Origin of the sequence: Streptomyces sp. AA4, from assembly GCF_000158875.1 — a bacterium.
Taxonomy (GTDB): domain Bacteria; phylum Actinomycetota; class Actinomycetes; order Mycobacteriales; family Pseudonocardiaceae; genus Amycolatopsis.
This window is the reverse complement of record NZ_GG657746.1, coordinates 3,757,479-3,814,162: the sequence shown is the minus strand read 5'-3', so window position 1 is coordinate 3,814,162 and position 56,684 is coordinate 3,757,479. Positions and strand designations below refer to the sequence as shown.

At 70.4% G+C, this 56,684-nt stretch carries 51 protein-coding genes, 1 tRNA gene and 1 pseudogene (2 of these 53 cut by a window edge); 32 read left to right on the top strand and 21 right to left on the bottom strand.

The genetic code is table 11. The annotated features are described in order from the left end of the window. The 4 genes in view from SSMG_RS17550 to SSMG_RS17535 are tightly spaced (each overlapping or abutting the next) and all read left to right on the top strand, a layout consistent with a single transcriptional unit that may run on beyond the window. A protein-coding gene (locus SSMG_RS17550; protein ID WP_009078017.1) for a glycosyltransferase family 4 protein crosses the window boundary here: on the top strand, nucleotides 1-741 show its 3' portion. 396 nt of this gene lie to the left of the window's left edge; 741 of the gene's 1,137 nt are visible here — the last part of the coding sequence; its start codon lies beyond the left edge, outside the window; the stop codon is at nucleotides 739-741. Then, nucleotides 738-2,072 carry an oligosaccharide flippase family protein gene (locus SSMG_RS17545; RefSeq protein ID WP_009078015.1) on the top strand — a complete coding sequence of 445 codons (1,335 nt, stop codon included), beginning with the start codon at nucleotides 738-740 and terminating at the stop codon, nucleotides 2,070-2,072. Before SSMG_RS17550 ends, SSMG_RS17545 begins: the two co-directional genes overlap by 4 nt. Beyond that, on the top strand, nucleotides 2,017-3,192 hold the full coding sequence (locus tag SSMG_RS42480; RefSeq protein ID WP_009078013.1) for a glycosyltransferase family 4 protein: 1,176 nt from the start codon (nucleotides 2,017-2,019) through the stop codon (nucleotides 3,190-3,192). The genes SSMG_RS17545 and SSMG_RS42480 overlap by 56 nt, the downstream gene beginning before the upstream one ends. Next, on the top strand, nucleotides 3,189-4,442 hold the full coding sequence (locus SSMG_RS17535; protein ID WP_009078012.1) for a polysaccharide pyruvyl transferase family protein: 1,254 nt from the start codon (nucleotides 3,189-3,191) through the stop codon (nucleotides 4,440-4,442). The genes SSMG_RS42480 and SSMG_RS17535 overlap by 4 nt, the downstream gene beginning before the upstream one ends. Nucleotides 4,443-4,449: 7 nt before the next feature. On the opposite strand, the gene SSMG_RS45415 is transcribed toward SSMG_RS17535, so the two are convergent. Next, nucleotides 4,450-4,590 (bottom strand): hypothetical protein, encoded by a 141-nt coding sequence (locus tag SSMG_RS45415; RefSeq protein ID WP_158688046.1) that lies wholly within the window; start codon nucleotides 4,588-4,590, stop codon nucleotides 4,450-4,452. An 84-nt stretch (nucleotides 4,591-4,674) separates the two neighbouring features. On the opposite strand from SSMG_RS45415, the gene SSMG_RS17530 reads away from it, so the two are divergent. The 3 genes from SSMG_RS17530 to SSMG_RS17520 all read left to right on the top strand — a co-directional run bounded on the left by SSMG_RS17530 (nucleotide 4,675) and on the right by SSMG_RS17520 (nucleotide 7,657). After that, nucleotides 4,675-5,808: a glycosyltransferase family 4 protein gene (locus tag SSMG_RS17530; RefSeq protein WP_037714016.1), complete on the top strand. Its 1,134-nt coding sequence runs from the start codon at nucleotides 4,675-4,677 to the stop codon at nucleotides 5,806-5,808. A gap of 213 nt (nucleotides 5,809-6,021) precedes the next feature. Next, nucleotides 6,022-6,906 (top strand): signal peptidase I, encoded by an 885-nt coding sequence (lepB, locus tag SSMG_RS17525; RefSeq protein ID WP_009078010.1) that lies wholly within the window; start codon nucleotides 6,022-6,024, stop codon nucleotides 6,904-6,906. A 259-nt stretch (nucleotides 6,907-7,165) separates the two neighbouring features. After that, the gene (locus tag SSMG_RS17520) at nucleotides 7,166-7,657 is read left to right on the top strand and encodes a hypothetical protein (RefSeq protein ID WP_009078009.1); all 492 of its coding nucleotides are present in this window, start codon (nucleotides 7,166-7,168) and stop codon (nucleotides 7,655-7,657) included. A gap of 34 nt (nucleotides 7,658-7,691) precedes the next feature. On the opposite strand, the gene SSMG_RS17515 is transcribed toward SSMG_RS17520, so the two are convergent. Then, a complete protein-coding gene (locus SSMG_RS17515) occupies nucleotides 7,692-8,321 on the bottom strand; it encodes a DsbA family oxidoreductase (protein ID WP_009078007.1) in 630 nt (209 codons plus the stop codon). A gap of 23 nt (nucleotides 8,322-8,344) precedes the next feature. Then, nucleotides 8,345-9,202, bottom strand: coding sequence for a DMT family transporter (locus SSMG_RS17510; protein WP_234392838.1), 858 nt, complete (start codon nucleotides 9,200-9,202; stop codon nucleotides 8,345-8,347). An 83-nt stretch (nucleotides 9,203-9,285) separates the two neighbouring features. On the opposite strand from SSMG_RS17510, the gene SSMG_RS17505 reads away from it, so the two are divergent. Next, nucleotides 9,286-10,173 carry a LysR family transcriptional regulator gene (locus tag SSMG_RS17505; RefSeq protein WP_009078003.1) on the top strand — a complete coding sequence of 296 codons (888 nt, stop codon included), beginning with the start codon at nucleotides 9,286-9,288 and terminating at the stop codon, nucleotides 10,171-10,173. A gap of 38 nt (nucleotides 10,174-10,211) precedes the next feature. After that, nucleotides 10,212-10,712, top strand: coding sequence for a peptide-methionine (S)-S-oxide reductase MsrA (msrA, locus tag SSMG_RS17500; protein WP_009078001.1), 501 nt, complete (start codon nucleotides 10,212-10,214; stop codon nucleotides 10,710-10,712). Nucleotides 10,713-10,716: 4 nt separating this feature from the next. On the opposite strand, the gene SSMG_RS17495 is transcribed toward msrA, so the two are convergent. Beyond that, complete coding sequence (locus tag SSMG_RS17495) at nucleotides 10,717-11,883, bottom strand: MFS transporter (RefSeq protein ID WP_199785922.1); 1,167 nt, start codon at nucleotides 11,881-11,883, stop codon at nucleotides 10,717-10,719. A 312-nt stretch (nucleotides 11,884-12,195) separates the two neighbouring features. On the opposite strand from SSMG_RS17495, the gene SSMG_RS17490 reads away from it, so the two are divergent. The 4 genes from SSMG_RS17490 to SSMG_RS17475 are packed head-to-tail and all read left to right on the top strand — an operon-like array spanning nucleotide 12,196 to nucleotide 17,199. Beyond that, nucleotides 12,196-13,839, top strand: coding sequence for an ABC transporter substrate-binding protein (locus SSMG_RS17490; RefSeq protein ID WP_100266819.1), 1,644 nt, complete (start codon nucleotides 12,196-12,198; stop codon nucleotides 13,837-13,839). Continuing rightward, nucleotides 13,836-14,795: an ABC transporter permease gene (locus SSMG_RS17485; RefSeq protein WP_009077995.1), complete on the top strand. Its 960-nt coding sequence runs from the start codon at nucleotides 13,836-13,838 to the stop codon at nucleotides 14,793-14,795. The genes SSMG_RS17490 and SSMG_RS17485 overlap by 4 nt, the downstream gene beginning before the upstream one ends. Further along, entirely contained in the window at nucleotides 14,788-15,612 is an 825-nt protein-coding gene (locus tag SSMG_RS17480; RefSeq protein WP_009077993.1) for an ABC transporter permease, read from the top strand. Before SSMG_RS17485 ends, SSMG_RS17480 begins: the two co-directional genes overlap by 8 nt. Before the next feature lie 3 nt (nucleotides 15,613-15,615). Then, nucleotides 15,616-17,199: an ABC transporter ATP-binding protein gene (locus tag SSMG_RS17475; RefSeq protein ID WP_009077991.1), complete on the top strand. Its 1,584-nt coding sequence runs from the start codon at nucleotides 15,616-15,618 to the stop codon at nucleotides 17,197-17,199. A gap of 2 nt (nucleotides 17,200-17,201) precedes the next feature. Here the strand turns inward: SSMG_RS17475 and SSMG_RS17470 are convergent, their stop codons facing one another. Then, nucleotides 17,202-18,173 carry a zinc-binding dehydrogenase gene (locus SSMG_RS17470; RefSeq protein WP_009077989.1) on the bottom strand — a complete coding sequence of 324 codons (972 nt, stop codon included), beginning with the start codon at nucleotides 18,171-18,173 and terminating at the stop codon, nucleotides 17,202-17,204. A 101-nt stretch (nucleotides 18,174-18,274) separates the two neighbouring features. On the opposite strand from SSMG_RS17470, the gene SSMG_RS17465 reads away from it, so the two are divergent. Then, the gene (locus SSMG_RS17465) at nucleotides 18,275-19,297 is read left to right on the top strand and encodes an LLM class flavin-dependent oxidoreductase (RefSeq protein WP_009077987.1); all 1,023 of its coding nucleotides are present in this window, start codon (nucleotides 18,275-18,277) and stop codon (nucleotides 19,295-19,297) included. Between the two features lie 909 nt (nucleotides 19,298-20,206). On the opposite strand, the gene SSMG_RS17455 is transcribed toward SSMG_RS17465, so the two are convergent. Next, entirely contained in the window at nucleotides 20,207-21,055 is an 849-nt protein-coding gene (locus SSMG_RS17455) for an aminoglycoside phosphotransferase family protein (protein ID WP_100266818.1), read from the bottom strand. Nucleotides 21,056-21,206: 151 nt separating this feature from the next. Between SSMG_RS17455 and SSMG_RS17450 the strand changes: the two genes are divergently transcribed. Then, a complete protein-coding gene (locus tag SSMG_RS17450) occupies nucleotides 21,207-22,322 on the top strand; it encodes an LLM class flavin-dependent oxidoreductase (RefSeq protein WP_009077980.1) in 1,116 nt (371 codons plus the stop codon). Nucleotides 22,323-22,332: 10 nt separating this feature from the next. After that, the gene (locus SSMG_RS17445; RefSeq protein WP_037714012.1) at nucleotides 22,333-23,661 is read left to right on the top strand and encodes an NtaA/DmoA family FMN-dependent monooxygenase; all 1,329 of its coding nucleotides are present in this window, start codon (nucleotides 22,333-22,335) and stop codon (nucleotides 23,659-23,661) included. Here SSMG_RS17445 and SSMG_RS17440 read toward each other — a convergent pair. The 5 genes and pseudogenes from SSMG_RS17440 to SSMG_RS17420 all read right to left on the bottom strand — a co-directional run bounded on the left by SSMG_RS17440 (nucleotide 23,658) and on the right by SSMG_RS17420 (nucleotide 27,773). Then, complete coding sequence (locus SSMG_RS17440; RefSeq protein WP_286157051.1) at nucleotides 23,658-24,569, bottom strand: amidohydrolase family protein; 912 nt, start codon at nucleotides 24,567-24,569, stop codon at nucleotides 23,658-23,660. The genes SSMG_RS17445 and SSMG_RS17440 overlap by 4 nt on opposite strands. A gap of 65 nt (nucleotides 24,570-24,634) precedes the next feature. Further along, a complete protein-coding gene (locus SSMG_RS17435; RefSeq protein WP_037714010.1) occupies nucleotides 24,635-25,159 on the bottom strand; it encodes a 3-hydroxyanthranilate 3,4-dioxygenase in 525 nt (174 codons plus the stop codon). Beyond that, nucleotides 25,156-25,582, bottom strand: a pseudogene (locus tag SSMG_RS17430) (RidA family protein). Before SSMG_RS17430 ends, SSMG_RS17435 begins: the two are co-directional and overlap by 4 nt. 2 nt (nucleotides 25,583-25,584) lie before the next feature. Continuing rightward, nucleotides 25,585-26,319, bottom strand: a complete 735-nt coding sequence (locus SSMG_RS17425) for a 2-keto-4-pentenoate hydratase (RefSeq protein WP_050788211.1) — start codon at nucleotides 26,317-26,319, stop codon at nucleotides 25,585-25,587. After that, nucleotides 26,316-27,773: a 2-hydroxymuconic semialdehyde dehydrogenase gene (locus SSMG_RS17420; RefSeq protein ID WP_009077971.1), complete on the bottom strand. Its 1,458-nt coding sequence runs from the start codon at nucleotides 27,771-27,773 to the stop codon at nucleotides 26,316-26,318. The genes SSMG_RS17425 and SSMG_RS17420 overlap by 4 nt, the downstream gene beginning before the upstream one ends. Before the next feature lie 155 nt (nucleotides 27,774-27,928). Between SSMG_RS17420 and SSMG_RS17415 the strand changes: the two genes are divergently transcribed. The 3 genes from SSMG_RS17415 (at nucleotide 27,929) to SSMG_RS17405 (ending at nucleotide 30,439) form a co-directional block, all read left to right on the top strand. Then, complete coding sequence (locus tag SSMG_RS17415; RefSeq protein ID WP_037714009.1) at nucleotides 27,929-28,765, top strand: alpha/beta hydrolase; 837 nt, start codon at nucleotides 27,929-27,931, stop codon at nucleotides 28,763-28,765. A 35-nt stretch (nucleotides 28,766-28,800) separates the two neighbouring features. Continuing rightward, nucleotides 28,801-29,727, top strand: a complete 927-nt coding sequence (locus SSMG_RS17410; protein ID WP_037714007.1) for a LysR substrate-binding domain-containing protein — start codon at nucleotides 28,801-28,803, stop codon at nucleotides 29,725-29,727. A gap of 73 nt (nucleotides 29,728-29,800) precedes the next feature. Beyond that, on the top strand, nucleotides 29,801-30,439 hold the full coding sequence (locus SSMG_RS17405) for a cysteine hydrolase family protein (protein ID WP_009077965.1): 639 nt from the start codon (nucleotides 29,801-29,803) through the stop codon (nucleotides 30,437-30,439). A gap of 19 nt (nucleotides 30,440-30,458) precedes the next feature. Here the strand turns inward: SSMG_RS17405 and SSMG_RS17400 are convergent, their stop codons facing one another. Continuing rightward, entirely contained in the window at nucleotides 30,459-31,637 is a 1,179-nt protein-coding gene (locus SSMG_RS17400; RefSeq protein WP_009077963.1) for an FAD-dependent monooxygenase, read from the bottom strand. A gap of 74 nt (nucleotides 31,638-31,711) precedes the next feature. On the opposite strand from SSMG_RS17400, the gene SSMG_RS17395 reads away from it, so the two are divergent. Continuing rightward, a complete protein-coding gene (locus SSMG_RS17395; protein WP_037714000.1) occupies nucleotides 31,712-32,275 on the top strand; it encodes a TetR/AcrR family transcriptional regulator in 564 nt (187 codons plus the stop codon). Between the two features lie 14 nt (nucleotides 32,276-32,289). Here the strand turns inward: SSMG_RS17395 and SSMG_RS17390 are convergent, their stop codons facing one another. Next, nucleotides 32,290-32,967: a phosphonatase-like hydrolase gene (locus SSMG_RS17390; RefSeq protein ID WP_009077960.1), complete on the bottom strand. Its 678-nt coding sequence runs from the start codon at nucleotides 32,965-32,967 to the stop codon at nucleotides 32,290-32,292. Beyond that, nucleotides 32,964-33,953: a phosphotransacetylase gene (locus SSMG_RS17385; RefSeq protein ID WP_009077958.1), complete on the bottom strand. Its 990-nt coding sequence runs from the start codon at nucleotides 33,951-33,953 to the stop codon at nucleotides 32,964-32,966. Before SSMG_RS17385 ends, SSMG_RS17390 begins: the two co-directional genes overlap by 4 nt. 204 nt (nucleotides 33,954-34,157) lie before the next feature. On the opposite strand from SSMG_RS17385, the gene ald reads away from it, so the two are divergent. The 5 genes from ald to SSMG_RS17360 all read left to right on the top strand — a co-directional run bounded on the left by ald (nucleotide 34,158) and on the right by SSMG_RS17360 (nucleotide 40,280). After that, nucleotides 34,158-35,273, top strand: a complete 1,116-nt coding sequence (ald, locus tag SSMG_RS17380; protein ID WP_009077956.1) for an alanine dehydrogenase — start codon at nucleotides 34,158-34,160, stop codon at nucleotides 35,271-35,273. Nucleotides 35,274-35,366: 93 nt separating this feature from the next. Continuing rightward, nucleotides 35,367-36,830, top strand: coding sequence for a PLP-dependent aminotransferase family protein (locus SSMG_RS17375; RefSeq protein ID WP_009077954.1), 1,464 nt, complete (start codon nucleotides 35,367-35,369; stop codon nucleotides 36,828-36,830). Nucleotides 36,831-36,937: 107 nt separating this feature from the next. Continuing rightward, the gene (locus tag SSMG_RS17370; RefSeq protein WP_009077953.1) at nucleotides 36,938-38,602 is read left to right on the top strand and encodes an amidohydrolase; all 1,665 of its coding nucleotides are present in this window, start codon (nucleotides 36,938-36,940) and stop codon (nucleotides 38,600-38,602) included. Further along, the gene (locus tag SSMG_RS17365; protein ID WP_037713996.1) at nucleotides 38,599-38,847 is read left to right on the top strand and encodes a DUF3311 domain-containing protein; all 249 of its coding nucleotides are present in this window, start codon (nucleotides 38,599-38,601) and stop codon (nucleotides 38,845-38,847) included. The genes SSMG_RS17370 and SSMG_RS17365 overlap by 4 nt, the downstream gene beginning before the upstream one ends. Further along, the gene (locus SSMG_RS17360) at nucleotides 38,841-40,280 is read left to right on the top strand and encodes a sodium:solute symporter (RefSeq protein WP_037713994.1); all 1,440 of its coding nucleotides are present in this window, start codon (nucleotides 38,841-38,843) and stop codon (nucleotides 40,278-40,280) included. Before SSMG_RS17365 ends, SSMG_RS17360 begins: the two co-directional genes overlap by 7 nt. Here SSMG_RS17360 and SSMG_RS17355 read toward each other — a convergent pair. Genes SSMG_RS17355 through SSMG_RS17345 form a run of 3 tightly spaced genes read right to left on the bottom strand, consistent with a single transcriptional unit; the run spans nucleotide 40,277 to nucleotide 43,765 of the window. Further along, the gene (locus tag SSMG_RS17355) at nucleotides 40,277-41,956 is read right to left on the bottom strand and encodes a cobalt chelatase (RefSeq protein WP_037713993.1); all 1,680 of its coding nucleotides are present in this window, start codon (nucleotides 41,954-41,956) and stop codon (nucleotides 40,277-40,279) included. The two genes, SSMG_RS17360 and SSMG_RS17355, sit on opposite strands and share 4 nt — an antisense overlap. Further along, the gene (locus SSMG_RS17350; protein ID WP_009077948.1) at nucleotides 41,953-42,906 is read right to left on the bottom strand and encodes an AAA family ATPase; all 954 of its coding nucleotides are present in this window, start codon (nucleotides 42,904-42,906) and stop codon (nucleotides 41,953-41,955) included. The genes SSMG_RS17355 and SSMG_RS17350 overlap by 4 nt, the downstream gene beginning before the upstream one ends. Nucleotides 42,907-42,919: 13 nt before the next feature. Beyond that, the gene (locus tag SSMG_RS17345; protein ID WP_009077946.1) at nucleotides 42,920-43,765 is read right to left on the bottom strand and encodes an IclR family transcriptional regulator; all 846 of its coding nucleotides are present in this window, start codon (nucleotides 43,763-43,765) and stop codon (nucleotides 42,920-42,922) included. A gap of 144 nt (nucleotides 43,766-43,909) precedes the next feature. Here SSMG_RS17345 and xsc point away from each other — a divergent pair, with 144 nt between their 5' ends. From xsc to SSMG_RS17315, 6 genes are all read left to right on the top strand, one after another. Then, complete coding sequence (gene xsc, locus SSMG_RS17340; protein ID WP_009077944.1) at nucleotides 43,910-45,718, top strand: sulfoacetaldehyde acetyltransferase; 1,809 nt, start codon at nucleotides 43,910-43,912, stop codon at nucleotides 45,716-45,718. A gap of 209 nt (nucleotides 45,719-45,927) precedes the next feature. Continuing rightward, a complete protein-coding gene (locus SSMG_RS17335; protein WP_009077943.1) occupies nucleotides 45,928-47,292 on the top strand; it encodes an aspartate aminotransferase family protein in 1,365 nt (454 codons plus the stop codon). Nucleotides 47,293-47,578: 286 nt separating this feature from the next. After that, complete coding sequence (locus SSMG_RS17330) at nucleotides 47,579-49,006, top strand: amino acid permease (RefSeq protein ID WP_009077941.1); 1,428 nt, start codon at nucleotides 47,579-47,581, stop codon at nucleotides 49,004-49,006. Nucleotides 49,007-49,270: 264 nt separating this feature from the next. Next, nucleotides 49,271-50,017: a sulfite exporter TauE/SafE family protein gene (locus SSMG_RS17325; protein WP_009077939.1), complete on the top strand. Its 747-nt coding sequence runs from the start codon at nucleotides 49,271-49,273 to the stop codon at nucleotides 50,015-50,017. Nucleotides 50,018-50,291: 274 nt separating this feature from the next. Beyond that, a complete protein-coding gene (locus tag SSMG_RS17320; RefSeq protein ID WP_009077938.1) occupies nucleotides 50,292-51,011 on the top strand; it encodes a sulfite exporter TauE/SafE family protein in 720 nt (239 codons plus the stop codon). A gap of 256 nt (nucleotides 51,012-51,267) precedes the next feature. Next, nucleotides 51,268-51,351, top strand: a tRNA-Leu gene (locus tag SSMG_RS17315). Here SSMG_RS17315 and SSMG_RS42980 read toward each other — a convergent pair. The 4 genes from SSMG_RS42980 to SSMG_RS17300 form a co-directional block, all read right to left on the bottom strand. Beyond that, entirely contained in the window at nucleotides 51,333-51,872 is a 540-nt protein-coding gene (locus SSMG_RS42980; protein WP_199785920.1) for a hypothetical protein, read from the bottom strand. The two genes, SSMG_RS17315 and SSMG_RS42980, sit on opposite strands and share 19 nt — an antisense overlap. Nucleotides 51,873-52,308: 436 nt before the next feature. Then, complete coding sequence (locus tag SSMG_RS17310; RefSeq protein ID WP_009077935.1) at nucleotides 52,309-52,707, bottom strand: nuclear transport factor 2 family protein; 399 nt, start codon at nucleotides 52,705-52,707, stop codon at nucleotides 52,309-52,311. A gap of 174 nt (nucleotides 52,708-52,881) precedes the next feature. Next, nucleotides 52,882-54,690 (bottom strand): 6-bladed beta-propeller, encoded by a 1,809-nt coding sequence (locus SSMG_RS42470; protein ID WP_009077933.1) that lies wholly within the window; start codon nucleotides 54,688-54,690, stop codon nucleotides 52,882-52,884. Between the two features lie 57 nt (nucleotides 54,691-54,747). Continuing rightward, the gene (locus SSMG_RS17300) at nucleotides 54,748-55,539 is read right to left on the bottom strand and encodes a class I SAM-dependent methyltransferase (RefSeq protein ID WP_199841140.1); all 792 of its coding nucleotides are present in this window, start codon (nucleotides 55,537-55,539) and stop codon (nucleotides 54,748-54,750) included. A 169-nt stretch (nucleotides 55,540-55,708) separates the two neighbouring features. On the opposite strand from SSMG_RS17300, the gene SSMG_RS17295 reads away from it, so the two are divergent. Then, on the top strand, nucleotides 55,709-56,684 hold the 5' portion of the coding sequence (locus tag SSMG_RS17295; RefSeq protein WP_009077930.1) for an amidohydrolase family protein. Its footprint extends 266 nt past the window's final position; the window shows 976 of its 1,242 coding nt (coding positions 1-976); its start codon is at nucleotides 55,709-55,711; its stop codon lies beyond the right edge, outside the window.

Sequence of the window (56,684 nt, the reverse complement as noted above, 5' to 3'; positions counted from 1 at the left end):
TCGGCGGTGGTGCGGGCGGTGCAGCACGCGGTGTACCGGTCGATCGGGCGGCGGTTGTTCCGGGCCAGCCGCGAGGTTTTCGTGGTCAACGATTCCGTCGGCGCCTTCGTCCGCCGTTTTCGCGACGACGTGGAGTTGCTGCCCAACGGCGTCGACACCGCCCGGTATCGGCCCGCGTCCGCCGGAGAAACCCGGCTGCTGCGGGAACGCTGGGGACTGCCTGCCGACCGGGTTCTGGTGCTGTTCGTCGGGCGGCCGGTACCGAAGAAGGGCTACGACCTCCTTCTCGCTGCCCGGCACCCCGACTACGACCTGGTCTTCGCCGGGGAACGGCCGAAGCACGTCCCCGAGGATCCCACGGTCCACCATCTGGGCGCGATGAGCCCGGACGAGCTCAGCCGCCTCTACCGAGCCTGCGACGTCTTCGCCCTGCCGTCGACCGCCGAAGGATTCCCCCTGACCGTCCAGGAAGCGATGGCCTCCGGCCTCCCGATAGTCACCACCGACGACCCGGGCTACGCCTCCTACGGACTCGACCGAACCCAGGTCGCGCTGCTCCCCCGCGAGGCGGAAATCCTGCGCGCGACCCTGCGCTCCCTCGCCGCGGATCCCGCCCGCCGCGCAGCCATGGGCCGCTACTCCGCCCGTTACGCCGCCGCCCGGTTCTCCTGGCCGAAACACGTCCAGCGCCTCGAAGAAAGCTACCTCGCCGCGCTTGAGCCGAACGAGGTTCCGGCATGACCGCGCTCGCCGAGCCGTCCTTCGCCGCCCGGCTGAAATCCGACCCGCTGGTGCGCAACTCGTTCTTCCTCATGGCCACCACCGCGCTCGGTGCCGGGTCCGGATTCGTGTTCTGGATCGTCGTCGCCCGGCTCTACCCGCCCGCCGAGGTGGGCTGGGCGAGTTCGCTGCTCTCGGCGGTGACCCTGCTGAGCTACTTCAGCGGGCTCGGGCTCAGTTCCAGCCTCGTCCGGTACCTGCCCACGACGGCGTCCCGCAGCGCGCACGTCAGCTCCGCGCTCACCTCGGTGGCCGTCACCGGAACCGTCCTCGGGGCCGGTTTCGCGCTCGTCGCGCCGTTCGTCTCGCCCGGATTGTCCTTCCTCAGCGGGTCATTCCCGGAGATTGCGCTGTTCGCCTTGCTGGCGATGGCCGTCGCGCAAAACCTGCTGACCGACTCGGTTTTCGTCGCCGTGCGCGCGGCGAAATACAACCTGCTTCTCAACGGCGTCCTGATGAGCGCGGTCAAACTCGCCCTGCCGATTGCCTTCGTCGGAGCGGGCGCAATCGGCATTTTCCTGTCGAGCACAATGGCTTCCGCCGTTGCCGCCGTCGCGAGCATCCTCGTCATCCGGCAGCGGCTGCGCATCCCGGTCCGGCCCCGCGTGTACCCGGCGACGCTGCGCACCACGCTGGCGTACTCGCTCGGCAACTACGCGTCCAGCTGCCTGAATCTCCTGCCGCTGCTGGTGCTTCCGTTGCTGGTGCTGCGTTCCCTCGGACCGGAAGCGTCCGCGGCCTACTTCGTGGCGTTCCAGATCGCCAACTTCGTCAACGCCGTCCCGTTCGCCGTCGGCGAGGCGCTGTTCGCCGAAGGCTCGCACGAACAGGAAGACCTGAAACAGCTGGCGAAACGCTCGGCGCTGCTCATCCTCGCGATCGTGCTGCCCGCCGTCAGCGTCACGGTCGCCCTCGCGAAACCGGTGCTGACCCTGTTCGGCGCCAGCTACGCCGCCGACGCCCGGAACTGCCTCGTCGTCCTCGCGGTCTCGGCCCTCGCGGTGGCGTTCAACACGTGGTCCGGGTTCCTGCTGAAGGTGACCCGTCAGCTGCCGGCGATGAATTTGTCCAATGTGGTCTACGCGGGGGTCACCGTCGGCCTCGCCGCGCTCGGGGCCCAGCACAGCCTGGGGTGGCTCGCCGCGGCCTGGGGCGTCGGCAATCTCGCGTCCGGCCTCGTCTCGGTCGCCGCGCTCGCACTGCGCGGACTGTCTCCGTGCGACAAAGGAGGTTCGGATGAAGATCGCGCACATCGTCAACGTCGGCTTCGAAGCCGGCGGCGCGGAGCGTAGCGTCCGCCTCGTCGCTGGCGGGCTGCGGCGACGCGGGCACCAGGTCCTGGTCATCGCCACCGACCACCTGCTCGACAACCCCGCCGTCAGCGACCGGGAAGTCTTCGCCGACGTCCTGGTGCCCGCGATCCGCGGGGGCCCGCTTCGCCGTTTCGCGGGCTACTTCTGGCACCGCCCCGCGTACCGGCAAGTGACCGCCGCTCTGCGTTCTTTCGCTCCGGATGTGGTGCACCTGCACACCATCGGCGAGTTCAGCCCGGCCGTGCTCAGCGCGTCCGCCGCCTACCCGCGGGTGCTCACCGTCCACGGTCCCGAGGACTGGACCCGGGAGTTGCTGTCGTGGAATCTCCGCAGCCGCACCGAAGGCCACTCCCGACTGTCCATAACGGACACTGCGCGGCTGGCCTATCTGCGTTTCCTGCAACGACCCGCGTACCTGCGCCGGCTGCGCAGCGTCGACCGCGTGCTCACCCCGAGCCGGTTCCTCGCCGACGTCGTTCGCCATGACCTGCCTCGGACACCGATCCGCGTCGTCCCGAACGGCGTGCCGCTGCCCACCGCTTCTCCGGTCCCCGACACCGCCGACGCGCTGTTCGTCGGCCGCCTCGAACCGGTGAAGGGCGCGCACGTGCTCGTCGACGCCTTCGCTACGGTCGCCCGCCGCCTCCCGGACGCCCGGCTGACCCTCGCCGGGGACGGCGCGCAGCGAGCCGTCCTCGAAAAGTCGGTGAGCGAACAAGGTTTGGCCGACCGAGTCCGCTTCGCGGGCTGGCTCGGTGAGCGCGAACTGGCGGCGGCGTACCGCGCGGCTTCGGTGGTGGTGATTCCTTCGGTGTGGCCGGAGAATTTCCCGACTGTCGCGCTGGAAGCCCTCGGCGTCGGACGCGCGGTCGCCGCCACCGAGGTCGGCGGCATTCCCGAGCTGATCCGCCCGGGACACAACGGGGTCCTCGTCCCGCCGGGCGAGCCGGGTGCCCTCGCCGACGCCCTCTCCCGGCTCCTCCGCGACCCGGGCTTGCGGCGGGCCATGGGGGCGCACTCGGCCGGGCTCGCCTCCTGCCACCGCCTCGGCCCTTTCCTCGACCGGCTGGAACAGCACTACCGAGAGGTCCGCCGATGACCCGGGTCGTCGTAGTCAACGCGTTCGAACGCGGCAACCGCGGCGACGCCGCCCTGCTCACCGTCCTGCTCGAACAGATCCGCCGCGCGCTGCCCGGCGCCCGGATCGCGATCGCCGGGTTCGAGCATCCCGCGCGCTGGCCGGAGTTCGACGGCGTGCCCAACCTCGGTTCGTTCCGCCGCTACTCGGGCGAGGAGAGCATCCCCCGGCTCCGGCGGATCCTGCGGAAACTGAGCCTGCTGCCCGTCGTCGCGCTCGCCGCCGCCCGCCTCCCGCGCCGGCCGCTGCTGGCGGCGGCCCGGCTGCTTCCCGCCGAACCGCGGCGCGAACTGCACGCCCTCGCGACCGCCGACCTCGTCGTCTCCGCCGGCGGCGGCTACCTGAACGGACGCGCGGACTTCGCCTCCGACCTGAACGTCCTCTTCCTGCTGCTGCCGCTGTGGCTGGCCCAGCGCTTCGGCGTCCGGGTGGGGACCGGCCCGCAGTCCTACGGCCCGTTCCCCCGTCTGGTCCAGCGCGTGCTGGTCCGCCACGTCCTCGGCCGGGCCGACGCGATTCTGGTCCGCGAGGACATCAGCCGCGACCGGCTCGCCGAACTCGGGCTGCCGACGCGCCTGCTCACCCGCAGCGTCGACAGCGCCTTCGCCTTCGAAACCCGGTCCGACCGCGACTGGCGCACCGCGCTCGGCATCCCCGCCGCCGCCCGGATCGCGATGGTCACCGCCCGCCAGTGGCTCGACGAGGCCGGACAGCTCCGGTACGAACACGCCTTGACCGCGGGCATCCGGCACCTGCTCGGCCGCGGGTACCACGTCGTCCTGGTCCCCCAGGTGACCTGCGCTTATCAAGGCGACGACGACCGCCGCGTCAACACCCGCCTCGCCGCCGGGCTCGACCACCCCCGGCTGCGCGTCCTCGGCGACGACACCTTCGACCACCGCGACGCCCGCGCCATCTACGCCGAAGCCGACCTCGTGCTCGGCACGCGCTTCCACTCCGTCATCTTCGCCCTGACCGCGCACGTCCCGTGCCTCGCGATCGAGTACGACCACAAGACCGCGGGCATCATGCGCGATCTCGGGCTCGAAAAGTGGGTCGTCGGGATCGCCGAAATCCGCGACACGACGCTGCCCACGCTCCTCGACAGCCTCATCGAACACCGCGACGACTACCGGCAGCACGTGCGCGAGGTCCTTCCCCCATACGCGCGTCGCGCCCGCGACCTGAGCCCGCTGCTCGATGCCGCCTGACGCGGGGTCAGCCGCGCCGCAGCCACCGGAACCGGCGGCAGCCGCAGCGCCCGCAGTCGGTGCCGCCGCGCAAATGCTGGTGCTCACTGCGTTCGTGCCCGCACGCGCGGCACCGCACCGCCGCCCACCGCACCCGGATCCCGGACATCCCGCGCCTCCTCGAAGTCCCCCGACCCACACCATCACATCCGCGCGCGCCCAGCCAACCGGACCAATGAGGACAGGAGCCTCCGTGAACCGAGACCGCACCGTCGTCTTCGCGACGCCGTACTTCCCGCCGGACGTCGGCGGCGTGCAAACCTACGTGCACAGCCTGGCCTCCGCGCTGCGGGAAGTCCCCGGCTGGCGGCCGGTCGTCGTCACCACCAGCCCGCGCGGCCCGTCCGACGACCCTTTCCCGGTCTACCGGCTCCCCGCGCTCGCCAAGCTGTCCAACACCCCGCTCGACCCGCGCTGGCCGCGCCAGATCCGCCGCATCCTGCGTGCCGAACGGGCCGACTTCCTGAACGTCCACACCCCGGTCCCCGGCCTCGCCGACGCCGCGACCCTCGCCGCCGGGAACGTCCCGGTCGTCGTGACCTACCACGCCGCGGCCTTGGTCAAAGACGGTCATCCGCTGTTCAACACCGTCGCGCGCGCCTACGCCTGCGCCGAGCGCTTCATGCTGCGCCGGGCAGATTCGATCCTCGGCGTTTCCGACTTCGTCGCCGAGAATTTCCGTCCCCGCTACGGAGGCAAGGTCGGTGTCCTGGAGAACGCCGTCGCCCCCGAGGTCTTAGCCGCTCCGGTCGGCGGGAGCCGTCCTTATGCCGCCGCCTTCCTGGCCCGCTTGGAACCGACCCACGCGTGGAAAGGCCTCGACCAGCTCCTGCCTGCGATGCGCCGCCACCCCGGCCGCCTGCTGGTGATCGGCGACGGCGCCGCGCGAACTGGTTACGAAGCCCTCGCCCGGAAACTCGGGATCGCCGACAACGTCACCTTCGCCGGAAACCTCAGCGGTGCCGCGAAATTCCGGGCACTGCGCAGTGCGAGGTCGCTCGTGTTGTGCCCAACCAGTCCGAACGACGCCTTCCCGACAGCGCTGCTCGAAGCGTGGGCGAGCCGGGTGCCGGTGATCGCGACCGCGGTCGGCCCGCTCGCTTCGCTGGTGCGGGATGGCGTCACCGGACTGCTTGCCGCGCCGCGTTCTCCCGAGGCGCTGGCTGGCGAATTGCGGCGCCTCGAAGCCAACCCGGGTCTGGCGCACGCGATCCGGGAGAACGCCTGCGAACTCGTGCGGAGCCGGTACACGTGGCGCCATCGGGTCGCGGAGTTCGTCGAACGACTGACGGCGGTCGAGCGGCGCGGTGCTCCGGTCTCGCGATAGCTCGCGGCCGTAATCCGAAGCCCCGCTTCACCTCCGTTTCACCTCACCGGACACCGCGACACCGCCGGATTCCGGAGCACTCCCCCGATTCCGGCCCGTTTTCCTTCCCCGAGGGCGAAATCTCCGGTTGCCGTCCCGCTCACCGGCACGACCCCCCGATCGTGGCCGCGCGCGGTCCGCCGCCGGGCGGGCGGTTCTGGGTAGCCTGACGGCGTGGCCGACCCGATCCCCCCAGTCCCCGCCCCCGGCGAGCCCGGATCCGAGCGTCCCGGCGCGGACGAGCCGCCCCGGAAGGCGCGGCGGAAGCGTCCGTTCTGGCAGGAGCTGCCGATCCTGATCGGGATCGCGCTGGTGCTGACGATCCTGATCCAGCAGTTCGTCGCGAAGGTGTTCCTGATCCCGTCGGCGTCGATGGAGACGACGCTGCACGGCTGCGACGGCTGCTTCGGCGACCGGGTCGTCGTCGACCGCGTCACCTACGATTTCACCGATCCCGCGCCCGGCGACGTCATCGTCTTCCGCGGCCCGCAGTCGTGGAACGCGAACGAGATCGCCCCGCAGGAATCGGGCAACGTCTTCACGAAGGCGTTGCGCGGCCTCGGTTCGCTGGTCGGCTTCGCCCCGCCGGACGAGCGCGACTTCGTGAAGCGCGTGATCGCCGTCGGCGGCCAGACCGTCCAGTGCTGCGACCCGCAGGGCCGCGTCCTGGTCGACGGCAAACCGCTCGACGAGCCGTACGTGCACTGGCTCGAGCAGCCGCCGACGGCGCGGCAGACCTTCGCCCCGGTCACCGTTCCGAAGGGAAGCCTCTGGGTGATGGGCGACAACCGGGAGAACTCGTGCGACTCCCGCTGCCAGGGCGGCGGCGGGCTGAACGGCACCGTCCCGGTGGACAACGTCATCGGCAAGGCGCGGGTGATCGTCCTGCCGCCGTCGCGCTGGGGCGGCGTCACCGACCACGACCCGCAGGCCGCGCCGGCCGCACTCGGCGCACCGGCGTGGCAACAGGGAATCCCGCTCGGGGCCGGGGCGCTGCTGGCGTTCCCGACGCTCGCCGCGGGGCGGGGGTTGCGGCGGAAGCTGAGCAAACAGGACTGACCGCCGCGAGGTCTGGACCACCCGGACGGCCCGCGTCGATGCGGGCGGCACCGGTCAGGATCAGATCCTGGATCGCCCGCCGGTCCGGCTCTGCCGACATCCGGTCCGTACAAGAGTTTCGCGGGCGGCCGCTGCCCGGACCTGTGACCTGCGGTTCTCTCGGGCACCGCCCTCCCGCCGCAGCGCGGTCCGGCGGCGGTGGCATGATGCCCGCACGGTCCCGGCCGATCGGACCGCTCGCCGAGGAGGAAGGTGACGCTTGAGCACGCGCACTACCCAGGTGGACGACCTCCGGCTGGTGGCGCAGCCGAGCGCGGTCCCGTGCACCGAGCTGTTCGTCCGCCTGATCCTGACCGACTGGTCCCTGCTCCCGATGCTCGACCAGGTCAAGAACGCCGCGGTCCGGCTCGTCGGCGACGTCGTGGACCAGAGCAGCCCGTCCGCGCCCGCCTTCGTGACCGTCCGGCTCCAGCTGCGCGGGGACCGGCTCGTCGTCGAGGTGGACGACGACCTCGTCGCCCCGACCCCGCCGCGCGACGAGCGGATCGGCGTGCGCCCCGGCGACCGCGGCGGCCGCACGACCTGGTGCGAACTCCCGCTGCCCGGCGGGATTTCGGCCGGACAGGTCCGGCTCCCGCGCCGCGGCGACCGTCGGACCCTGGTGGACGAACCCGTCTCCGGCGAACCGGTCACCGCCGACCCGCAGGTGCTCGAACGGCTCCTCAACCGCCTCAGCACCTGGTCCGAATAAGCGCTCCGGAAAGGACTGCCGGGCCGCGACGATCTCAACGCCCGGCAGAAGCCTCCCAAGCCTTTTCCAGCGCCTGCGCGAAAACCTCCACCGACTGCCCGCCGGAGACCCCGAACCGCCGTCCCAGCACGAAAAACGGCACCCCGCCCGCACCCAGCTCCGCGGCTTCCCGTTCCTCGGCCCGGACCGCGTCCGCATACCGCGCCGGGTCCGCCAGCACCGCTTCCGCTTCCCCGCGCGGCAATCCGGCCTCTTCCGCGACATCGGCGAGGACGTCCGAAGTGAACACTGCCCGAGCCTCGGCGAAATTCGCGCGGAACAACGCCGACACCATCTCGTTCTCCAGCCCCTTCTCGCGGGCCAGATGCAGCAGGCGGTGCGCGTCGAAGGTGTTGCCGATCTCCCGGTCCGTCCGGTAGCCGAGCCCTTCCGCCTCCGCGAGCCCGGCGACCCGCTGCTCCATCTCGGCGGCCTGCGGCCCGTACTTCGCGGTGAGCATGTCCAGCAACGGCTCGGTGCCGGTCTTCCCCGGGTCCAGTTCGAACGACCGGTACGTCACGGTCACCTCGTCCCGGTGCTCGAACCCGGCCAGCGCCTTCTCGAACCGCGCCTTCCCGAGGTAGCACCACGGGCACACGACATCGCTCCAGATCTCCACCTGCATGCCGCCAGCGTAGAACGCGTCGCCTAAACGGCGGTCTTCACCGGCTCCCGCGCCCCGGTCCGTTCCGCGCCGATGCCCGCCGCCACCACGAACGCGATCCCGGCCACCGCGGCGAAATTCGGCACCTGGCGCAGCACGATCAGCCCGAGCACCAGCGCGATCGCCGGTTCCAGGCTCATCAGCGTCCCGAACGCCGACGCGGTCAACCGGCGCAACGCCAGCATTTCCAGGCTGAACGGCACCACCGGCACGAGCACGGCGAGCCCGAGCCCGGCGAGCACCAGCGGCCACGTCAGCTGGCCGACCACCGCCGGGGCGTGCACGAAGGTGGCGACCAGACCGGCCACCGGCATCGACACCGCCAGCCCGCGCAGGCCGGTGACCTCGTCCCCGACTCGCTGGGTCAGCACGATGTACGCGCCCCAGCAGACCGCCGCCGCGAGCGCGCAGCCGAGGCCGATCAGGTCCGTCCCGCCCTGCCACGGCTGGGTCAGCAGCACCACTCCGGCCGCCGCGAGCACCGGCCACCCCCGGGTTCCGCCGCGGCCGCGCACGATCGCGACGGTCAGCGGGCCGAGGAATTCCAGCGCGCTCGCCGTGCCCAGCGGCAGCCGGGTCGCGGCGACCATGAACAGGATCGTCATCCCGGCCGTCGCGAAGCCGAGCACCACGCAGGTCAGCAACGCCGGGCGGCGGAACGCCGACGGCCGCGGCCGCACGAGCACCACCAGCAGCACGCCGGCCCACGCGAGCCGCAGCCACGCGACGCCGGTCGGCCCGATCTGGTTCGCGAGACTGACCGAAACCGCCAGTCCGAGCTGGACGGACAGCATGGCGCCGACGGCCAGGGCGACGCCGACGCGAGGAGTGGAGGGAAGCACGCGTCCAGGAGAACGCATCCAGACCGTTCGTGTCCACGTGCCAATCCTGGACGTACTGTCCGGGAATCCTGAACAATCGGCGGATGGACACCCGCAGGCTGCAGTTCCTTCTCGAGTTGTCGCGGCTCGGCTCGATGCGCGCGGTGGCGGACGTGCTCGAAACCACAACGTCGACGGTCTCGCAGCAGATCTCCGTGCTGGCCAAGGAAACCGGCGTCGCACTGCTCGAACCGGACGGCCGCCGCGTGCGGCTCACTCCCGCCGGGCGACGGCTCGCCGAACACGCCGTGACGATCCTGGCCGCCGTCGAGGCCGCCCGCGTCGATCTCGACCCCGAAGCCGAACCCGCCGGCACCGTGCGCGTCGCCGGGTTCGGGACCGGTGTGCGGCACGCGGTGCTTCCGGTCGCGGACCTCCTCGCGCAGCGGCATCCGCAGGTCCGCGTCGTGATCAGCGAGCACGAACCCGCCGAAGCACTCGCGCAGCTCCGGACCGACGACATCGACCTCGCGCTCACCTACGACTACAACCTCGCGCCCGCGACCACGGATCCGTCTCTCGCCATCCGTCCGTTGTGGACCGCGCCGTGGGGCCTCGCGGTGCCGCGCGCGGACGCGAACCCGTTACGGGGCAAGGGAACCCTCGACGTGTTCACCGCCTTCCGCGACCGCGACTGGATCGGCAACTCCCGCAACGGCGCGGACGAAACGGTCGTCGGGACGCTGGCGTCGATGGCCGGATTCTCGCCGCGGTTCACCCACCGCGCGGACCACCTCGACCTGGTGCAGGACCTGATCGCGGCAGGCGGCGGAGTGGGCCTGCTCCCCGAATCCTGGCCGACCCGGCCCGACGTCGCGGTCCTGCCGCTGACCGGGCCGGACGTCCGGCTCCGGGCCTTCGCCTGCACCCGGCGCGGGCGGGACGCGTGGCCGCCGCTCGCCCTCGTCCTCGGGCTGCTGCCCGGCGACTAGCATGGCAGGAGAAGCGGTCCGAGCACGGAGGAGGCGACATGGCCACGGAAAAGGCGATTCTGGCCGGCGGGTGTTTCTGGGGCATGGAGGAGCTGTTCCGCCACCAGCCCGGCGTGACCGCCACCCGCGTCGGCTACAGCGGCGGCGACGTCCCCCACGCCACCTACCGCAACCACGGCACCCACGCCGAAACCATCGAAGTCACCTACGACCCGGACCAGACCGACTTCCGCGCCCTGCTCGAGTTCTTCTTCCAGGTCCACGACCCCACCACGAAGAACCGCCAAGGCAACGACATCGGCACCAGCTACCGCTCCGCCATCTTCTACACCACCGACGAGCAGAAGCGGATCGCCGAAGACACCATCGCCGACGTCGACGCCTCCGGACTCTGGCCCGGCAAAGTCGTCACCGAAGTCACCCCCGCCGGAGACTTCTGGGAAGCCGAACCCGAGCACCAGAACTACCTCCAGAACTACCCCAACGGCTACACCTGCCACTTCCCGCGTCCGGGCTGGAAGCTGCCGAAGCGCGCCTGACGGCTCAGCGCGCCATCGCGGCCTCTGCCTCCCGGAACGCCGACGGGGACAGCTGCCGCCACACGAGCGACGTCCCGAGCAGCTGGACCGCCGCCGCCATCACCCACACCCCGCGCAGGCTCCAGTGCACGGCGACGAACCCGCCCGCGAGCGCGCCCAGCGGCGTCAGGCCCCAGGCCAGCGCCCGATGGCTGGTCAGCACCCGGCCGAGCAGCTCGGACGGCGTGAACCGCTGCCGGCTGGACTGCGAGCACACGTTCCAGATCAACGTCGTCCCGGTCAGGAAGATCAGCACCGCGCCGACCAGCACCGGCCACGGCGGCACGAGCGCGATCAGGAGCTGGCTCAGCACCGCGCAGGCTTGCGCGATCCGCATCGCCGTCGAGTAGCCGAACCGCCGCACGAACCGGTCCACGAAGAACGACGACGCCACCCAGCCGACCGCGAGACAGGCCAGCAGCACGCCGTACCCGAACGGCGCGAGACGCAGTTCCTGCGTGGCGTAGAGGACGAGCATCGAGTTGCCCGCGGCCGCCGCGAACGAGCCCAGCGCGACCGTGATGGTGATCGACCGCAGCAACGGCGTGCCCACAAGATAGCGCAGCCCCGCAGTGACGTCCTTGAGCGGATGCGCGGGCGTGCGCACCGGTTTCGCCGACGGGATCCCACGCGCGAGCAGCAGGGCGACCAACGCGGCGACGGCCGCCAGCCACGCGGGCAATCCCGCGCTGATCCCGATCAGCAACCCGGTCGCCGGGGGCACCACGAACTGGACCATGCCGCGGTCGATGACCTGCAGCCGGGAATTCGCCATGTTGAGCTGATCCGGCGACACGACCTCGGGAACCACCGAACCCGCCGCGCCGTCGCCGAACACTTGCGCCGTCGTGAGCACGAAGGCGACCACCAGCAGCGCGGGCAGGCTCAACGAACCGGTGGAACCCAGCACCGCCAACGTGAGCGCGGCGACGATCTGCACCGCGTACGCGGAAGCGAGCACGGTGGTCCGCCGGACCCGGTCGATCACCACTCCGGCGAACAGCGAAAGCAGCAGCCACGGCGCTTGCCCGGCGACGTTCACCAGGGACACCGCCCGCGGGTCGGTGGTGATCGAGACGGCTAACAAGGGCAGCGCCGCGAGCAAAAGCCCTTCACAGGTTGAACCGGACACCGCCACCGCTTGCAGGCGGACCCATGCCGATCCGCTCCCACCCCGCCCCGCCATGTCCGCCAGTCTCCTCCGCGGCGCAACCGGTTTTCCGCTGCCCACCGCCGCGGGCTCCCGCTCCCCGGACCTGCTCGCCGAACAAAACCTCTCCGGTTATCACGCGGGCGCGGGCCACGCTTTCCCTTGTCCGTCAACCGGAATCCGCTCCCCCGGCCGGATCGCGGGACAGCGGTTCACCTGCTGGGACGGGCTTCAGCGAACCGCCGCGAACGGTTGAGCTGAACGCATCCGATCCGTCCCCGCTGGAGGAATTCCGTGCCCCGCCACACCCCGTCCCGGCTCGCGCGCCCCGCCCCCGCGCGGTCCCGTTTCGCCTTCGCACTGGCCCTTCCGCTGCTGCTCGCCGCGTGCGGCACGGCGGGCGGGGCCAGCCCGCAGGACGCCGGTCCCCCGCGCCCGGGCGGCACGCTCCGGCTGGGCATCTCGTCCAATCCGGACTGCATCGACCCGCAGCAGGCGAGCACCAACGCTTCGGTGAACGTCGGCCGCCAGCTGGTCGATTCGCTGACCGACCAGGACCCGAAGACCGGCGCGATCACGCCGTGGCTCGCCGACCGCTGGACGGTCAGCCCCGATTCGACGAGCTTCACCTTCCACCTCCGCTCCGGCGCGACGTTCTCCGACGGCTCCCCGGTGGACGCCGCGGCGGTGAAGACGAGCTTCGACGGCATCAAGGCACTCGGCGCGAAGGCCCTCCTCGGATCCAGCTACCTCGCTGCCTACCGCGGTGCGACGGTGGTCGACCCGGCGACGGTCCGGCTCGACTTCACCCAGCCCAGCGCCCAGTTCCTGCAGGCCAGCTCCACGATGTCGCTCGGCGTGCTCGCGCCCGCGGCGTTCCGGCACACCGCCGAGCAGCGCTGCCAGGGCACCGGCCTGATCGGCTCGGGGCCGTTCGTGTTCACCAGCCTGAAGCCGAACCAGAACATCCTGCTCAGCAAGCGCACCGGCTACCGCTGGGGTTCCCCGTTGTGGCGGCACCAGGGCGAGGCGTACGTCGACAAGATCGACTTCCGCGTCGTCCCGGAGCCGGGCGTGCGGTCGGGCAGCCTGACGTCCGGGCAGCTCGACGCGATCACCGACGTCCAGCCGGTGGACGAACCGCAGTTCTCCGGCAACGGCTTCACCGAACCGGTCCGGCCGAACCCGGGCATCGTGTTCAACCTGCACGCGAACGTGACCCGGGGCGTCCTCACCGACGAGAAGGTGCGCCAGGCGGTGTCGAAGGGCGTGAACCGGCCCGAGGTCACGAGCACCGTGCTCACCCGGAATTACAAGCCCGCCACGAGCATCCTCGGCTCCGCGACGCCGCTGTACACCGACCTGTCGAAGGAACTCGCCTACGACCCGGCGGGCGCGCAGGCGCTGCTGCAGTCCGACGGCTGGCTGCCCGGCCCGGACGGCATCCGGACGAAGAACGGCCAGCGGCTCACCGCGTCCGTGCTGTTCTCCGCGGTGTTCAACCAGAACCAGAGCGTGCTGGAGCTGATCCAGCAGCAGCTGCGCAAGATCGGGTTCGACCTGAAGATCGAGCTGCACACCAACTCCGAGGTCACCCGGCTGCAGCAGGCCGGCGACTACGATTTCCTCTGGTACAACGTCACCCGCGCCGACCCGGACATCCTGCGCCAGCAGTTCTCCACGAAGACGAACAACCGCAGCAAGCTGCCCGCGGACAACCCGCTCGACGCGTCGCTGAACGAACAGTCCGCCACCGTCGACCCCGCGAAGCGCAAGCCCGCGGCGGAACAGGCGCAGCGCACCATCGTGGAGCAGGCCTACTCGATCCCGGTGTTCGAGCTGACGCAGGTGCTCGGCGTCGGACCGAACGCGCACGACGTCGGCTTCGAGGCTTCCTCGCGGCTGCAGCTGTTCGACGCCTGGGTTTCGGGCTCGTGAAGGGCTTCCCGGTGCTTCGCCGCCTTCTGCAGGCCGTAGTCGTGCTGTGGGCGGCATTCACGCTGTCGTTCGTCATCCTGTACCTGCTGCCCGGCGACGCGGTGTTGACCAAACTCGGCTCGGCCGAGGGCGGGCCCAGCGCGTCGCCGGAGCAGATCGCCGCCCTGCGCGCCGAGTACGGGCTGGACGACCCGGTGCTCGTGCAGTACGGCAAGCATCTGCTCGCCGCGCTGCACGGCGACTTCGGCACCTCAGTGGCGACCGGAGACGACGCGACGCACCAGGTGCTCACCGCGTTGCCGCCGACACTCGCCGTCTCCGGGCTGGCGCTGGTGCTCGCGATCGTCTTCGGCGGCGGGATCGCCGTGCTCGGCACCTTCACCCGCACGCGCTGGGTCAGCCAGCTGCTGCTTTCCCTGCCGCCGCTGGGCACTTCGCTGCCGACGTTCTGGGTCGGGCTGCTGCTGATCCAGCTGTTCTCGTTCCAGCTGCGGCTGTTCCCGGCACTCGGCTCGACCGGCTTCGCGTCGCTGATCCTCCCCGCAGTCACGCTCTCCCTGCCGACCGGCGCGATTATCGGGCAGGTGCTGGCGAAGAGCCTGCGGACGCAGCTCGCCGAGCCGTACATCGAGGTGGTGCGGGCGAAGGGCGCGAGCCGCCGTCGAGTCCACTTCGGACACGCGCTGCGCAACGCCGGACTGCCCGCGCTCACGCTCGTGGGCGTTGTCGCGGGCAATCTGCTGGCCGGTTCGGTGGTGACCGAAACCGTGTTCTCGCGCGACGGTCTCGGCCGGGTGACCGCGGCGGCGGTGACCGCGCAGGACGTGCCGGTGGTGCAGGCGGTGATCGTGCTCGCCGCGTTCTTCTTCGTGGTGCTCAACCTGGTCGTCGACCTCGTGTACCCGCTGCTCGACCCGCGGGTGTCGGTGCGCAAGGAGGTGCCCGCGCATGTCTGAAGCTGTGCTGCCCCAACGATTCCTCGTCCGCCGACCGGGCCTGCTCCTGTCCGGGCTCCTGCTCGCCGCGGTGCTGATCGCCGCTTTCGCACCCACCCTGTTCACCGGCCAAGACCCCATCACCGGTGTCCCGTCCGAACGGCTCCAAGGCCCGTCGCTCGCGCACCTGTTCGGCACCGACGAAACCGGCCGCGACGTGTTCGCCCGCGTCGTGCACGGAGCCGGGCTCTCGCTGCGTGCGACCGTGCTCGCCGTCCTGGTCGCGTTCGCCGCCGGGTCCGCGTTGGGGCTGCTCGCCGGGTTCCGCGGCGGGTGGCTCGACGCTGTCGTGATGCGGATCGTCGACGTCCTTCAGGCGGTCCCGGCGATCCTGCTGTCGCTGGCGCTGGTGACCGCGCTCGGCTTCGGCACCACGAACGTGGCGATCGCCGTCGGAGTCGCGAATCTCGCCGCGTTCGCCCGGCTGATGCGGGCCGAAGTGCTGCGGGTCCGTTCGGGCGTGTTCGTGGAGGCGGCGCGGGCGTCGGGCGTGCGCTGGGCTGGTGTGCTCGGGCGGCATGTGCTGCCCAACGCGCTCGGACCGGTCCTGGTGCTGGCGACGGTGACGGTCGGCACGGCGGTGCTCGAAGTGTCCGCGCTCAGCTTCCTCGGCTTCGGCGCGAGCCCGCCGACGCCGGAGTGGGGCGCGCTCGTGGCCGGCGGACGCAATTTCCTGGCCACCGCTTGGTGGATGACCACGTTCCCGGGCCTGACCGTCGCGGCTGTGGTGCTGGCCGCGAACCGCGTGTCCCGGGCTCTCGACAGCGAACGGAGCTGACAAGTGCTGGAGATCAGCGAGCTGGCGGTCTCGTACCGCACCTCGGGCGGCGTGGTGCCCGCCGTGCGCGACGTGAGCCTGAAGGTGGGAGCGGGCGAGATCGTCGCGGTGGTCGGCGAATCCGGTTCCGGGAAGAGCACCACCGCGCACGCCGCGATCGGGCTGCTCCCCCGCGGCGGACGAGTCCACCATGGACAGATCAGCTTCGACGGACTCGATCTGACCGCATTGTCCGAAAAGGACTGGCGGCGGGTGCGCGGCACCGGGATCGCGCTGGTGCCCCAGGATCCGACGGTGTCGCTCAACCCGGTCCGGCGGATCGGCGAGCAGGTGGCCGAGGTCTTGCTGATCCACCGGCTGGCGGCCCGGAACGAAGCCGCCGAACGCGCGGTGGAACTGCTGCGGAGGGCGGGCGTCGACCGGCCGGAACTGCGGGCGCGGCAGTATCCGCACGAGCTGTCGGGCGGGCTGCGGCAGCGGGTGCTGATCGCCATCGCGCTCGCGGGCCAGCCCCGGCTGATCATCGCCGACGAGCCGACCAGTGCGCTCGACGTGACCGTGCAGAAGGAAATCCTCGACCACCTCGCGGAACTGGCCGCCGACGACGGCACCGCGATTCTGCTCATCACGCACGACCTGGGCGTCGCCGCCGACCGGGCCGGGCGGATCGCCGTGCTGTCCGAGGGACGGCTGGTCGAGGAAGGACCGGCCCGCGAACTCCTCGCCGCCCCGACGCAGGACTACACGCAACGGCTTCTCGCCGCCGCGCCGAGCCTCAGCCGCGAGCCGCTCCGGCCGCGCCGCGCGGAGGGTCCGGAAGTCCTTCTGTCCGTGGATTCGGTCTCGAAGACCTTCGCCTCGTCCCGGGCCGGTTCGGTGCGGGCCGTGGACGACGTGTCGTTCCAGCTCACCCGCGGCCGAACGCTGGCGCTGGTCGGCGAATCCGGCTCCGGCAAGACGACGACCGCCCGCATGGTCGTCGGCCTGGAAACCCCGACCGCGGGCACGGTCCGCTTCGACGGCCAGGACGTCACCCGTCTTCCGGCCGCCGAACTGCGCCGGCTGCGCCGCCGGTTCCAGCTCGTCTACCAGAACCCGTACGCCTCGCTGAACCCGCGGTTCTCCATCGCCGACGTGATCGGCGAACCGCTGCGCGCGTTCCGCGTCAGCGGCCGGGCCGAACGCGTCGCCGAACTCGCCGATCAGGTCGCACTGCCGTCGTCGGTGCTGCGCCGAAAACCGGCCGAGCTGTCCGGCGGCCAGCGGCAGCGCGCGGCGATCGCCCGTGCGCTGGCGCTGCGGCCGGACCTCGTCGTGCTGGACGAGCCGGTGTCCGCTTTGGACGTTTCGGTGCAGGCGCAGATCCTGAACCTGCTCGTGGAGCTGCAGGACGAACTCGGCCTGACGTACCTGTTCATCACCCACGACCTGGCCGTGGTGCGGGAAATCGCCGACCAGGTCGGGGTGATGCGCCAGGGCAAGCTGCTCGAATCCGGCCCCGCCGACGACGTCCTGCTGCGGCCCCGCGAGCAGTACACACGCGACCTGCTGGCCGCGATCCCCGGCGGCGAGCAGGTGCGCGCGTGACGCTAGTTGGCGAGCACCAGCCGTCCGACGGCCTCGCCCGCGTCCATCCGCCGGTGCGCCTCGCGCGCCTCCGCCATCGGCAGGACGGTGACCGGCAGCCGGATGCGGCCGTCGGTGTAGAGCGGCAGCACGGCGTCCGCGGCGGGACGAGCGGGTGCGGGGTCGGCGGCCAGGAACCCGCCCACGTTGAAGCCGACTACGCCGATGTTCTTGCCCCACACGGCGTTCGAGTCGACCATCGGCGCGGTGTCGCTGCCCGCGCTGCCGACCACGAGCATCCGGCCCATCGGCGCGAGCAGGTCCAGCGATGCGATCCGCAGGTCGCCGCCCACGGGGTCGACGATGATCTCGAACCGCTCCTCCCGCAGCCCGCCCAGCTCGCCGGAGAGCACGACCCGGTCGAAGCCGAGCTGTTTCGCCGCCTCGACCTGGTCGGGCCGCCGAACCGTGCCGACGACCTCGCGCGCGCCGAGCAGCCGCGCGACCTCGGGGTACACCGAGGCGAGGCCGCCGAGTGCACCGTGCACCAGCACACAGGCGTCCTTCGGCAACCGCACCGCTTCGGTGAGCGAAAGGTACGCCGTCACCGTGTTCGCCAGACCGGCCACGGCCTGCGCGCGCTCCACGCCGGTGCCCGCCAACGGCACGACGAGAGCGGCGGGTGCGAGCTTGACGTCGGCGTATCCGCCCATTCCGGGCAGCGTGAGCGTGACGACCTCGTCCCCGACCGAGAAGCCGCTGCCCGGTCCGGCCGCGCGGATCGTGCCCGCGACCTCGAGCCCGGGCACCAGCGGCGGCTTCGGCGCGTAGTCGTAATCGGCGAGCGTGCCGCGGCGGATCAGCGCGTCGATCAGCCCGACGGACGCGTGCGAGACCGTGATGGTCACTTCGCCCGGCCCCGGGACGGGCTCGGGCACCTCGATTTCTTCGAGGACCTCGGGACCGCCGTAGCGGGTGATGGACAAAGCGCGCATCGTGCGTACTCCCCAGTGTTCTGCGTGTGTGTCAGCGAGCCGGAACAACCGGGGCCGGTCCGCGGTTATTCCGGCTTAGTTCACCCGAGGAAGGATTCGCCGTGCCGAGCGAAACGCACCCGCTGCGCAAACTGGGTTTCCTGACGATCGGCCTGTTCGACGGCGACGACCCGCGGCCGGGCCACGAATCCACGCTGCGCGTGCTGGAACTCGGCGAGCAGCTCGGGTTCGACAGCGCCTGGGTGCGCCACCGGCACCTGCAGTACGGCATCTCGTCGCCGGTCGCGGTGCTCGCCGCGGCCACCCAGCGCACCAGCCGGATCGAACTGGGCACCGCGGTCATCCCGCTCGGCTGGGAAAACCCGCTGCGGCTGGCCGAAGACCTGGCGACCGTCGACGTCCTGTCCGGCGGACGGCTCAACCCCGGAGTGAGCGTCAGCCCGCCGATGCACTACGAGGACGTGCGCGGCGCGCTGTATCCGGACACCGGCGACCTCGAAAACTTCGGCTACGACCGGGTCTCGCGACTGTTGTCGCTGGTCCGCGGCGAGCCCGCTTCGACGTTCAGCGGCACCGAAGGCATCGAGACATTCTCCGACCGCGTGCAGCCGCATTCGCCGGGTCTCGCGAGCCGCCTGTGGTACGGCGGCGCGAGCACCCGGTCGGCGATCTGGACCGGACAGGCCGGGATGAACTACCTGACCAGCAGCGTCGTCCGGGCCGAGGAAGGCTCGACGGACTTCGAGAAGATCCAGCTGTCGCACGTACGCGCGTTCCGGGCCCACCATCCGGACGGCGCGCGGGCTCGGGTTTCGCAAGGCCTGGTGGTGATTCCGACCGACAACGCCACGGCGGAGCAGCGCGCGAAGTACGAGGATTATGCGGCAAAACGCCTGCCCCGCACGAAAACCCCGCAGGGCCCGGGCGGTCTGCTGTTCTCGCGCGATTACGTCGGCACGTCCGCTGAGCTCGCCGAGCAGCTGTACCGGCACGCCGCCTTCCGCGAGATCGACGAGGTCGCCTTCGCACTGCCGTTCACCTTCGAGCACGAGGATTACGTGCAGATCCTCACCGATCTCGCCACCCGGCTGGGACCGGAGCTGGGCTGGAAACCGGCGGCATGACGGTCCAGCGTTGGCCGGGTGCCGGATTTCACGTCCACAGTGGACATTGCCCGCCCTGCCGGAGACCAGCGCGACGCCCTTTCGTGGGCCCGCGCGGTCCGGGAAGACGCTCCGCCGCCGCCGCGCGCCTTCCTGCGCACCGGGTGGCTCGGCCTCGGCCTGCGCGCCCGCTGTCCCCAGACCGGGTGCTCGGCTGGACGATCGCTTCGGCCACGCCGGACCGGGTCGTCCTCGAAGCACCGTCGCCGCTGATGACGACCCGCAACATCGTGCACCTCGACGCGGCCCGGGTGTACCGGACCACTGAAGTCACCTGCACCCGGTTCCCGGCCCGCCCCTTGTGGGCTTTGGCGGCACCGGTCCACGAACTCGTGATCCCGGCCCGCCTGAGGCTCAGTTCCGCCGCAGGTATGGCATGTCCGGCTCCGAAGTTCCGGTTGCGCGCCGTCCTCGGGAAGCCACTCGGGCACCGGTGGCCGCGTGGAGACCAGGTCTAGCCAGGTGTGGTCGTGAACGGCGCGGACTCGGCACTCGCGCCCGCGACGTCGAGGCAGTGGCTCGCACCCGTTCGTGGTCTCCGCCGCCCAGCCAGGCGGGCCCCTCGGTGGTGCGCGCGGACGTTTCCCCAAGTCGCGCTCGCTGTGGACAACCCGGCTGAAGGGCCCGGGGTTGTCGGTGGGGGCGGATAGACTGGACAAGGGCCGTCCCCCAGAGGAGGGCGGGGGTTTGCGCCGCCGCCGGGCACTGGCAAGGATCACGTGTCCGCGATAGCGCGACACCGCCGCAGCGGCCCGGCGACACGAGGGCCGGCAGCCGACAGCACGACGGTCCCGCAGAATGACTGCACGGGCAGCACGGCAAGGACCGACAGCCCGCCGGGTACTGAGCGGCTGAAAGAAACCCCGAGGGTCAGCCCTCCAACACAGCCTCGATCGTGCGCCGAGCATTCGCCGCCAGCACCGGGTTCGTCTCCCGGTAATACGGCAGCTGGATCAGCGCGATCGACAACGCCCAGCCCCGCCCGCGTTCCCACGTCGCGTCGTCCACCTCCACCGCTGAACGGAACACCTTCCGCTCGGCCGCCGCGAACGTGTTCCACGCCGGGATCACGTCCACCGCCGGATCGCCGATCCCGACCCCGGCGAAGTCCAGCACCGCGCTCAATCCGCCGTCGTCGACGAGCACGTTCCCCGGCGACAGATCCGCGTGCAGCCACACCGGCTCCCCGGCCCATTCCGGTGCCGCGAGCGCCTTCTCCCACGCCGTGACGTACGCCGGATCGCCGCCGAGCTGGGCGATCGCCTCCCGGGTCGGCGCGTCCCGCGTGCGCAGCGGGCGGCCGCGGCTGATCTCCGGCGCGCCGGAAGTATCGAGGCCCCGCAACGCTTTCACGAACGCGCCCAGGTCCCGCGCCACCTGGGCGTCGCCGAACTCCGGGTTGACGCCGGGCAGCCAGCGCAGCACCGACCAGGCCCAGGCGAAACCCTCGCCGGGCCGTCCTTCGGCGAGCACTTCCGGCACCGCGACCGGCAGCCGCGGCGCGAGCCACCGCAGCCAGCGCTGTTCGTGCCCGATCTCAGCGGCCCCGCGCTCCAGCCGCGGCAGCCGCGCCACCAGGTCGTCGCCGAGCCGGAACATCGCGTTTTCCGTCCCCGACGAGGCGACCCGCGAGACCGGCAGCCCGGCCCACTGCGGAAACTGCGCCGCGACGAGGCGACGGACCAGGTCGTCGTCGATATCCGCTTCGTCCGTGTGCATCCGATTCATCGGCATCGAGCAAACCGCGCCGGCGCGACAGCGGGCAACCGGTTTATTCCCGTTCCCGCGGACTGTCCCAGACGCTGGTTACCGTCGCCCGCGCCCCGGTTCCCGCGCCACACTGCTGGCATCCACGGGGAAAGGACGCAGCATGACAGGGCTCACCGGACCACGGCTCGCCGTCGCGCTGGAGGGCGCCGGCTGGCATCCGGCCGCGTGGCGCGAAGCCGACGCCCGCCCGGCCGACCTGCTCACCGCCGGATACTGGACCGAATTGGTCCAGGAAGCCGAAGCCGCGCACCTGGACTTCGTCACCTTCGAGGACTTCCTCTCCCTGCGCGACCCCAGCGAACCGGCCGCCCGGCCCGACCGGGCGCAGACCCGCTTGGACGCCGTGCTGCTCGCCTCGCGGATCGCCCCGCTGACGTCGCACATCGGCCTGATCCCGACCGCCGTCGTCACCCACACGGAGCCGTTCCACCTGTCGAAGGCGATCGCGACGCTCGACTACGTCAGCACCGGCCGCGCCGGGGTCCGCGTGCAGGTTTCCGCCAGCCCGGCGGAGTTCCAGCACTTCGGCCGCCGCACCCCGCCCGAGGTGCCCGAACTGTTCGAGGAAGCCGCCGACTACGTCGAGGTACTGCGCCGATTGTGGGACAGCTGGGAGGACGACGCCGAGATCCGCGACGTCGCGACCGGCCGGTTCATCGACCGCGAGAAACTGCACTACATCGACTTCGAGGGCCGCTGGTTCTCCGTCAAGGGACCGTCCATCACGCCGCGTCCGCCGCAGGGCCAGCCGATTGTCGCCGCCCTCGCGCACGGTCCCGACGCCTACCGCCTCGCCGCGCGTCAGGCCGACGTCGTGTACGTGACCCCGAACGACCGTGCGCACGCCGCGTCGATCATTGACGAAATCGGTGCGCCCCTTCAGGTTTTCGCCGACCTCGTAGTGTTCCTCGGCGAAACCGAGCAGGCCGCGGCCGACCGCAAAGCCCGCCTGGACGACCGCGCCGAGTTCTCCTCGGACGCCCACGTCTTCACCGGCACCCCGGCCCAGCTGGCCGACCTTCTGCTCGACTGGCACGCCGCCGGTCTGACCGGGTTCCGGCTGCGCCCCGGCGCCCTGCCGCACGATCTGACCGCGATCACCCGCGCGCTGGTCCCCGAACTGCGCGACCGAGGCGCCTTCCGCACCGGATACGAGGCCTCGACCCTGCGCGGGCTGCTCGGCCTGCCGCGCCCGGCCAACCGCTACGCCGCCTGAGTCCCGGGAGATTTCCATGACTGCCAAGCAAATCCACCTCGCCGCGCACTTCCCCGGGGTCAACAACACCACCGTGTGGAGCGATCCCGAAGCGGGCAGCCACATCGAGTTCAGCTCGTTCGTCAAGCTGGCCCAGACGGCCGAACGCGCGAAGTTCGACTTCTTCTTCCTCGCCGAAGGCCTGCGGCTGCGGGAACAGGGCGGCGAAATCTACGACCTCGACGTCGTCGGCCGTCCGGACACCTTCACCGTGCTGTCCGCGCTGGCCGCCGTCACCGACCGGCTGGGCCTGGCCGGCACCATCAACTCCACCTTCAACGAACCGTTCGAGGTGGCCCGGCAGTTCGCCTCCCTGGACCACCTGTCGGCGGGCCGTGCCGCGTGGAACGTCGTCACGTCCTGGGACGCCTTCACCGGCGAGAACTTCCGCCGCGGCGGCTTCCTGCCGCAAGACCAGCGCTACTCCCGCGCCGAAACCTTCCTGCGCACGGCGTGGGAACTCTTCGACTCCTGGCGTGGCGACGAACTGGTGGCGGACAAGGAATCCGGCCGCTTCCTGACCGACGGCGGCCACTTCGCGCACCGCGACGCCCACTTCGACATCTCCGGCCGCTTCCCGGTCCCGCGCAGCCCGCAGGGCCGCCCGGTCACCATCCAGGCCGGGGACTCCGAAGAGGGCCGCGAGTTCGCCGCCGCGACCGCCGACGCCATCTTCACCCGGCACGGCACCCTCGAAGCAGGCCAGGCGTTCTACTCCGACGTCAAGGGCCGCCTCGCCAAATACGGCCGCTCCCCGCACGAACTGGTCATCCTGCCCGCCGCCACCTTCGTCCTCGGCGACACCGACGCCGAAGCGCACGAAATCGCGCACGAGGTCCGGTTGCAGCAGGTCAGCGAGCAGACCGCGATCAAGTTCCTGGAACAGCTCTGGAACACCGACCTCAGCGACCACGACCCGAACGGCCCGCTGCCGTCGTTCGACCCGGTGGTCGGCGACCTGATCTCGAAGGGCCGCGCGTCCGTCCGCATGCACCGCGACCCGGTCGCGACCGCGCACGAATGGCGGCAGCTGGCGGAAGCGAAGCACCTGTCGAGCCGGGAACTGATCATCGAGGTCACCGGACGGCAGAACTTCATCGGCTCCGCCGAGACCGTCGCGTCCGCCATGAACGACCTCGTCCAGGCCGACGCGTCGGACGGCTTCATCCTGGTCCCGCACGTGACGCCGGGCGGGCTGGACCGGTTCGCCGACGAGGTGGTGCCGCGGCTGCAGGAACGCGGGGTGTTCCGGGAGGACTACCGCGGGCCTACTTTGCGGGACCACCTCGGCCTGAACTAGCCCAGGAACCGCTTCGCGTTCCCCCGCAACAACAACTCCCGCGAAGCGTCATCAAGGAACTCCGCCCGCCGCACCACCCCGCCGGCGGGCCGTTCCCCCAGCGGATACGGATAATCGCTCCCCACCATCACCTGCTCCACTCCCAGCGTATCCACCAGATTCCGCAGCGCCGCCTCGGCGAACACCACCGAATCCACGCTGAACCGCCCCACGTACTCCGACGGCGGTTTCTCCGAGGTGGCGATGACGTCCGCCCGCTGGTGCCACGCGTTCTCCAGCCGTCCCAGCCAGAACGCGAACGACCCGCCCCCGTGGGCGAAACAGATCCGCAAGCTCGGCGGCACGCGGTCGAACACGCCGCCGAGGATCATCGCGATGATCGACAGGTGCGTCTCCGCGGGCATCCCGGTCAGCCACCGCGCCATCCAGCGGTCCAGCCGCGGCGCGAGCGGCATGTCCCACGGGTGCACGAAGACCGGGACGCCGAGCGACGCCGCGTGCTGCAGGAACGTCACCACGCCCGCGTCGTCGAGGTCGCGGTCGCCGACGTGGTTGCCGACCTCCACGCCCCGGTGCCCGGCCGCGACCGCGCGGTCGAGTTCGCGGCAAGCCGCGTCGGTGTCCTGCAGCGGAACCTGGCAGAACGGGATCAGCCGGTCCGGCGCGGGCGCGCAGATCTCCAGCGCCAGGTCGTTGAAGACCCGCGCGATCTTCTCGCCCTGGCCCGGGCTGGTTTCGTAGCCGAAGAACACCGGCGTCGGCGAGACGACCTGCGCCTCGATCCCGTCGGCGTCCATGTCGCGCAGCCGGACGGACGCGTCCCAGCAGTCGGACCGGATCCGGCGGAACTCCTCCGAACCGACCATGATCACGGCCTCGCGTTCGGTTTCCGCGCGCAGCCACGGCATTCCCTCGCCGAGGTCGGGCCAGCCGTGCGGAACGAAATGGCTGTGGACGTCGATCGCGCGCACGCTCAGCCCTTCCCGGGATGCAGCGTGCCGCAGGCCCCGCAGGTGCGGGCTTCCTCGGACGAGTAGAACTGCTCGAACACCGGCGGCAGGTCGTCGACGATGTCGCGCACCTGCAGTTCCACCTCGTGCACCTTCGCGTCGCACTCCAGGCAGAACCACACGAACTTCTCGAGCGTCCCCTCCTCGCGGATGCGCTCGATCACGATCCCGATCGAGCCCTCCTGCGGACGCTGCGGCGAATGGTGCACGTTCCGCGGCAGCATCCACATCTCGCCCTCGCGGATGTCGACCCGCTGCGGGCCGTCCTCGGTCATCAGGTTGACGTGCATGTCGCCCTTGTACTGGTAGAACCACTCCTCGTACGGGTCGAGGTGGTAGTCGGTGCGCTGGTTCGGCCCGCCGACCACCTGCACGATGAAATCGCCCATCGGGGCCCACATCTGCTTGTTGTTGACCGGCGGCTTCAGCTCGTCCTCGTGGTCGGCGATCCACTGGGCGAAGTCGAACACGGGCGGGATGGCGGTCATCGTTCCTCCTTGCCGGGGATCCGGGCGATCGCCTGGATCTCGATGAGCAGATGCGGATGCGGCAGCTGGTGCACCGCGACGGTCGTGCGGGCCGGGCCGTTCTCGTCGAAGAACTCGCCGTAGACCTCGTTGTAGCCGCCGAAATCGTTCATGTTCACCAGGAACACGGTCAGCTGCGCGAGGTCTTCGAGCCCCGCGTCCGGCCGCGGCCAGGATGTCGCGGATGTTCTCGAGCACGGCGCGGGTCTGCGCCCGGATGTCCAAAGCGGTCACGCCGAACTCGTCGGCCTCCGCGCCGGCGAACGTGTTGTCCGGCCGCCTGCTGCTGGTGCCGGAGACGAAAACCAGGTCCCCGACGACCTTGACGTGCGGGAACCGCCCGCGCGGCGTCGCCTTCCCGGCGACGACATGGGCTTGCGCCACGCTCATCCCTCCTTGGTGCGAACCGAAACCGAGCCCAGCCCGGCGACCCGGGCCTCGACGTGCGTCCCGGCTTTCAGCGCGACGGCCGCGGTCGCGGCACCGGCCAGCAGCACCGACCCTTCGCCCAGCCGATGTCCGTACGCCGCCGCCATCCGCTGTGCGGCGGGAAGCGCGCGCAGCGGGTCGCCGAGGATGTCCGCCGTCGATCCGCTCGCGACGACCTCGCCGTCGAAGAGCAGGTCGACGGCCAGCGCGGCCAGCTGGTCGATCCGCGTCCACGGCCCGATCACGAACGCCGACGCCGAGGTGTTGTCCGCGACCACGTCGGCCAGGCTGAACTTGAAATCGCGGTACCGGCTGTCGATGATCTCCAGCGCGGGCGCGACGGCCGCCGGCTCGCCGTCCGGGCCGAGCCGGAACGCGACCTCGGGCTCGACCCGCGGATGCACGCCGCGGCTCACGTCGAAGGTCCCGCCGTCCTCGATCCGCATGCGGTCGGTCAGCGAGCCGATGATCACGTCCGAGACGCCCATCTGCTCGGCCTTCGCCTTGCTCGTGAAGCCCAGTTTGACCCCGGCCACCGTCTCGCCGCGCCCTTCGCGCAGCGCGATTCCCGCGTGCTGCACGGCGTACGCGGTGTCCAGGCTCATCGGTCCATCGCTGGTGAGCTGCGGAATCGCCTGCCCGGTGGCGGTCGCGCGGTCCAGCAGTTCGGCGCGTTCCTCGACGGTGGTCACAGCTGCACGCACACATTCGTCGGCTGGGTGTAGAAGTGCATCGAGTGCAGGCCGCCCTCCCGGCCGATGCCGGAAAGCCCGACGCCGCCGAACGGCGAGCGGAGATCTCTGAGATACCAGGTGTTGACCCAGGCCATCCCAACCCGCATCTGCTGTGCGACGCGGTGGCCGCGCTCCAGGTTCGTCGTCCACACCGCGGCGGCGAGCCCGTAGTCGGTGTCGTTCGCCAGCCGGACCGCTTCCTCCTCGGTGTCGAACGGGATCAGCGCCGCGACCGGCCCGAAAACCTCCTCGCGCACGACCCGCGCGGAGTTGTCGAGCCCGGTCCACAACGTCGGTTCGATCCACGATCCGCCCGCGAGATCCGGCCCGAGTTCCGGCACCGAACCGCCCGTCAGCACCGTCGCTCCCTCGGCCACCGCGAGGTCCAAATAGGACTGGACTTTCTTGCGGTGCTGTTGGGAGATCAACGGCCCCGTCGTGGTGTCCGGATCGTCCGGCCGTCCCAGCCGCAACGCTTTCGCACGCTCGGCAAGCCCGTTCGCGACCGCGTCGAAGACGGATCGCTCGACATAGACCCGCTCCGTGCACAGGCATACCTGGCCGGTGTTCAAGAAAACTGAGCGAGCGAGGCCGTCGAGGGTCTTCTCGAGGTCGCAGTCCGCGAACACCACCGCCGCGTTCTTTCCGCCCAGCTCAAAGGAAACCGGCCGGACTGACGGAGCGACCGCGCGCATGATGGCCGAGCCGGTCCGGGATTCGCCGGTGAACGTCACGCCGTCGATGCCGCGGTGGGCGGTGAGGTACTCCCCGGCGGAGTCCGGCCCGAAGCCGTGAACGACGTTATACACCCCGTCCGGCGCACCCGCCTCCGCGATCACCTCGGCGAGCAGCGTCGCGGTCGACGGCGTTTCCTCGGACGGCTTGACCACCACCGCGTTGCCGCACGCGAGCGCGGGCGCGACCTTCCAGGTCAACAGCAGCAGCGGCAGGTTCCACGGCACGATCACCGCGACCACGCCCAGCGGCTTCGGCACCGCGTAGTTCAGCGCTTTCCGGCCGTTGGGCAGATCGGTCAGGAACGAATCGAGACCGGCCGCCGCGACCGTGTCCGCGAACGAACGGAAGTTCGCCGCCGCCCGCGCCACATCCAGGTCGCGCGCCAGCTGCTCCGGCTTGCCGGTGTCGCGGACCTCCGCGGCGACGAAGTCCTCGAAGCGCTCCTCGATCCGGTCGGCGATCCGGCGCAGCAAGGCGGTGCGCTCGGCGACCGAAGCGCGCCCCCACGGCCCGTCCAGCGCGGCGCGCGCGGCCGCCACCGCGGCGTCGACCACGTCCGGCCCCGCCTCGTGGACGTGCGCGACGAGCGACCCGTCGACCGGATCGATCTTCTCGAAGGTGCGCCGCCCGGCGACCCGGGTCCCGCCGACGACGTTGTGGAGTTCCGCAGCCATGAAACTGACCGTAGGGACGTCCGGAATGCCTGGCCAATGCTCTTTGCCGCCGCTCCCATAGCCGGCTGGACATGCCTTGGCCATGCCTCGGCGGGCATAGCCTCGGCCAGAATGAGCATTGGCCAGGCATGGCAGCAGCGGCGAAGGATGACCGCGTGAGCGATCCGAACGTCGATCGGGACTACAGCGCGCAGGCCACGGTGACCGAGGCCGAGTTCGAAGCCGCGATGGCCCGCTACCGCTCCGCCTCCGAATCCGCCACCGCCGGTCTGGACGGCGTCGCTGACCTGGCCTTCGACCCGCACAGCGACGAACGGCTGGATGTCTGGGGCATCGCCCCCGGACAGCTGCGCCCCGTCGTCCTCGCCGTCCACGGCGGCTACTGGCGGATGCTCTCGCGCCACGACACCGCGTTTCCGGCCCGGGTGCTGGCCGACGCCGGAATCGCGAGCGTCGTACCCGACTACACGCTCGCTCCCGCCGCACCGCTGGACGAGATCGTGCGCCAGGTCCGCGCCGCCGTCGCCTGGGTGTATCAGCACGGCACCGAGCACGGCCTCGATCCGGAGCGCATCCACGTCGTCGGCAGCTCAGCCGGTGGGCACCTCGCCGCGATGACCGCCGTCGCCGAATGGCAGCACGCCGCCGGATTGCCCGCGGACGTCGTCAAGGGCGCGATGACGATCAGCGGCCTCTTCGACCTTCGCCCGCTCGTCAGCTCGTTCGCCAACGCGTGGCTGAACCTGGACACCCCGCGCGCGGAAGCCCTCAGCCCGATCTTGCTGCCGCCCGGCCGCGCGCCGCTCCACGTAGCGGTCGCCGAACACGAAGCCGCGGGATTCCACCGGCAGAGCAAGGCTTTCCACGCGCACTGGCCCGGCTCCAGTTCGCTGACCGAGGTGCCCGGCCGCAACCACTTCGACGTCTTCCTCGACCTGGCCGACCCGCACTCGGCGCTCAGCCGGGCCCTGGTCCGGCTCGCCCGCTCGTGACGACGGAAGCCGCTCCGGACAGTAATGTCGCCGGAATGGAGATGCCCCGCCTGCTCGACGGCCGGCTCAAGCTCAGGCACCTCGTTCTGGTGGACACCCTCACCGAGCAGGGCAGTGTCGTGGGCGCCGCCGCCGCGCTGCACGTCACGCAGCCGGTCGTCACGCGCGGACTGCACGACCTCGAAGCCATCCTCGGCGTGCCGCTTTACGAACGCGGGCCGCGCGGGATCACGCCGACCGAATTCGGGACCGCGTTCACCGAACACGCGCGCGCCGTGCTCGCCCAGCTGACCCATGCCGCGCGACACGTCGTGGAAATCGCCGACGCGACGCGCGGCCGAGTCGTCGCCGGCATCCACCTCGCGGGCTCGAACCTGTTGCTGCCGCGGGCGATCGCGCACCTGAAGGAAGATCACCCGCTGGTCACCGTCGTCGTCCGGGAGGGCACGCCGGAGTCGCTGCTCGTGGAGCTGACCGCGGGCCGGGTGGACGTGATCGTCGGCAGGCTGAGCGGCCCCGGCACGGAAGGCACGCGACGGCGGGCGCTGTACCAGGAGTCGATCCGGGTGGTCGCCGGCGCGCACCACCCGCTCGCCGCGCGCGAGAACGTGTCGCTGGAGGATCTCGCGGAGTTCCCGTGGATCGTGCCCGGCACCGAGACGATGCTGCGCCAGGAACTGGAAAGCCTCTTCGCCCAGCACGGCCTCGACCTGCCCGCCAACCGCGTCGAGGCGACGTCGTTCCTCACCGTGCGGCAGCTGCTCACCGAAACCGCGATGGTCGCCGCGCTCCCCGGTCTGCTCGGGATGGACGACCCGCGGCTGGTCACGCTGCCGACGCCGCTGGAGAACATCGGGCACAGCGTCGGCCTGACGCTCGCCGCCGGACGCCGGCTGAACCCGGCCACCCAGGCGCTGATCGAATCCCTGCACACCGTCGCCGCGCAGATCGAAGACGCCTGACGCCTCTCTGCCGTTTTCTTGACGACCGACGACAAACCGTGATACTTCATGGACCTCCGCGGAGGGAGCTTCCATGGGTTACCGCTTGTCCACTGTCGATCCGGCCCGCACCGCGCTGGTCGTCATCGACATGCAGCACGATTTCCTGGCCCCCGGCGCCCCGCTGGAATCCCCGGCCGGACGCGCCATGATCCCCACCCTCAACGACACCGTCCGGTTCTGCCGCGACGCCGGCATCCCGGTGTTCTTCACCGCGCACGTCCACCGCCCCGACGGCTCCGACATGGGCCGGTTCGCCGACCTGTACCCGCCGATCGCGGCCGGCGCCGCGCTCATCGAGGGCACGCCCGGCGCGGCGCTGTATTCCGAAGTGGACCGCCGCCCGGACGAACCGCTGATCCTCAAGCACCGCTACAGCGCCTTCTACGGCACCGATTTCGAAATGCAGCTTCGCGGACGCGGTGTGGACACCCTGGTCGCCACCGGAGTGACCACCGAGGACTGCGTCCACGCCACCATCCGCGACGCGATGTTCCGCGACTTCCGCACCGCGGTCCTGTCCGACGCGTGCGCGACCTACGACCATCCCGACCTGGGCCACGGCGCGATGTCCGCCGCGGAGGTGCACGCGGCCACGCTGGTCGTGCTCGCTCAGTCCACTGCGGACGTGCTGACGAGCGCGGAATTCACCGCCCTCGCCACGAAACCCTGACCCCACCCGCGGAGGCGCGTTACGACGACTCCGCACGCGCCGGCGAGGCCGCCGCCAAAGACACCGCGTCGTGCGCGTGGATCCACTCCAGCGTCTCGCCGATCCGCCCCAGCGCGAGGTCCCGCGCGTCCGCCGCCGGACCGTCCGGCAGATGCAGCAACGCGTTCGCCACCCAAGAACTCCGCTGGACCGCCCGGGTCCGCGGCCGCCGAAGCTTCTCGTACCGGGCGAGCGCCGCCTCGCGGGAATCCCGCGCGAGGCATTCGGCAAGCGTCACCGCGTCCTCGATTGTCTGGTTCGCGCCCTGCCCGTGGTGCGGCAGCATCGCGTGCGCGGCATCGCCGAGCAACACCACTCCGCCGCGATGCCAGCGGTTGAGCGGATACTGGCCGAACAATCCCCATCGCTGAGGCAACGTCGTCGCGCCGACCATCTCGCGCACCGCCGGATGCCAGCCCTCAAAGGCGGCGGCGATGCGCTCCCGGGGAAAGTCCTCGGTCCACGACTCCCCCTCCCAGGCCGCCGGTTCGTCCAGCACGGCAAGGAAATTCACCACCGACCCGTCGCCGATCGGGTAGTGCAGCAGATGCCCGCCCGGCCCCATCCAGAACTGGATCGCCCCCGCGTCCGGCAGCGACGGCAGCTGTTCCACCGGCACCAGCCCGCGAAACCCGCTGGCCCCCGAGTACCGGGCGCGCGGCGTGTCGTCCACCCACGCGCGAACCGTCGAATGCACCCCGTCCGCGCCCACCACCACGTCCGCGGTTTCGCTTGTCCCGTCGGCGAACTCGAGCCGGTACCGCGCCCCGTCCGCGACCACCCCGGTCACCCGCCGGCCAAGACGGACCTTGCCCCACGCGCCAGCGAGGATCCGCTGCAAATCCGCCCGATGCACCCCGAGATACGGCCCGGCGAACCGTTCCTCGTAAGCATCGCCGACCGGATACGCGACCACCCGGTGCCCGCCCCGCCAATGCCGGTACACCAGCTCCGTCGGCACGGCGGAACACGCGGCCAGCTCGTCCCGCAACCCCAGCCGTTCGAGGACCCGGGACCCGTTGGCGGCCAACGCCACCGCCGCCCCGACTTCCCGCAGCTCGGCCGACCGCTCGTACACCTCCGCGCCGATCCCGCGCTCCCGCAACGCGAGCGCGAGCGTCAGCCCGCCGATCCCGCCGCCGACGATCGCCACCGTCATGAGCCCCTCCTCACCCTGTGTACCGATCGGTACACGATTGGACGGTACGACGTACCGATCGGTACAGTCAAGGGGTGGACTCCGGAACCGGCCGCCGCGCCGAACTGCTGCAGCAAGCCGTGGACTACCTGGCGACGCACGGCCTCGCGGACCTGTCGCTGGCCCCGATGGGCGAGGCGCTGGGGACGAGCAAACGGATGCTGCTGTACTACTTCGGCAGCCGGGAAAACCTGATCACCGAGGCGCTGGCCGCGAGCCGCCCGGACGTCACCGAACTGTTCCACTCGGTGCACGACGAGAAATCCCTCGAGGCCGCGGCGCACGCCCTGTGGCACGCGATCACCCGAGGCCGCCAGCAACGGCCGATCCACATCCTTTTCCAGGTGCTGGCTCTGGCCCCGACCCAGCCGGAGCGATACCTGACGGTCGCGAGGGAAGCGATCACGGCGATGGTGGACCCGCTGGTGCCGGTGTACCGAAAACTGGGCTACCCGGAACCCGAGGCAGCCGCCCGGGCGAGCCTGCTGATCTCAGGCCTGCGGGGCCTGTGCCTGGACCGCATCGTGACGGGGGACGAGGAGAGGATCGAGATCGCGGCACGGGCGTTGATCGCTACTGCGGTGGCTCCTCCCGGCTGACCGGCAATGCCGTGCTAGTGCTCAAGAATCGCCGGCAACTCCGCCACCGATCCCAGCACATGCGTAGCCCCGTGCGCCCGCAAAGTCGCCTCGTCATGCGCCCCAGTAAGCACCCCAGCCGCCACTGACGCCCCCGCCCGGCGGCCGGTCAGCATGTCGAACCCGGTGTCCCCCGCCACCGCGACCGCGCGCACGTCCGTGATTCCCAAGCGCAGCACCGCGGTCAGCACCATGTCCGGGAACGGGCGGCCCCGCCCTCCCGCGTCCGCCGGGCACACCACCAGATCCGCCAGCTCCGTCCACCCGAGCCGCCGCAGCAACGCGTCCCTCGTCCGGGCCGAGAAACCCGTGCTCAGGCACACCCGACGCCCCTGTGCCCGCAGCTTGTCGATCGCCTCCTCCGCACCGGGAAGAGGCGCGGCGACCTCAATGGCCTGCGCAGCGAAAGCCTTCTCGAAAACCCGATTCGCCTTCTCCGCCACACCATCCGCGGGAAAAAGCGCCCGGAAGACCTCGATCTTCGACTGCCCCATAGTGTCGCGAACGTAGGCGTCCACGTCCTCGCGCTCCGGCGAATCCGCGGGCACCCCGACCGCCTCCAGGGCCGCCGAGAAGGCCGCCTCGACCGCGCCGTCGTCTCGGACCGTCGTGCCTGCCATGTCCAGCACGACCAGCTCCACCGCTCGCGTCATCGAACCCCCTCCACTTCCCGCCCGGTCACCGCGTGCACCGCGCTGATCAGGGCCATCGTCTCGATGTCGGCCGCGCTGCAGCCGCGCGACAGGTCGTGCAGCGGCGCCGCGACGCCTTGCAGAATCGGGCCCAGCGCGGTCGCCCCGCCGAGCCGTTCGGCGATCTTGTACGCGATGTTCCCCGCGTCAAGATTGGGGAACACCAAGACATTCGCCCGCCCGGCGACAGTCGACCGCGGTGCCTTCGCCACCCCGACCGCATCCACCACAGCGGCGTCGAATTGCAATTCCCCGTCCACAGCCACGCCCGGCAGCCGTTCCCGCACCAGCGAAGTCGCCTCGCGAACCTTGTCCACCGCGGAATGCTTGGCACTGCCTTGCGTACTAAAGGAAAGCATCGCCACGACGGGCTCGGTCCCAGTCAGCGCGCGGTGCGTGGAAGCCGCGCCGACCGCGATGTCGGCCAGCGCATTCGCGTCCGGCTCGGGGACCACTGCGCAGTCGGCGAAAGTGAGCGATCGGCCGTCCTGCAACAACATCAGGAAGCAACTGCTCAGCGTCCGCACCCCAGGAGCGAGGCCGACAATCCGCAGGCCAGCCCGGAGCACATCGGACGTCGGCCGCGTCGCCCCGGCCAGGCACGCGTCCACCCGGCCCAGCGCGAGAAGCGCGGCGGAGAGGGCGACCGGATCGGTGCGAACGTTCTCCACCCGGTCCGGAAACGCCGTAGCCAACCGCGCGAGGACAGCGTCGTCAGCGGCCAGAACCGCAGTGTCCAAAGTGGGCGGCACCGCAACGCCAAGCTCTCCTGCCACTGCAGCGATCTCCGCGGACGAACCAACGAGGACCGGCTCGACCACGCCGCGGTCGACCAGATGCGCGGCCGCGGTGACAGCGCGCGGATCGGCGCCGTCGGCGAGGGCGATCCGCGGGCGGGCGTCGCCGACGCGTTCCCGCCAGGTCTCGGCCAATGGGGCCATGGTCATCTCGCAAACTCCCTCGCGGACGGCAGTGCTCCCCGAGCAGGATCTCGGCACCTGGCCCCAGGGGACAGAGCCAGAACAGTGCCCGTTGACGGGTCCAGAACGAAGAAGATCTGGACCCGTCGACCGAGCGGTTTCTGGCACTTTCGCGGTGGCCAGCCGTCCCGCACTCTCGACCGCACCACACACGGCAGATGGGAGCAGGCGATGAAGATCGGTGTGCCTCGCGAGGTCAAGAACCACGAATACCGGGTGGCGGCGACGCCGGCCGGAGTACACGAGTTCACCTCGGCCGGCCACGAGGTCTTCGTGGAACGCGGCGCGGGCGAAGGCTCGTCCATCCGCGACGAGGACTACACGGCCGCCGGCGCGAAGCTGCTCGACCACGCGGACGACGTGTGGGGCACCGCGGACCTCGTGCTGAAGGTCAAGGAGCCGGTCGCCGAGGAGTACCACCGGCTGCGTTCCGACCAGCTGCTGTTCACCTACCTGCACCTCGCCGCGAGCGAGCCCTGCACGAAGGCCCTGCTCGACGCGGGCACCACGTCGGTGGCGTACGAAACGGTCCAGCTGCCGAACGGCTCCCTTCCGCTGCTGTTCCCGATGAGCGAGGTAGCCGGACGGCTGGCCCCGCAGGTCGGCGCGCAGACGCTGATGCGCGTCAACGGCGGGCGCGGCGTGCTGATCGGCGGCGTCTCGGGCGTGCCGCCGGCCCGCGTGGTCGTGCTGGGCGCGGGCGTCGCCGGGATGAACGCGGTCGCGGTCGCGGCCGGGACCTGGGGCGACGTCGTGCTGTTCGACAAGAACGTCGACAAGCTCCGCGCCGCCGACCGGATGTACCAGGGCCGGATCCGCACCGCCGCGGCGAACTCGTTCGCGATCGAGCAGGCGGTGCTGGAGGCCGACCTGGTCATCGGCGCGGTGCTCGTCCCGGGCGCGAAGGCCCCGAGCCTGGTGTCCAACGAGACGGTGTCGCGGATGAAGCCGGGCAGCGTGCTCGTGGACATCTCGATCGACCAGGGCGGCTGCTTCGAGGACTCGCGCCCGACGACCCACGCCGACCCGACCTTCCGGGTGCACGAATCGGTGTTCTACTGCGTGGCCAACATGCCGGGCGCGGTCCCGCACACCTCCACGCACGCGCTCACCAACGTCACGCTCCCCTACGCGCTGGAGATCGCGAACAAGGGCCTCCGCACCGCGGTGCAGGACACGCCCGAACTGCGGGGCGGCGTGAACACGGTGGCCGGGGCGCTGACCTACGAGCCGGTCGCCCGGGCGCACGGCCTGGACTTCACCGACGTCGCCGACGCGCTGGCCTGAGCCGCCCCGGCGTGGCGCGGGGTGGGAAAACCGACCGCCGCGAGTTACGTTTCAGCCCACCCCGCTGCACGCCGGCCACTTGGGAGAGCGCAGTTGCCCCGCACGTTGATCGAGATCGACCGCTCGTCGGACGAACCGCTGTACCGCCAGGTCCGGCGGGCGATCGAGCACGGGATCGCCATCGGCACGTTCGACCCGGCCCGCCGGCTGCCCAGCTCGCGGGAACTGGCCGTCGAACTGGGCGTTTCCCGCAACACGATCAACCTCGCCTACCAGGAGCTGGTCGCCGAGGGGTACGTGGAAAGCCGCGAGCGCAGCGGACTGTTCGTCAACGGCGAGATGCGCCCGCACTGCGCGGTCGAGGCGCGGGACACAGAATCGCGGATCGACTGGGCCGGCCGCGTCCGCCGGTTCCCGGACGCCGAGGTCGCCCACATCGAGAAGCGCACCGACTGGGCGAGCTATCCGTACCCGTTCCTCGCCGGGCAGGTCGACATCACCGCGTTCCCGGCCCGGTCCTGGACGCGCTGCCTCCGCGACGCCCTCTACCGGCCGCACGTCTTCCACAGCCTCCAGGACAGCGTCGGCTCCGACGACCCGATGCTGGTCGAGATGGTCTGCCGCCAGCTGCTCACCACCCGCGGCATCGAAGCGGACCCGGACGAAGTGCTCATCACCGTCGGCTCGCAGCAGGGCCTCGACCTGCTCGGCCGCGTGCTGCTCGGCCCGGACCAGGTCGTGGCCATCGAAAACCCCGGATACCTCGACGCGCGGCACATTTTCCTCCGCACCGGCGCCCGCGTGACCGGGATCGACGTCGACTCCCGCGGCCTGCAACCGCCGGAATCGCTCGACGGCATCGACCTCCTCTACCTCACCCCGAGCCACCAGCACCCGACCAACGCGACCCTCAGCATCGGCCGCCGCCGCCAGCTCCTCGCCCAGGCCGCCGCCTCCGGCACCGTAGTGGTCGAAGACGACTACGACAGCGAATTCCGCTACCAAGGCAGCCCCACCCCGGCGTTGAAAGCCCTCGACAACACCGGCGACGCCGTCTACCTCGGCACGTTTTCCAAATTCCTCTCCCCCGGCCTGCGCCTCGGCTACCTGGTCGGGCCGCGGGAACTGGTGCGCGCGCTGCGCGAGGCCCGCCGCTACGTCCTGCGCCACCCGCCCGGCCAGCTGCAGCGGGCGCTGGCGCTGCTCATCGAAAGCGGCGAGTACCACCGCTCGCTGCGCCGCTACCGCACGAAGCTGATGCGCAAGTGGACCGCCACCACCGCCGCGGTCACCGAGTACCTGCCGTGGACGCAAGGCCCGTACCCGCCCGGCGGCGTCAGCCTGTGGATGTCCGGACCGTCCGAACTGGACTGCCGGGTCCTGGTGGAACGCGCGGAAGAACTGGGTGTGCTCATCGAACCCGGCGACATCTTCTTCCTCGGCGACGACCCGCCGCGCAACCACTTCCGCATCGGGTTCTCCGCCACCCCGCCGTCCGCGATCGACCCGGGCATCCGGCTGCTCGGCGACCTCTGCCGGGAACTGCTGGACAGCTGACCGGACCCGCGCTGGACCCATGCGCGGATCGCTTTCTGGACCTGTTCGCGGACCAGCTCCCCCGGCACTGTCGTGGGGGCAGGACACGTGGACAAGGAGGTCCTATCGTGGGCGAACCCGCTGTATCCGCTCGTCCGGCCCCCGACCTGGTGGTGCTCGGGGGCACGGTGCTGACCCTGGACCGAGGCGGGACGCGGGCGTCCGCGCTCGCCGCGCGCGACGGCCGGATCGCCGAAGTCGGCGACGACCGCTCGATCGCCGCCCTCGCCGGTCCCGGGACGACGGTGCTCGACCTGGCCGGACGCACCGTCGTCCCGGGCTTCGTGGAGTCGCACAACCATCCGTCGTTCTTCGGGATGGCGCTGGCCGCCCCGGTCGACGCCGGAAGCCCGCCCAACGACCGGATCAGCGACATCGCCGGCCGCGTCCGGCAGGCGGCCCGCGACTTCGGCCCCGGCGAATGGATCAAGGGTTTCCGTTACGACGACACGCTTCTCGCCGACAACCGGCATCCGACGCGGCACGACCTCGACCCGGCGTCGCCGCGCAACCCGGTCCTGCTCACGCACGTGACCGGCCACTTCTCCGTGGCGAATTCCGCCGCGCTGCGAGCCGTCGGCATCACCGCGGCCACCCCGGACCCGCCCGGCGGAGCCATCGCGCGCGACGAACGCGGCGAACCGACCGGCCTCCTCATCGAGACCGCGGCGTTCCTGGTCAACTCCGCGATGCCCGCGCAAGGCCCCGACGAATTGGCCGCGGCGCTCCAGCTCGCCGACGCCGAGTACCTGCGCAACGGCGTCACTTCGGTGCACGACACGGGAATCGGCCTGATCGGCGGCGAACAGGAACTGGCCGCGTACCGCATGCTGACCCGAGCCGGAAAGCTGCGCACCCGCATCCACGGCTACCTCTTCCACACCCTCCTTCCCGGCCTCGCCGAAGGCGCCCCCGAACCGCCCGATCCGTCCAATCCGGACGGATTCACCATGAACGGAATCAAAATCGTCGCGGACGGCTCGATCCAGGGCCGCACCGGCTGCCTGGCCGAGGGCTACACCTGCGATCCCGGCGAACACGGCATGATGCTGCTCGAACCGGACGACCTGTCCCGCCGCATCGCCGCGCTCGACGCCGCGGGCTGGCAGGTCGCCGTGCACGGCAACGGCGACGCGGCGATCGACGCCATCATCGACGGCTACGCCCGCCTCGGCGCCCCCGAGGGCACCGGCCGCCGCCACCGCATCGAACACTGCCAGACCGCGCGCGAGGACCAGCTCGACCGGATGGCCGAAAACGGCATCGCCGCGTCGTTCTTCATCAAGCACGTCTACTACTGGGGCGACCGGCACCGAGACGTCTTCCTCGGCCCGGAACGCGCCCGCCGGATCAGCCCGCTCGCGTCCGCCCGCTCCCGCGGAATCCACTTCGGACTCCACTCGGACACCCCGGTCACGCCGGTGCCGCCGCTGGAAGGCATCTGGTGCGCCGTCGCCCGGCAGACCAGCAGCGGGCAGCTCCTCGGGCCGGAACAGGCGATCGACGTGGAAGCCGCTTTGCGCGGCTACACCATCGACGCGGCCTACCTCGCCGGCGAGGAAGAAATCAAGGGCAGCCTCGAAATCGGCAAGCTCGCGGACCTGATCGTGCTGTCCGAGGATCCGACCACAGTGGACCCGAGCCGGATCCGCGACCTGACCGTCGACGCCACGGTGATCGGCGGACAGCTGGTCTGGCAACGCGATCCGGCCGCGACGGGAGGCGTCCGATGATCCGGAGCTGGCCGAGCCTGTGCATCGGCCTCGGCATCCCCGCGGTCGCGATCCTCGGCGGGATCCCGCTGGTGGCGGGCTCGCCCGCGACGGTGGCCGGGTTCCCGCTGGTGTTCTTCTGGATGTTCCTCTGCTTCCCGCTGACCACCCTGTGCCTGTGGATCAGCTGGCGGTTCTTCGACCGCCGGCACTACCCGGCCGACACGCCCGCCGAGACCGTCGTCAAGGAGGACCAGGAATGCTGATTCTCATCGTCGCGGTCGTGATGGGACTGTCGATCCTGCTGGCCCTGTGGGCCGGCCGCTCGTCGCGCGGCGGCGGGATTTCCGAATTCCTGGTCGGCGGCCGCTCGTTCCCGCCGTGGCTGCTGTACTTCCTGGCCGTCGGCGAGGTGTACAGCATCGGCACCATGATCGGCTTCCCGAGCGGCATCTACGCGCACGGCGCGAGCTACGGGATCTGGTTCCTCGGCTACATCCTGCTCGCCTATTCGCTGGGCTACTTCCTCGCCCCGCTGGTCTGGCGCGCCGCGCGCAAACACGACGCGATGACCGTCCCGGACGTCTTCGGCCGCCACTACGGCAGCCGGACGCTGGAACTGATCACCTGCGTCACGATGCTGATCGCGCTCGTGCCGTGGGGCCAGTACCAGTTCATCGGCCTGCAAGTCGTGCTGAGCAACCTCGGGCTGAAACTCACGCCGGTGCAATGCGTCCTGCTGGCCGGGGTCATCGCGTTCGCCTACATCGCCGTGTCCGGCATCCGCTCCCCCGCGTTCGTGTCGATCCTCAAGGACGCGTTCATGCTGCTCGGCGTGGTGCTCGTCGGGCTCGCCGCGGTGCTGGTCGCCGGCGGCACGTCCGGCGTGACCGGCCCGGAGGCGCTGGCCAGGGCGCAGACCACGATGGGCGGGCAGGACCTGTGGTTCGCGATGACCACGATCCTGTTCCAGAGCGTGGTCTTCTACCTCGGCTTCGGCGGCGCGTACGTGTTCCCGGCGCGTTCGGAGCGCGCGGTGAAGAGTTCGACGGTGTGGATGCCGCTGTACATGCTGATCTACCCGTTCCTCGTCTTCGCCGCCTACTACGGGCTCAAGCAGCACCCCGGCCTGAAGAACCCGAACACGGTCTTCATGGTGACCGCGAAAGGCCTTCTCCCGGAACCGGTTCTCGGTCTCGTAGCCGCCGGCGCCGCGCTGTCCGGCGTGCTGGTGCTGTCCGCGACCGCGCTGGCGATCGGCGGCATGGTCAGCCGCAACCTGGCCCCGAACGTCCGGCCCGCGGCCCAACGGCGCTGGACGGTCGTGGCGGTGGCGGTGTTCCTGGTGCTCGCCGCTGTGCTCACGCTGACCGCCTCGACGCTCATGCTCACCGTGCTGAACCTGACCTACAACCTGCTGGCCCAGGTCGTGCCGGGCTGGCTGGCGATCCTGTTCGCCCGGCGGGTCCGCACGGCCGCGATCGCGACCGGAATGGTGGTCGGCGTGGTGACCGCGGTCGTCCTGTACGTCACCGGCGTGAAGCTCGGCGGGCTCAACCCCGGGCTGGTTTCGATGGGCGTCAACCTGGTGATCGTGTTCGGCTGGAGCCTGCTCGCTCCGGGCACGAAGCGGTCTCCGATTGCCTTGGAGCGCAACGAACCGGCCGGGGCCGCGCCGGTCGCGCAACCCGCGGGCTAGCGGCGGGCGATCAGGCCGAGGATCTCGCGGAAGGCACGGAACCCCGTGCCTTCCGCGGCATCCAAGGCCAGACTGCGCCGGTAATACGCACTGAGATCAAGTCCGACCCCGATGCCGTACACCTCCGTGTCGCTCCGCTCCGGCCCGTCCGCCACCTGCACCAGATGGCGATCGAGGTAACGCTCCTCGTTGGCCAGCACGGTCGCCCCGTCCATCGGACTTCCGTCCGACAACACGAAAACCAGCCGCCGCCGCACGTCGCACGCGCGCGCCCGCTCCGCCGCCCATGCCAACGCTTCACCGTCGATGCCTTCGCGGAACAGATCAGCCTTGAGCAACGCCGCGACGTCCCGCCGCGCGCGCCGCCACGGTGTCGCCGCGTCCTTGAACACCAGGTGCCGACGCTCGTTGAGCCGCCCCGGGTGCTTCGGCCGCCCGGCGCGCATCCAGTCTCGCCGCGCCCGGCCGCCGTGCCACGCACCAGTGGTAAAGCCGAGAATTTCGCAACTGGCACCGGCGAGATCGAGCGCGCGAGCGAACAGATCCACCAGCACCGCAACGGTTTCCCGGTGCGCCTTCATCGAACCCGAACAGTCGATCAGGAACGTGACCAGCACGTCGGCGACCGGTTCGGTGCGCTCGACCCGGAACACCCGATGGTCCGCGGGCGTCGCGATCAGCCGCGCGAGCGCCCGGCCGTCGATCTGGCCTTCCTCCTGCGCACCGTCCCAGCCAGACCGTTCCGGCTCCGCGAGCACCGCCGTGAGTTCCCGGGCGAGCCGAGCCACGTTGACGCCCTGCTTCGCGACCCGGGCGTCAAGCCGTTCCCGCAACTCGCGCAGCAATTCCGGCCGCACCAACGGTCCCGCCCGGTCCTCGCGGTCGTAGGCGGTGGTGAAAACCCGATACTGCCCGGCCGCCACCGGTCCTTTGTGGTCGCCGATACCCGCGGCACCGCCTTCCTCGCTGCCGGTTTCGTCGTCGAAATCCAGCAGCAGCGCGTACGCCGCGGGGTCTTCCTGGTCCTCGTCGTCTTCGGGCTTCTCCGGCTCCAGCAACCCGGCGACCGCCTCGGCCAGCGCCCGCGCGTGCTCGGCGAACGCCGCCTGATCAGCCCGGTTCCGCCGAAGCCCGGCCAGCTGCGCGCCCAGCATCGGCGCGATCGCCGCCCGGGTCGCCTCGATCAGGTCCTCGGTCTCCTCCACGACCGGCTCGCCGGTGATCCGCGCCCGCGCGACCTGCGCGACGGTGTAGATCAGCAAACCGCGCGCGGTCTCGGTCAGTCCATTGTGGTGCGCAGACAGCGACCAGCGTTCGTGCCGGCGCCGCAGATTCGCCGTCACGCCAGGCAAACCAGCCGGTACCAGCGACTCCACCCGGAACTGCTCCAGCAGCTCGAACAACAGCCGCTCAACACCGCCGTCCGGCCGCAACCGCTTGTGCAGCTCGCGATCGGACCGGCTCAGGTGCAGCGCCATGCCGTCCGCCGCGCCGCGGAACGACGGCACGTCCTCGTCTTCGGCGCGCAGATGCGGAGCGGGCATCGGCACCGGACGGGTGCCGCGATGCAGGCGCCCGCCCCGGAAATGCGCGTCCGGCGAACCGCTGACCGCCCGGATCGCCGCCGCGGACAGTTCCTCGACCTGCTGGCGCCGCCGGGTCTCGGGCGTGCTCACGCCGCGGCCAGCTCCAGGTCGAAGCAGCGCTGGAAGTACTCCGCGACGACCGGCCGTTCGGCCTCGTCGCATTTGTTGAGGAACGTCAGCCGGAACGCGAGCGCCGGGTCGCCGAAGATCTCGCAGTTCTCCGCCCACGTGATGACCGTGCGCGGCGACATCAACGCGGACAGGTCACCGGCGCGGAACCCCTCGCGGGTCAGCCCGGCCACCGCCACCATCGCCTCGGCGAACTGCCCGGACAGCCGCGGCACGCGCGCCCGCACGATCGCGGCTTCCTCTTCCGGCGCCAGGTAATCGAGCGCCGCGACGATGTTCCACCGGTCGATCTGTGCGTGGTTCAGCCGCTGGACGCCGTGGTAAAGCCCGTTCAGATTACCCAGCCCGACAGTGTTGGCGGTGGCGAACAGCCGGAACCCCGGATGCGGGCGCAGCACGGTGTTGCTGTCGATCAGCGTGAACTTGCCGTCCCGCTCGAGCAGCCGCTGGATGACGAACATGACGTCCGGCCGTCCCGCGTCGTACTCGTCGAGGATCAGCGCGGTCGGCCGCCGCAGCGACCACGGCAGGATGCCCTCGCGGAATTCGGTGACCTGCTTGCCCTCGCGCAGCACCACCGCGTCCTTGCCGACGAGGTCGAGCCTGCTGAGATGCCCGTCGAGATTCACGCGCAGGCACGGCCAGTTCAGCCGCGCCGCGACCTGTTCGACGTGCGTGGACTTGCCGGTGCCGTGCAAGCCCTGCACGAGCACGCGCCGGTTGTGCGCGAACCCGGCCAGCAACGCGAGCGTCACGTCCGGGTTGAACCGGTAGGCCGGATCGATCTCGGGCACGTGCTCGTCGGGTTCGGAGAAGCACGGGACGGTCATGGCCGAGTCGAGACCGAACGCGTCGCGCACGGCGATCCGGGCATCGGGGCCGGCGGGACGGTTGCCGGACAACGGGTTCATCGGAAGACCTCCGTCAGGACGGGATGCTGTCGGCGTCGTCGGCCGCCCCCTCGGCCTCGACCTCCTTGATCGCTTCGGCGGCCCGCTGCAACGCGGGAAGCGCCTGCAAAGCCTTGTCGGCGGTGAGCCGCATGACCGGGGCCTGGACCGCCACCGCCAGGTTGGAGCGCCCGGTGCGGCTGGGCACCAGCACCGCCACGCACACGAGCCCGGGCAGGAATTCCTCGTCGTCGAGGGCGAATCCGTCGCGCCGGATGCGGGCGAACTCCTCCTCCAGCGCGTCGAGATCGGTGACGGTCTTGGGGGTGTACTGCTTGAGCGGAGCGTGCGCGAGCAGCTTGCGCCGCTGCGCCGGGCTCATCTGGGAGAGGATGATCTTGCCGCTGGCCGAGCAGTGGATCGGCACGCGCGAACCGGGCCGCAGGTAGAACCGCAGCGGCTCGGGCGTTTCGACGCGGTCGAGGTAGACGATCTCGCTGCCGGACAGCGCGGTGATGTTGCAGCTCTCCCCCAGCTCGTCGACCAGGTGGTTGAGCACCGCGCGCCGCGCGCCGTGGTGGGTGGCGTTGAGCAGCAGGTTCTCCGCGAGGCGGCGCAGCCGGTCGCCGGTGCCGTAATGCCGCCCGTCGGCCTGGCGCACGAGCAGGCCCGCGCCTTCCAGCTGCTGCAGCATCCGGTGCAGCGTCGGCTTCGGCAGGCCGGTCTCCTCGACCAGGCTCTGCAGCGTCACCAGCTGGTCCTTCGCCGCGATCAGCTCGAGCAGCGAGAACAGCCGCATGGTCGGGGTGTCTCCGTCGAGTCCCGCGCCGTCCGGCTCGCGCACGAGTTCCACGGCGCTGGTCTTCCGCAACTCACTCACGTTCCGAAAACTAGCACATCCTGTCTCGTTTTCCAGCAACTGCCGGTTGACCTGCCGCCCGCGGCGTCCTATCGTCCATCGCGTTCAGGTTTTACGAACACCACGTACCGAAAACCAAGACTTTCAGTGTCGAAGGAGTTCACCATGGCGGAGAGGAAGACGGGCGACGGCCGCACCGTCGTCAGCGGAACGGCGAAGATGACCCCGTCCGAGGCCTTCGTCGAGACGCTGGTGGCCAACGGCGTCACCGACATCTTCGGCATCATGGGCTCGGCGTTCATGGACGCGATGGACATCTTCGCGCCGGCCGGCATCCGGCTCGTCCCGGTCGTGCACGAGCAGGGCGCCGCGCACATGGCCGACGGCTACGCCCGGGTCAGCGGCCGCCACGGCGTGGTCATCGGGCAGAACGGGCCCGGCATCAGCAACTGCGTCACCGCGATCGCCGCGGCGTTCTGGGCGCACAGCCCGGTCGTGATGATCACGCCCGAGGCGGGCACGATGGGCACCGGGCTGGGCGGCTTCCAGGAGGCCAACCAGCTGCCGATGTTCCAGGAGTTCACCAAGTACCAGGCGCACGTCAACAACCCGAAGCGGATGGCCGAGTACACCGCGCGGGCCTTCGACCGGGCGCTGTCGGAAATCGGCCCGACGCAGCTCAACATCCCGCGCGACTTCTTCTACGGCGAGATCGAGACCGAGATCCCCGAACCGCAGCGGCTCGACCGCGGCCCCGGCGGCGACAAGAGCCTCGCCCAGGCCGCCGAACTGCTGGCCACCGCCGAGTTCCCGGTCATCATCTCCGGCGGCGGCGTCGTGATGTCCGACGGCGTCGAGGAATGCAAGGCGCTCGCCGAGCGGCTGGGCGCGCCGGTGGTGAACAGCTACCAGCACAACGACAGCTTCCCGGCCAGCCACCCGCAGTGGTGCGGCCCGCTCGGCTACCAGGGCTCCAAGGCCGCGATGAAGCTCATCTCGCAGGCGGACGTGGTGATCGCGCTCGGCACCCGCCTCGGCCCGTTCGGCACCCTGCCGCAGCACGGCATGGACTACTGGCCCAAGAACGCGAAGATCATCCAGATCGACGCCGACCACAAGATGCTCGGCCTGGTCAAGAAGATCACCGTCGGCATCTGCGGGGACGCGAAGGCCGCCGCGGCCGCGCTGACCGAGCGCCTCGCCGACCGCACCCTCGCCTGCGACGCCACCCGCGGCGAGCGCGCCGACCGCACCAAGGCGGAGAAGGACGCGTGGGAAGCGGAACTCACCGAGTGGACCCACGAGAAGGACCCCTACTCCCTCGACATGATCGCCGAGCAGGAGCAGGAGGAGGGCAACTGGCTGCACCCGCGCCAGGTCCTGCGCGAACTGGAGAAGGCGATGCCGCCGCGGGTGATGGTCTCCACCGACATCGGCAACATCAACTCCGTGGCGCACAGCTACCTCCGTTTCGAGGAGCCGCGGTCGTTCTTCGCACCGATGTCCTTCGGCAACTGCGGGTACGCGCTGCCGACCATCATCGGCGCCAAGGCCGCCGCGATGGACCGCCCGGCGATCGCGTACGCCGGCGACGGCGCGTGGGGCATGAGCATGGGCGAGGTCATGACCGCGGTGCGGCACGACATCCCGGTCACCGCCGTCGTGTTCCACAACCGCCAGTGGGGCGCGGAAAAGAAGAACCAGGTCGACTTCTACGACCGCCGGTTCGTCGCGGGCGAGCTGGAAAGCGAGAGCTTCGCCGGGATCGCGCAGGCGATGGGCGCGGACGGCATCGTGGTCGACAAGCTCGAGGACGTCGGCCCGGCGCTGAAGAAGGCCGTGGACGCGCAGATGAACGAGGGCCGCACGACGGTCATCGAGATCATGTGCACCCGCGAGCTGGGCGACCCGTTCCGCCGCGACGCGCTGTCGAAGCCGGTGCGGTTCCTGGAGAAGTACCAGGACTACGTGTAAGCACCGTTGTGAGTGTTCATGCCGGTTAGAACCGGCATGAACACTCACGACCCCCTCTGCCCGGCCGAGCCTGTGCGCCCGGCCGGGCTTTTTCGTGTCCAGCCTCGGATCTGGCACCGGTGATCCGGCGCTTTCTGGCTCTGGGCGTGGACCAGAAAGATTGCGATCGTCGACACATTCCCGTTCTCGCACACACAGGAGGTCGCCAGGTGAACGTCACGGAGCTGCGGGCCACTGCCCGCCGACACCTCGGGCCGCACTTCACGCGCAAGGACACCTGGCAAAGCGACTTCCCGGTGTTCGTCCGCGGCGAGGGCAGCTACCTCATCGACACCGAGGGCCGCCGCCACCTCGACGGTCTCGCCGGGCTGTTCTGCGTAAACATGGGCCACGGCCGCGCGGACATCGCCAAGGCCGCGGCCGAGCAGGTCGGCACCCTCGCCTACGCCAGCAACTGGGGCTCGGCGCACCCGCCGTCGATCGAGGCCGCCCGGATCATCGCCGACCTCGCCCCCGGCGACCTCGGCACCACGTTCTTCGTGAACTCCGGTTCGGAGGCGGTCGAGACCGCGCTGAAGTTCGTCCGGCAGTACCACCGCAGCCAGGGCGCGCCGGAGCGGACGAAGATCATCAGCCGCGAAATGGCCTACCACGGCACGACGATGGGCGCGCTGTCGGTGACCGGCCTGCCGAAGATCAAGGAGCCGTTCGGCCCGCTGCTGCCGGGCATCCGGCACGTCCCGAACACCCTCGGCTTCACCGGCGACTGCGGTCCGGCCGACCAGCTGGACTGCGTCCGCGCGATCGAGGCGGTCATCCTCGAGGAAGGCCCGGAGACGGTCGCCGCGGTCTTCGCCGAGCCGGTCCAGAACGGCCGGGGCGCGCTGGTCCCGCCGGAGGGCTACTGGGCGGCGCTGCGGGCGCTGTGCGACAAGTACGGCATCCTGCTCGTTTCGGACGAGGTCATCTGCTCGTTCGGCCGCCTCGGCCACTTCTTCGGACACGGCCTCACCGGCGTGGTACCGGACCTGATCACCTTCGCCAAGGGCTCCACCTCGGGCTACGCCCCGCTCGGCGGCGTGATCGTGCGCGAGCAGCTGGTCACCGAGCTGTACGACTCCCCGAAGGGCGGCGTCTTCACCCACGGCGCGACCTGGGGCGGCCACCCGGTCTCGACGGCCATCGCGGTCGCCAACATCAGCGCGATGCGCGACGAGAAGGTGCCCGAGCACGTGTTGGAAGAGGGCCCGAAGCTCCACGCGGCTCTCGAGTCGCTGAAGGACGCGCACCGCTGCGTCAAGGACGTCCGCGGCACCGGCTTCTTCTACGCGATCGAACTGATGGCCGACCGCGACGGCGGCCGCGAGCTGACCGACCAGGAGTCCCTGACCGTCCTGCGGGAGGTCCTGCCGGAATCGTTCCGCCGCACCGGGGTCATCCTCCGCGGCGACGACCGCGGCGCGACCATGTTGATGATCTCGCCCCCGCTGGTCGCCGACACGGACGTGCTGGACGAGCTGCTGCACGGCGTCGACGGCATGCTCACCGACGTGGAGAAGGCGATCCAGCCCTGACCGACCCCCGGGAGGGGCACCTCCCGCTACGTGAAAACAGCGCGATCCCCCTGACGGATAGCCGGGACGGGCGCTGGGTACCCCTTTGTTCCGCGGGTGCCCGGCGCCCGTCCTGCTGTCCGGGATCAGGCCGTTCTGGTACCGGAGCATGGCTAGCATCTGGCTCTCGCGGCGGGGCCTGTTCCTTCTTACGGTGACGGGAACCACACAGCAGCTCTCAGCGACATCGCGGCGGCGGCCGGCGCGGGGACATCGAGGTCCCCCGGCGCCGCCGGAAGGAGGAGACGTGGGTTCTGCACCGGAAACAGCCGCCGAGAGCGGCCTCAAACCGGGCCTCAAGCAACGCCACATGAATCTGATCGCACTGGGCGGCGTGATCGGCGCCGGCCTGTTCGTCGGAAGCGGCGTGGTCATCCAGTCGGCCGGGCCCGCGGCGGTGGTCTCGTTCCTGATCGCCGGGCTGATCACCGTGCTCATCATGCGGATGCTGGCCGAAATGACCGTCGCGCGGCCCGCGCTCGGCTCGTTCTACGTGTACGCCAGGGAGGCGATGGGCAATCGCGCCGGCTTCACCGTCGGCTGGATGTACTGGTACTTCTTCGTGATCGTGGTGGCCGTGGAGGCGGTCGCCGGCGGCCGGATCCTGCAGCTGTGGCTGCCGAACGTGCCCCTGTGGGTGCTCAGTCTCGGACTGCTCCTGCTGCTCACCGCCACGAACCTGGTGTCGGCGCGGTCCTACGGGGAGTTCGAGTACTGGTTCTCGTCGATCAAGGTCATCGCGATCGTCGTGTTCCTGGTGGTCGGCGCCCTGTACTTGTTCGGCGTCTGGCCGGGCGCCCACGGAGGCGTCGGCAACCTGGTCTCCCACGGCGGCTTCGCCCCGATGGGCATCGGCGCGGTCCTGGCGGCGGTCGTCCCCTGCGTCGGCTTCTACACCGGTGCCGAAATCGTCACCATCGCCGCGGCGGAGTCCGCGGAACCCCGCCGCGCGATCGCCAAAGCCATGCGCTCCATCGTGTTCCGCGTCGTGCTGTTCTACGTCGGCTCGGTCTTCGTCGTGGTCGCGGTGAAGGCGTGGAACGCTCCCGACACCGCAGTCAGCCCGTACGCCGCGGTCCTGGACGTCCTGGGCATCCCCGCAGTGGCGACGATCATGAACGCCATCGTCCTGACGGCCGTGCTCTCGTGCCTCAACTCGGCCCTGTACACGTCGTCGCGGATGCTGTTCGCCCTGACCCGCAACGGCGACGCCCCGAAGATGTTCACGAAGCTGTCCCGCAGCGGCGTCCCCCGCCGAGCCATCATCGCCGGAACAGTCATCGGCTACGTCTCGGTCATCGCGGCTTACACCTCGCCGAACCTGATCTTCCAGTTCCTGGTCAATTCCTACGGCGCGGTCGCTCTCTTCGTGTACCTCGCCATCGCCTTGGCCCAGGTCCGCCTGCGGAAGCGCCTGCAGAATACGGACCCAGGCGCGCTGAGCCTGAAGATGTGGCTGTTCCCGTGGCTCAGCTACGCCACGATCGCCCTGATGGCGGCGGTCATTCTGGCCATGGCGTTCCTCCCGACGACCCGCTCGCAGTTCTGGCTGAGCGCGGTGACGCTGGCGCTGATCCTGATCGCGTACCAGTTCCGGAAGCGCCGCCCCGTCGGACCCGCCGTCACGGCGGAGCAGGACTCATCGCGAGGCGAAGCCGGAGTCGCTTCCCCCTGACCGGCCCCGGGGTCCAGCCGGGCGTCTGCCGATCCCCTGGCAGCTCCGCCCGGCTGGCCTCTTCGCGCCGGATCATTCCCGTCCGGGCGAGCCCGTTACGACCGGTCTTGACCTGGTTCGGCCGGCCGCGACGACGTGACCGGCTGTCTGGCACCTCGCGATGCCGCGATTCTGGACCTACCGCCCCGGCCAGCCGTACCGCAAGGTGAACCGATCCCGCCCCCGCCGTGGAGGTCCGATGCCGAGCCCTTCCCGAACCCGCCGATGACCTTCTGGCACCTGTCTCCCGCGGCGATGGCCTTCGCTGTCGCCGCTTTGCTCGCCGGAGGCCTGATCCGCGGCTACTCCGGCTTCGGCGCTTCCTTGGTGTGGGTCAGCTGTCTCTGCCTGGTCCTCCCGCCCCCGGCCGTCATCCCGAGCACGCTCCTGCTGGAAATCGCCTCCAGCGTCACCCTGCTGCCGAAATCCTGGCCGGACGCCCACCGCCCGTCCGTCCGCTGGCTCCTCGCCGGAGCCCTCGTCGGCCTGCCGATCGGCATCTGGTTCCTGTCCGCGCTCCCGGAACGCGCGACAAGACTGACCGTTGGATTGGTCGTCGGAATCTCCGCGCTGGCCCTGGCCTTCAGCCGCCGCACCCGCCGCCTGCCCGGCCCCGCCGCCTGCGGAGGCATGGGCACCGCCTTCGGAATCCTCAATGGCGCCTGCGGCATGGGCGGCCCGCCAGTCGTCCTGATGTACCTGGCGTCCCCGCTACCCATGGCCGTGAACCGCGCGAGCCTGGTCGTCTTCTTCCTGGCGGCCGACTCGATGACCGTCGCGACCGCCGGCACGAGCGGCCTGCTCACCGCGGCCGTGCTGGGGCAAACGGCGCTTTTCCTCCCTATCGCCCTCACCGGAATCGCCGCCGGAACCTGGCTGTACCACCACGCCCACGGCGATGCGCGCCGGATCGTGCTGGGAATCCTCGCGGTCCTGTCCCTGGCGCTGGTCGGCCAGGCGGTAGCCTCATGACCCGCCCCGCCCTGGGCGGAACCGCCGCCGGAACCCAGCTGTACCACCGCAAATCCTCTCCCCCGGCACCCGCAGACCAGGTGGTAGCCCGCATGGCCTGTCCCGCCCTGGGCGGAATCGCCGCCGAAACCCGGCTTGTACCACCACGCCGACCAGATCGTGGCCGGAATCCTCGCGGCCCTCTCCCTGGCATCAGCAGACAAGGCGGTAGCCACATGACCAGCCCCGCCCTGTTGCCGTCCCCTTTAACTCCTTACCCCCGCCAGGCAGCCACATGATCCTCGGCGCACTGGCCATCGCTTTCGCAGGCTTCATCGGCGGCCTGACCGGTTTCGGCGCTTCCTTGGTCGGCACGCCCCTGTTGCTGCTCATCGGTTTCCCACTGCCGCAGGTTGTCGTGATCAACTTGATCGCCACCATGATCACGAGACTCGCCGTGCTCCACCGGGAACGAGCCCACATCGCCTGGCGCCGCGTAGCCGTTCTGGGCACCGCGAGCCTCCCCGGAGCCGCCGCCGGAGCCCTCACGCTGCACCTGCTCCCGCCGCACGCCCTCCGCATCCTGGCCGGCACCGTAGTCGTGCTCTCCGGCCTCCGCCTGCTCCTCCGCCCGACCCGAGAAGCCCACCCCGCGACCCCAGCGAAACAAACGATCGCCGGCCTGCTGGGCGGCTACCTCTCCACCACGACCTCCCTGAACGGCGCACCCCCAGCCGTTTTGCTCGCCTCGGCAAAAGTCCCCCCAAGAACCTTCGTCGGCGATCTGGCAGGCTACTTCGTGGTGACCAACTGCCTGTCCCTGCTCCTCCTGATCACCGCAGGCCAGTTCGACACCACGAACCTGGGCACCCAACTGCCGATCCTGGTCGCGGCCGCGCTAGCCGGAAACATCCTCGGAGGCCGCCTCATCGGCCGGGTCCCGCGCGCACTGTTCGACCGGGCGATCGTGGGCTTGATCGTGGTATCCGGCGCGGTGACGATGCTCAGCGCCTGACCCAGGCCCGTCCCGGCGGCTGAACCCCAGGACCGCTCCGGATCCCGTTCAGATCGCCCGGCAAGATCAGCAGCATGCCCGCTGCGGTCGCGGAAGCCATGCCTCAACACAGGCCGGGCTAACCGGCTGACCTGCGGATATTCCCTGTTGAGTTCGAATGCCGAGAACAGATGATCATCTCATGCGAGCCGTGGAGCTGATTCAACACCCCCCTGAAAAGGCGTGCCCAACCGTCGTATACTCTCTTCATCAGCAAGTCCGAGTGGCGGAATGGCAGACGCGCTAGCAGGAGGGGCTAGTGTCCTTAACGGACGTGGGGGTTCAAGCCCCCCCTCGGACACACACATTATTCACCCGTGGAGAGGCCGTCAGATCGCCGGCCTCTTTTTCGTGGTCGAACCGCAGGTCAAGAGCAAGGTCCCGATAGAGCTGGGCCAGCTTGCCCGGCTCCGAGTCGGCCAGCGCGGCGCCGATGTCGCCGAGCGAGTCGATCATCACGTAGAATTCGGCCTCACTCAGCCCGGCGGGCTCTCCCACGTTCGTTGACTCCGCCTGCGCCACCGCTCTATCTGCCTGCGCCTGGTTGATGCTCTCCGCAACCGCCCCGGGGTCGATCCCGGCCGCGATGGCATCCTGAAACGTCCGGATCTTCGCCTCGGCCTCCTCCAACCTCCGCCGAGCCGCGCCGTCACTCCCTGACCTGGCCGCAGGCTGCGCCTCCACCAGCCGATCGAACAGTTCCCCGATCCACCCGTTCACCGCATCCCGCAGCGGCTCTTCCCGCAGGTAGATCGTCGGCGGGTGACTCGCCAAAGCCGGTGAGCCCGGAGCAAGCGTCCGCGCCGGGCACTGGTAATACATGCCGCGCCTACGCGGACTACCCTCCATCTTCCGTCCGCACGCCACACGGCGAATCAATCCCCGGAACAAGTACTGGTGCTTGACCGCGCGCGCAGAACGCTCGGTCTTCCGCGCGGTCCATAGTCCACCAGCGGCCGCCGACAGCAGGGGCCTGCCTAGCGCCGGAAAATCCGCCTCTGCCTCCGGCGACGAGTACTTTGCATCGCCGGAGGCTTTACCGACCGCGCGCCGTGACCTGGACGAAGCCTTGTGCCAGCACGCCACCGCGCTGGCACGCCTGCAGCGGCTCGGCGGGTTCGCGTTGCTCCCGCGTCCTTGGGTGCGGCCGTATCGGGACCCGGCCGCGAGCGGGCGGGCACCACGCGCGGCCCTCGCGGACGCAACCGAGCATCTGGCCTTGAGGAAGATGCTCTCGGTCTCGCAAGCGCGGAGATGGTCAGTTGGCCTTCTCGGCGAGCACGTCGGTCGCGCGGGAGTCGTAGTATTCCTCGAGTCGCGCCACGAGTCCGTCGGAGTCGACCTCCACCCGCATCATCGCCGGCAGCCGCAGCTGGTGCCCGGAGCGGAGGACCGCGGTCAGGGTGTGCTGCCGGAACAGCTGCGAGCCAACAGCGGTGGAGCGCTGGTCTTCGTACGCCCTAACGGTCGACATGGCGCAGAGGCGGCTCAGCGTCGCGATCACCTTGTCGACGTCCAGGTCTTTCTCGTTGCGGTTCTGCCACGCACGCGCACCGGGTGCGAAGCAGGTGCGCAACTCGTCCATGTCGCCTTTCTCGATCGCCCCGAACATTCTGTCCACGACGCTGAAATCCGTCGTGCTGGGCGCGTCTGTCATCGCTGCCTCCTGTGCTCGTGAGGTTCGGCGCCGGGCCTCCGGTGGGTATGCGTGATCCAGTCACCCCCGGACAGACGGAGAAATCAGCATCGCGCCCGCACCGGAACGGATCTCGCTGCCTTGACACGCCTCGGCTGCGGGAGCCCATCCGGCTCCCGGCGACGCCGCGGTGCTTCACCACGGCATGTCGTATACCTGGATCCGGTCGTTGGTCGGGATGGCGACGAGGATCCGCTTTCCGTCCTCGTCGATGGCGACGCAGCCCGCGGTCTGGCCCTCGACGGTGTGCACCTGTTGCAGTTTCCCGTTGGGGTCGAAGATCTGCACCCGGTCGTTCCCGGGATCGGTCACGACGATGTGCTGGCCGCTGCGGTCCGCGGCCACCGCCTGCGGCGCCCGGAAGTTTCCTTCTTCGGTTCCCTCGGTGCCGATCCTGAACTCGAACCGGCCGCCGGAGTCGAATACCTGGACGTGATGGTGCCTGCCGTCGACGGCCGCGATCCGGTCGTCGGCCAGGACGGCGACGCTGATCTGGAAGCCGTTGAACTGGCCGTCCCCGTCGCCGGTCTCCCCGAACTGGAACAGGAACCGCCCGGTCGGGTCGAAGACCTGGATCAGGCTGCTTCCGCCGTCGCCCACGATGATGCGGCCCTGGGAGTCGACCGCGATCCCCGACGGGTTGCTGAACTTGCCCTCGCCCGCACCGAGACCGCCGAACCCGAACAGGTACTCCCCCTCGCGGGAGAACACCTGCACCCGCCGGTTTCCCTGGTCGACGACGTAGATCGAGTCGTTCGGGCCGGCAGCCACCTCGTACGGGAAATGAAGCTCGCCTGGTCCGGTGCCCAGCGAACCGATGGCCCGGACCAGGACACCGTCGGCATCGAGGACGACGACGCGACTGCTGCGGGTGTCGGACACGACGATGTTCCGCTGCGAATCGACATCGATGCCCATCGGGAAATTGAGCGGGCTCTCCCCGAGCGCGCGCACGGACGGCCGCCGCGTGCGCCCGAAACCGGCCAGGAACCGTCCGTCGGGGCTGAACAGCTGCACGCGGTCGTTGCCCGAGTCCGCGACCACGATGTTGTCGTTGGCGTCCACCGCCACGTGGAACGGCTGGTTCAGCTCACCGTCTCCCGCGCCCAGTCCGCCGAACTGGCGCAGGTACCTGCCAGCCGGGTCGAAGACCTGTACCCGGTTGTTCCCGCAGTCGGCGACGATGATGTCGTCGCGGCTGTTGACCGCCACGCCGAACGCGAAGTTCAGCTCGCCGTCGCCGGATCCGAGCTGCCCGAAATCGAAGAGGTGCTCGCCCGCGGAATTGAAGACCGCGACGCGGTTGTTCGCTTGGTCGGCGACAACGATGCGGCCCTTGCTGTCGGCCGCCACGCCGAGCGGGGAGCTCAGCTCCCCGGGACCCGACCCCAGAGGGCCGAAACCGAATTGGAACGCGCCGGTCGAGTCGTAGATCTTCACCTGGTTGCGGGGAAGCTGGGGTTCCAGATGCGGATTGCGGCTCGCGTTGTCGGTGATGATGACGCGGTTCTGGTTGTCGACCGCGATGCCGCATTCGCTGATGAGGTCTTCCTCGGCCCAGCCCACCCCGCCGAACAGGCCCAGGTATCGCCCGTCGATGTCGTAGATCTTGACCCGATGGGCGTCGAGGACCACGACCCGGCCGTCGCGGTCGATCGCGGAGTCCAGGGGGAAAAGCCAGTCCTCGTCGACGCGGCCGCGGGACCCGCCATCCGGCGGCCGCTGGCCGGCCGCGCTCCCTTGCTGGAGATCCGCCCCGGGCGTGCCGAGGAAGTTCCGGAAAAGGAACGGCTCGTCCGAGGACTCCGCCAGGTCGCCGTCCGGACGGAACACCTGGACGTCCGGGGGCCGGGCTCCGCCGTCGATCACGACGATGTTGCCCTCGCGGTCGACCGAGACTCCCTGCGGATTGAGGAATTCACCTGGTAGAACGCGTCTGCGCATCTCGGTCCCCTCGAACCTAGTCGCCCGGAGCAGCCTCAGCTCCCTGACTCTACTTAATTAATAGATAGTGTCAACGCCGACGAGATCGAGCTCGTTCGCGGCCGGGCACCTCGCTTCCGGCCGGACGCCGACGAAAAGGCCTCGCGGCGTCGCTGGCCCCGGCACGTACTCCGTCCGCAGCCCCGCGGCCGCGAGCGCGCCGGCGTACTGATCCTTGCGAAACAGCGACAACACGTCCGTGGCAGTGAACTCCCTGATCCCCGCGGCGTCGCCGACCAGGTACTTGGCCGTGATGCACATCGACGACTCGCCCGTCCGCACGGAGTGCGACACCCGGGCGACGGAACGGCGGTCGTCCCGTACCGCCTCGGCCATGAGGTAGCCGTCGATGAAGGTCTCGGGGAACCACCACGGGTCCAGCACGAGCACGCCTCCCGGCACCAGGTGCTCCGCCATGCGCCGGACCGCGCCGCGAAGCTGCGCCTCGTCAGCCATGTAGCCGATCGGGCCGTGCATGCAGCACACGGCGTCGAACGAGCGGCCGAGCCGGAACCGGCGCATGTCGGCGGCGTGGATGGGGACGGACGGGAGCTTCCGCTGGGCCACCCGGCGCATCGGCGGCGCCGGCTCGACCCCCTCGACGCGGTCGAAGGCCGCACGAAACCTCTCGAGATGCGTGCCGGTCCCGCATCCCACGTCCAGCAGCGACTTCGCCCCGGGGAACCTCGCCCGGACCTGCCGCACCACTTCGGCCGCCTCGCCGTCGTAGTTCTTCCTCTCGCAGTTGAAGATCAGGTCGTAGACCTCGGCGAGTTCGTCGCCGTACGTCGGCACGCGGTACGACGTCACGGGGCCTCCTGTCGCTGGCCGGCATCGGAGATCGGCGGCACGTCCGCAGCGGCGGCAGTGCACCTCCGGCGAAGGCTGACTTCTGACGGTTGCTATCAAAGTATATAGCGTCTAGCGTGGATCGCGGATGATCAGCGCCGCTCGGCGCCGGAGCATTGGCGGGCCAACCATGACCATCGTCGATCCGAAGAACGCGTGGCGGACGGCCACGCCCGGCCACGCCGGGTGGGAACGGACGGCCGCCCCGGACGACCCGGACAAGTACTTCATCGTGTCGACCGACACCCACCACACCGAGCCGCCCGGGTTCCTCGACGCCATCGAACCAGAGTTCGCGCACCGGTGCCCGCGGATCGAGTCCGCCGAGAACGGCGCGGAGTTCCTGGTCAGCGAAGGCAGCAAACCGTACTTGGTGAAGCCGGGGCGCCGGGCGCGAGGCCGCCAGGACAGGATGGGAGAAGACGACCGGCTCCGGTTCGACCGGTACCGGTCCGGGATCTCCATCGAGCAGCGGCTCGCCGACGCCGCCCTCGACGGGATCAGCGCCGAGGTGATCTTCCCCAACTACGGGCTCCTGTGCTGGGCAACCCCGGATCCGGCGTTCCAGATGGCCATGTGCCGCGCCTACAACCGCTGGTCCTTCGACTACTTCGGGCCGCATTTCGGGCGGCTCAACCCGGCTGCGTTGCTCGGCGGCGCGGCCGTGGAGGCGTCCGTCGCCGAAGCGGCCTGGGCTGCCGAGCGCGGTTACCGCAGCGTCGCGATGCCCGCCCAGCCGATTTTCGGGCTCGCGAACGCGGAGCGGCTGAGCTACAACGATCCAGGCTACGAGCCGCTGTGGGCCGCGCTCGAAGAGCTCGGCCTGCCGATCGTTTTCCACGTCGCCACCGGACGCGACGCCCAGGCCGTGCGCGGCGGCGGCGGAGCGGTGATCAACTACGTCTGCCACGCGATGCCGACGACACTCGAACCGATCGTCACCCTCATCGCGTCAGGCGTGTTCGAACGCCACCCCGATCTGCGGTGCGGCACCGTCGAAGCCGGCGTGGGATGGGTGCCCTGGGTGCTCGAGACCATGGACTACGCCTTTGCGGCGCACCACTTCTGGGTGCGGCCGGCCCTCGCCGAACGGCCGAGCGAGTACT

Excerpts from the sequence above, each read along its gene's own strand:
- SSMG_RS17545 (WP_009078015.1), top strand. The coding sequence starts at position 738 with ATGACCGCGCTCGCCGAGCCGTCCTTCGCCGCCCGGCTGAAATCCGAC.
- SSMG_RS42480 (WP_009078013.1), top strand. The coding sequence starts at position 2,017 with ATGAAGATCGCGCACATCGTCAACGTCGGCTTCGAAGCCGGCGGCGCG.
- SSMG_RS17535 (WP_009078012.1), top strand. The coding sequence starts at position 3,189 with ATGACCCGGGTCGTCGTAGTCAACGCGTTCGAACGCGGCAACCGCGGC.
- SSMG_RS45415 (WP_158688046.1), bottom strand. The coding sequence starts at position 4,590 with ATGTCCGGGATCCGGGTGCGGTGGGCGGCGGTGCGGTGCCGCGCGTGC.
- SSMG_RS17515 (WP_009078007.1), bottom strand. The coding sequence starts at position 8,321 with ATGCAGGTGGAGATCTGGAGCGATGTCGTGTGCCCGTGGTGCTACCTC.
- SSMG_RS17505 (WP_009078003.1), top strand. The coding sequence starts at position 9,286 with ATGGACACCCGCAGGCTGCAGTTCCTTCTCGAGTTGTCGCGGCTCGGC.
- msrA (WP_009078001.1), top strand. The coding sequence starts at position 10,212 with ATGGCCACGGAAAAGGCGATTCTGGCCGGCGGGTGTTTCTGGGGCATG.
- SSMG_RS17480 (WP_009077993.1), top strand. The coding sequence starts at position 14,788 with ATGTCTGAAGCTGTGCTGCCCCAACGATTCCTCGTCCGCCGACCGGGC.
- SSMG_RS17470 (WP_009077989.1), bottom strand. The coding sequence starts at position 18,173 with ATGCGCGCTTTGTCCATCACCCGCTACGGCGGTCCCGAGGTCCTCGAA.
- SSMG_RS17455 (WP_100266818.1), bottom strand. The coding sequence starts at position 21,055 with ATGCACACGGACGAAGCGGATATCGACGACGACCTGGTCCGTCGCCTC.
- SSMG_RS17450 (WP_009077980.1), top strand. The coding sequence starts at position 21,207 with ATGACAGGGCTCACCGGACCACGGCTCGCCGTCGCGCTGGAGGGCGCC.
- SSMG_RS17440 (WP_286157051.1), bottom strand. The coding sequence starts at position 24,569 with ATGCCGTGGCTGCGCGCGGAAACCGAACGCGAGGCCGTGATCATGGTC.
- SSMG_RS17435 (WP_037714010.1), bottom strand. The coding sequence starts at position 25,159 with ATGACCGCCATCCCGCCCGTGTTCGACTTCGCCCAGTGGATCGCCGAC.
- SSMG_RS17420 (WP_009077971.1), bottom strand. The coding sequence starts at position 27,773 with ATGGCTGCGGAACTCCACAACGTCGTCGGCGGGACCCGGGTCGCCGGG.
- SSMG_RS17410 (WP_037714007.1), top strand. The coding sequence starts at position 28,801 with ATGGAGATGCCCCGCCTGCTCGACGGCCGGCTCAAGCTCAGGCACCTC.
- SSMG_RS17405 (WP_009077965.1), top strand. The coding sequence starts at position 29,801 with ATGGGTTACCGCTTGTCCACTGTCGATCCGGCCCGCACCGCGCTGGTC.
- SSMG_RS17400 (WP_009077963.1), bottom strand. The coding sequence starts at position 31,637 with ATGACGGTGGCGATCGTCGGCGGCGGGATCGGCGGGCTGACGCTCGCG.
- SSMG_RS17390 (WP_009077960.1), bottom strand. The coding sequence starts at position 32,967 with ATGACGCGAGCGGTGGAGCTGGTCGTGCTGGACATGGCAGGCACGACG.
- SSMG_RS17385 (WP_009077958.1), bottom strand. The coding sequence starts at position 33,953 with ATGACCATGGCCCCATTGGCCGAGACCTGGCGGGAACGCGTCGGCGAC.
- ald (WP_009077956.1), top strand. The coding sequence starts at position 34,158 with ATGAAGATCGGTGTGCCTCGCGAGGTCAAGAACCACGAATACCGGGTG.
- SSMG_RS17365 (WP_037713996.1), top strand. The coding sequence starts at position 38,599 with ATGATCCGGAGCTGGCCGAGCCTGTGCATCGGCCTCGGCATCCCCGCG.
- SSMG_RS17360 (WP_037713994.1), top strand. The coding sequence starts at position 38,841 with ATGCTGATTCTCATCGTCGCGGTCGTGATGGGACTGTCGATCCTGCTG.
- SSMG_RS17350 (WP_009077948.1), bottom strand. The coding sequence starts at position 42,906 with ATGAACCCGTTGTCCGGCAACCGTCCCGCCGGCCCCGATGCCCGGATC.
- xsc (WP_009077944.1), top strand. The coding sequence starts at position 43,910 with ATGGCGGAGAGGAAGACGGGCGACGGCCGCACCGTCGTCAGCGGAACG.
- SSMG_RS17325 (WP_009077939.1), top strand. The coding sequence starts at position 49,271 with ATGACCTTCTGGCACCTGTCTCCCGCGGCGATGGCCTTCGCTGTCGCC.
- SSMG_RS17320 (WP_009077938.1), top strand. The coding sequence starts at position 50,292 with ATGATCCTCGGCGCACTGGCCATCGCTTTCGCAGGCTTCATCGGCGGC.
- SSMG_RS42980 (WP_199785920.1), bottom strand. The coding sequence starts at position 51,872 with ATGTATTACCAGTGCCCGGCGCGGACGCTTGCTCCGGGCTCACCGGCT.
- SSMG_RS17310 (WP_009077935.1), bottom strand. The coding sequence starts at position 52,707 with ATGACAGACGCGCCCAGCACGACGGATTTCAGCGTCGTGGACAGAATG.
- SSMG_RS42470 (WP_009077933.1), bottom strand. The coding sequence starts at position 54,690 with ATGCGCAGACGCGTTCTACCAGGTGAATTCCTCAATCCGCAGGGAGTC.